This is a genomic window from Rhizobium sp. ZK1, from assembly GCF_047782645.1.
Taxonomy (GTDB): domain Bacteria; phylum Pseudomonadota; class Alphaproteobacteria; order Rhizobiales; family Rhizobiaceae; genus Rhizobium.
Window position 1 is genome coordinate 829,388 of record NZ_CP180586.1, and the last position, 55,829, is coordinate 885,216.

Consider the following 55,829-nt stretch of genomic DNA (forward strand, 5'->3'; position numbering starts at 1 on the left):
CACGCGACTATCTCGGCGAGCGGCTGGAGGGCTCGCTGGTGCAGGCCCGACACTATGAAGAAGTGCTGGACAGGCTGCGCATCTTCGCTGCCGAACAGCGCTTTTTGATCGGCATCCGCCTGCTGACCGGCTCGATCAACGGTGACATGGCCTCGCGCGCCTTTACCCATCTCGCAGACCTCATTATCGAGGCGGCACTCGATACTGTCATGAAGGAGATCCGCGTTACGCACGGCGATTATCCCGGCGGGCGGATCGCCATCGCCGGCATGGGCAAGCTCGGCAGCTTCGAGCTGACGGCAGGCTCCGACATCGACCTCATCCTGCTCTACGATTACGATGACGCGGCCTCCGAATCCGACGGGCCGAAGCCGCTTGATGCGACGCGATACTTCACCCGCATCACCCAGCGCCTGATCGCCGCCTTCTCGGCCCCGACGGCCGAAGGCGTGCTCTATGACGTCGACATGCGCCTTCGTCCCTCCGGCAACAAGGGACCGGTCGCCACCCGCATCAACGCTTTCGGCAAATACCAGCGCGAAGAGGCCTGGACCTGGGAGCATATGGCGCTGTCGCGCGCCCGGCTGATCTGCGGCGACCAGAGCCTGATCGGCGAGGCAGAAAGCATCATCGCCGATGTGCTCTCGGTGAAGCGCGATGTCGCCAAGGTGACCCATGACGTGGCCGAGATGCGCGAGCTGATCGAAAAGGAAAAGGCACCGGAGAATGGCTGGGACTTGAAGCTCATTCCGGGCGGCGTGATCGATGTTGAATTCATCGCCCAATATCTCGCCCTGATCGCGCCGGCCAAAGGTGTCGAGATCAGGATCAACGGCCTCACAACGGGTGCGGCACTGAAGGTGCTGGGCGAGAAGCTGATGGGTTCGGCAGACCTCGATACCTGCCTTGAAGCCTTTACCCTCTATACGGAGCTTTCACAGCTCATCCGCCTCTGCATCGATGGAATGTTCGATCCGAAGGAGGCGCCTGCGGGCCTGACCGAGCTCGTCTGCCGGGCCGGAGACTGCCCTGACATCAAGACTTTGGAGGGTGAGGTGAAGCGGCTGTCCAAGGCTGTCCGCAAGGTCTTCCAGACAGTGGTAAAGGCCTGAGCCTTTCCGCGTCAGCTTTGATCGGGAATACGCAGCGAGATCACCGTTCCGACCGACTCGCGCGAGCGTATCTTCATGCTGCCGCCGTGCAAGCTCGTCAGCGAACGGGAGATGGCGAGACCCAGGCCGGAGCCACCCTTGCTCTTGGCATATTGGCTCTGCACCTGCTCGAAGGGCTGGCCGATCTTGATGAGTGCTGCGCGCGGAATGCCGATGCCGGTATCGGCGATGGTGACCATGACACCATCGGCAACTCGGCGGGTGCGCACGGCAATGCGCCCGCCCTCGTTGGTGAACTTCACGGCATTGGAGAGCAGGTTGAGCAGCACCTGCTTCATGGCGCGGCGGTCGGCCATCAGCGTCATGCCCGAGGAGATGCGCTGCTCGATGACGATGTTCTTTTCAGCCGCCGGAATGGCGGTAAAGCGCAGGCTTTCCTCGATCAGTGGCGCAAGATCGGTGGGCTCGCGCGACAGCAGCATATGGCCGGCCTCGATCTTCGACATGTCCAGGATGTCGTTGATGACGTTCAGAAGATGTTTGCCGCTGTCATGGATATCGCGGGCATATTCATTGTACTTGGCCGAACCGAGCGGGCCGAACATCTGGTTCTGCAGGATCTCCGAGAAGCCGAGGATGGCGTTGAGCGGCGTGCGCAGCTCATGCGACATGTTGGCGAGGAATTCCGATTTCGCCTTGTTGGCCGCTTCCGCGCGCTCCTTCTCCACGAGATAGTTGGAGTTGGCGATCGAAAGCTCGGCCTTCTGCGTTTCCAGCGTCTGGCGCGAGGCGGAGAGATCGTTGATCGTCGCCATCAGCCGGCGCTCGGAGTCGCGCAGGCGCTCCTGGTGGCGCTTCAAAGGCGTGATGTCGGTGCCGACGGAAACGCGGCCGCCGTCGCGGGTTCGCCGCTCGTTGATCTGCAGCCAGCGCTCGTCGGCAAGCTGTACTTCCGTCGTGCGCGAATAGCCGGAACCGTCTGCATCGGCGATGCGCCGCTCGATGACGGGACGCGCCGCAGCGGCATGGACGACCATGCGCTCCGTGCCGGGCACCAGCACGCTGTCGGGAAGGCCGTAGGCCTGCTGGAAATGCGCGTTGCACATGACGAGCCGGTCGTTCTTGTCCCACAGCACGAAGGCTTCCGAAGTGCATTCGATGGCATCGGCCAGACGCTGATCGGCCTCGGCATAGCGCTGGGCGAGGCGATGCTGCTCGGTCACGTCCATGGCGATGCCGATCATGTGCACGCGGCCGGAATGGCTGCGGATCACCTGAGCGCGGGCGCGCATCCAGACATAGTGGCCGGCCGCATGGCGCATGCGGAAGATCTGGTCGACCTGGCCGGAATCGCCCTTGGCTACGGCGCGGGCGATCTCATGCAGGCCGTTGTCTTCGGGGTGCATCAGGCGGGCCGCATCGGCAAAGCTCATCGTCTTGTCGGAACCGGCAAGCCCGAGCATGTCGTACATCGAGCGAGACCAGAAGAATTCACGGTTGTGGAAATCGAAATCCCAGAGGCCGCAGCGGCCGCGCGAAAGCGCGGTCTCGACCCTGAGATTGGATTCCAGGAAGATATCGTCGGCATCGCGCGCCCGCTTCACCTGCATGTAATAGGCGTAGAGGATGACCAGCAGGATGGAGGAGATGCCGGCAAACAGCGTGACGTTGAGCGTCAGCTCCTCGCGCCAGAGGCGGTTGATCTCGTTGAGCGAGGTGGCGGAGATGATGTAGCCGCCGGCCGTGCCCATCAGGGCGATCTCGGCGTAATGCAGCTCGCCGCCGATGCTCGTTTCGATGACATCGGTGCGGTCGCCGAACCGGCGGATGGCGGAGATCTCGGGAAAGAGGGTCGAGACATCGGCGCCGACATAGGCGGCACCCGCCGTCGTTGCCGCAAAGACCTTGCCGCTTGCCTGCACTAGCAGCACGAAGGCACCGTTTTCCAGCCGGTCCTGCGGCAGGAACTTCGCAAGACGCGCCTGCGCTTCCGCAGCGTTGCCGCCATCGAATACATCGGTCGCATCGGAAAAGACGGCAGCAGCCGTTGCCGCAGAAAGCGCCGTCGCATGGCGCGCGGAGGCCGCCATACGACTGTATTCGCTGACCATGCCGAAGAAATGCGAGGTCGCCACGACGGCAAGGAAGGCGACGATCAGAATGGGGATGGCGCGCTTCAGCAGTAGCTCGGCTTTCGGCAGATGGCGCAGCAATGGCTCAGGAGTTGTTGCGGTCTGTCCGCACAGGCTGTCGCGCCAGGCTTTGAGCCCGCCAAAATCGACACGCAGCCGTCCTTCGGCCGCGGTTGCCCGCCGCACGTCCATCATCTCTGAACCTAATCCCTCGTGTGATTCGCGCGCCGCTCGCTCGAACTACACGTAGAGAATCATGCGTGATTCGCCTTGTCCAGAGCTGATGGTAAAATTTTGTTAACCATATGCGATTGCAGGATTTTCAAAGAGATTCGCAGATGGCACTGCCTGGCTGCTTCATCGGATGAAGACAGCCAGGCGGCAAATCACCCAGCACACAATGGGCCTTTGCCGGGTTCGATTTCCAAACACGACGCATAGGATGCAGGTGTTGCATAGGTTGCTCCCTCCCCGACGTGAGGGACGCCAGCCACTTGACAGGCAATGATCTGACATTTTTCAGAGGGCGTATGAAAGTCGCCCTGCACCCCGCGCATCCTATGCAGGCCTCGCTTCAATTCCATCGGTCTGCATGGTGCAGAAGTCCACGATGTCGAAATCCGCTTCGTTGATCGCGATGTTCTAGGTGAATGGTCAGCCACTATTCTGGTGCTAAAGCGTGTCGCGGCCAACCAGATTCAGGATTTCCGTTTGGGTCGCTTTGTGATTCACTTGTCCATGGAAGGAGGTGCACCATGGGCAAGCCGCATCCAATCGAGTTGCGTGAGCGTGTCGTTGCGTTTGTAAATGAAGGGCATAGCAACCGTGAAGCCGCCCGGCACTTTCGTGTTTCGCCTCGCTTCGTCAACAACATGATGATCCTGCATCGGTCGTCTGGTTCTCTGGCCGCCGCTAGGCAGGGCCACCCGCCTGGTGGCGCGAAGCTTTTGGCTCATGCTGATTGGGTTCGCGAGCGGATGTCCGCGCATGGCGAAACGACTTTGGACGAACTGTGCGTTGCACTCGCGGAGCGCGGCATTGAAGTCCATCGCGCTACGGTCGGGCGGTTTCTGCGCCGGCTCGGGCTAAGCAATAAAAAAAAGCCTCAAAGCAAGCGAGCAGCGCAGGCCGGAGATCGCCAAGGCGCGTGATCTGTGGATCAGCCGCCGAAAGCGCTTCTTCAACAAGGCCTTGTCGCGGCTCATCTTTATCGATGAGACCTCCACGAATACGCGCCTGACAAAACGCACCGGATGGTCTGCCAAAGGCAGTCGCTTTACCGCCTATGCTCCCTTCGGGAAGTGGAAGACGCAGACCTTCATTGCCGGATTGCGCTGCCATGGCCTGACCGCACCATGGATCGTCGATGCTCCGATGAACAGCCGCATCTTCGAAACCTGGATCGAGACACAGCTTGTGCCGACACTGTCGCCTGGCGATGTTGTCATTCTCGACAATGTCGGCTTCCACAAAAGCGAGCGCGCGCAACAACTGGTCAAAGCGAAAGGAGCATGGGTTCTGTTTTTGCCGCCCTATTCGCCCGACCTGAATCCCATCGAAATGGCGTTCTCCAAACTCAAAGCGCTCTTACGAAAACGAGCCGCACGCAGTTTTAATGCGATTACTCATGCACTCGGCGACATCATAAGCCTTTTCTCAGTCACCGAATGCAGAAACTTCTTCAAGGCAGCAGGATATGAGGCCGAATAGATGCGACATGCTTTAGTACTACAGTTGCGGTTTACCGGAAATCATGATTCACTTCCCGCATTTGGCGGGAGGGAAGTTCAATGTCGGTTGCGGGTTGGTCCGGGTCGGTTCTGGCGTGGCATCGTGAGCTCGATGCCTTGAAGGTGCGGTTGGGCTCGGTCTTTGGTCGCCGAGAATTGCGCGCATCGTGCGGTGCCTTTCTGGATGGGTTGTTGTCGGGAGTAGAGCGCAAGACTGGCTGGCTGATGGCGGAACAGGCAGGACTGGAGCGCCCTTATCGGATGCAATCGCTGCTGGGGCGCAGCCATTGGGATGCTGACGCATTGCGCGATACGGTTCGCGCTTATGCAATAGAGTCTCTCGGTGACGCGGACGGCGTTCTTGTGGTCGATGAGACCGGCTTCCTGAAGAAAGGCGCCCATTCAGTCGGTGTCGCACGACAATATTCCGGCACGGCCGGCCGGATCGAGAACTGTCAGATCGGTGTTTTCCTTGCCTATGCAAGCCGCTACGGTCAGACCCTGATCGATCGGCAACTTTATCTACCGAAGGAGTGGGCCGAGGATGAAGCCCGCCGTGCTTCGGCTCATGTCCCCCAGTCCCAAGCCTTCGCGACCAAACCGGCCATTGCAGCCAAGCTCATTGCCGATGCGCTGGATGCCGGCGTGCCTTGTGCCTGGGTATTGGCGGATGCGCTTTATGGTTCGGATTCCAAGCTGCGCCGGATGCTGGAAAGCCGTGGCCAGCCTTATGTTCTGGCAGTGCGCTCCAATCATTGCCTGCGCTTTGTGCGTGAGCAAGGGATCGAGCAGACCGATCCCGAAACGATGGCTGATGAGTTGAAACCGGAGGTTTGGCAGAGCCATGCAGCAGGCGAAGGTGCCAAGGGTCTTCGGCTTTATGATTGGGCCCGTATTCCTCTCAGCTCTCGCCCGGATCCACAATGGGAGCGCTGGCTTCTGATCCGGCGCAGCCGACGCGAACCCGATGCGCGCGCCTATTACTTTGTCTTTGCGCCCGCCGGTACCGAATTGAGCGAATTGGCGGGCGCTGCCGGGCTGCGTTGGACCGTGGAAGAATGCTTCCAGCGTGCGAAGGACGATCTCGGCCTGGATCATTGCGAAGCGCGATCCTGGCATGCTTGGAAGCGGCACATGACGCTCGTCATGGCAGCCGCTGCATTCCTCGCCAAACTCGGCGCCGATCTACGCCGCACCGCTGCTGGCAAACCGAACGAAACGAGTCCAAACCCGCCAATCGCCGCCTGACCAACACCATGGCCTTCGTGCCCAGCGTCGCAGAGATCCGCTATCTGATCAAACGCCTCCTGCTACAGCCCCCGATTAGAGTTCGCCTCATCTTGGCATGGTCACTCTGGCGACGCAGGCATCAAGCATCCGCAATGCTTTCTCACTACAAAGCAAGGCATCAAACGCAACTGTAGTATTAGGTGAAAAGACTTTGCCAATCCTGCCGACTGTGCAGGACGCGAACGATCACGATGTCATCCTCCCGGATAGTGTAGGCAATCAGATGTGCCTGATGAGGATGAAGCCGCATGGGCGGGGTCAGTTCCTGGCGCTCCCGCGCCATTTGCGGATTATCGCGGCAAGCAATTCGAATGTGCCGAACAACTCACTAACGTATCGCTCGGACTGCGGAACGCCGAACTGCTCGGCGCCGAGAACGTAAATCTCGATAATATCCCGATCTGCTTCAAACGTGGTGCGGTATTTCATGCCTAGCCGGCTGCTAATCGTTCACGCGCAGCCCGGAGAATATCTTCCTTTGAGCGGTCACTGACGCCACTCTCCAAACCTTCGGCAAGAAGCCGTTGCAGTTCTGCCAGCTTGTCCGACCGCTCTTGATCGCGCCGGATCAGATCACGGACATAGTCGCTTGCGTTGCTGTAACGCCCCGTCCTTGTCTGGGCTTCCACCCATTCCTTCATCGGGTCCGGCAGGGAAACGTTCATGGTTGCCATATGAATCACCTCGTTTTGAGAGGATGGCATAGTTTGGCAAGAATTGCCAACAATTGGAAGTGGACGCAATGGCGGTGCATGTTCAGGGTTGATAAATGAGCTCCGAACGAAACTGTGGGGATGACCACTCTTCTCCGATACCACCCTCGTATAATCACCAGCCCAAATTCGCGGCTGTTTTGAGACGCAGTCGTAGAGCGCCGTGCATCCGTTCGGACGCACAGGGACGCTCTGATTTTCTGAACCTACGCATCAGGCTTTCCGAAAATCGATTCCGGTTTTCGGGCCGATGCTGCAGCGCAAGTCAGCCCTTGAGGGTGCGCTCGACGATGTCCCGGACATCGGTCGAAAGACTGGCTGCCTTTTCGATTTCCATCAGGGCCGAACGCGCGTGATCGGCGCGGGCCGATTCCAGCGAGCGCCACGAGCGCATCGAGGTCAGCAGACGTGCGGCCAGCTGCGGGTTGCGCTGGTCGATATCGAGGATCTCGCCGGCGAGGAAGCGGTAGCCTTCGCCGTCGGCGCGGCCAAAGCCGGTCGGATTGCCGAAGGCGAACGTGCCGACCAGCGAGCGCATGCGGTTCGGGTTGGTGCGCTTGAAGAGCGGGTTTTCGGTCAGCTCCTTGACGCGATCGAGCGCGCCCGGCCCGGGAATGCCGGCCTGGATCGCAAACCATTTGTCGACGACGAGCGCATTGTCCTGGAAACGGCTGCGGAAGGTTTCGAGTGCCGCCTTGGCCTCTGCGCTGTCGGGGAAGCGATGGGCGAGGATCGTCAGCGCATGGCTGAGATCGGTCATGTTGTTGGCGCCGTCGAAGGCGGCCTTGGCGCGAGCAGGGCTGCCCTCGGCATAGGAAAGGTAGGTCAGCGCAGCGTTGCGCAGCGCACGGCGGCCGGCGCTCTTGGCATCCGGGCTGAAGTCGCCGGGCGTGGTCATCGCGTCGTAGAGGGCCGCGAACGTGGCTTTGCCGGCTTCGGCGATCTGCTTCATGACCGCCTGGCGGCCGGCATGGATGGCATCGGGGTCGATATTGCTGCCGAGTTCGCGCGCGATGTCGGATTCGCTCGGCAAGGCCAGCGCCTGGGCGCGGAAGGCAGGCTCAAGGCCTTCATCGGCCGCCGCCGCAATCAGCGTATCGACGAAGGTCTGTTCGCAGATGATCGCGGTGCCCTCGCGGGCGTCGCGGGCGGCCTTCAAGAGGTTCGGTAGCGCCAGATCCGTCAGCGCCTGCCAGCGGGCGAAATGATCCGTCTCATAGCGGGCAAGCAGGGCGAGGTCGGCCGGGCTCTGGTCGAAATGCAGGTTGATCGGAGCGGAGAAGGAACGGTTGATCGAAACCACCGGGCGCGAGCCGATGCCGTGGAAGACAGCCGTCTGCGTGCGGGCGGTCAGGTGCAGCACCTCGCCGGCATATTCGGCGCCTTCGACGGTAACAGGCTCGATCTTGGAACCGTCCTCGGCAAAAAGCGCGAGGCTCAGCGGGATATGCATCGGCTCCTTGGTCGGCTGACCGGGGGTGGCCGGGATCATCTGTTCCAGCGACAGGCTGAACGTCTTGGTGCCTGCATCATAGGTGCCGGACGCGGTCACCAGCGGTGTGCCCGCCTGATGGTACCAGAGCGAGAACTGCGAAAGGTCACGGCCGCTCGCATCCTCGAAGCATTTGACGAAATCCTCGATCGTGACGGCCTGGCCGTCATGGCGATCGAAATAGAGGTCCATGCCCTTCTTGAAGGTCTCGCGGCCGAGCAGGGTCGCGATCATGCGCGTGACTTCGCTGCCCTTCTCATAGACCGTCGTCGTATAAAAGTTGTTGATCTCGCGATATTTTGTCGGGCGCACGGGATGAGCGAGCGGGCCGCCATCTTCCGGGAACTGCTCGGATTTCAGGTGGCGCACTTCGGCGATGCGCTTGACCGGGCGCGAGCGCTGGTCCGACGAGAATTCGTGGTCGCGATAAACCGTCAGGCCTTCCTTGAGGCAGAGCTGGAACCAGTCGCGGCAGGTGATGCGATTGCCGGTCCAATTATGAAAATACTCGTGTGCGATGATCGCCTCGATATTGGCGTAGTCGGCATCCGTCGCCGTCTCGGGATCGGCGAGCACATATTTGTCGTTGAAGATGTTGAGGCCCTTGTTCTCCATGGCCCCCATGTTGAAGTCGGAGACGGCGACGATCATGAAGATGTCGAGATCGTATTCGCGCCCGAACACCTCCTCGTCCCACTTCATCGAACGCTTCAGCGCGTCCATCGCATAGGCTGCGCGCGGCTCCTTGCCATGTTCGACATAGATCTTCAGCACGACCTCGCGGCCGGACATCGTGGTGAACGTGTCTTCGACGACGCCGAGATCGCCGGCAACCAGCGCGAAGAGATAGCTCGGCTTCGGATGCGGGTCGAACCAGGCGGCGAAATGCTTGCCCGGACCGTAACCTGCGCCCCCAAGAAAATTGCCGTTCGACAGGAGCAGCGGGTTGGCATCCTTGTCGGCGATGATGTTGACCGTGTAGGGCGCCAGCACATCCGGCCGGTCAGGGAAATAGGTGATGCGGCGGAAGCCTTCGGCCTCGCACTGCGTGCAATAGATGCCGCTGGTGCGGTAAAGGCCCATCAGCTGGGTATTGGCTTCCGGATTGACGAGCGTGGTGACGGTGACTTCGAAAGGTACCGTTTCCGGCAGGTCGCGGATTGTGAGGCTCTCGGGCGTAACCGTGTAGCGCTCCGGCGCCAGTTCGTTCTGGTCGAAGAGTAGGCTGGAAAGCGTGAGTTCGTCGCCGTCGAGAATAAGGGGGGCGGAAGGATCGGCGCCTTCGCGGCGGTGGAAGATCAGCCGCGCTTCCACCTTTGTTTCTGTCGGATCCAGTTCGAAAGTCAGGTCGACGCGCTCCAGCACGAAATCGGTTGGGCGGTAATCTGCCAGATTGATGACCTGGCCGGTATCTGTTCGCATGTTCCCTGAAGACCTTTATTAGACAATGCCGAACACAGAGGCGGGCGCACTCTGCTAAATTTGGCGCCCATAATTACATTAAAGTCTGAACTAAAGTTAAAGCAAAATGCCTGTGAACGCGAAGTTCACAGGCAAATTATTCCATACGAATTGTGGTAGTGCGGCTGAATGGGGAGGCCCGCTATTTGAGCCCGCTATTTGAGATTGAGTGCCGCCTTGATCTCGGCATCGCTTTCCGTCTGCTGGATGACGACGCCATACCAGCCGAGCCCGTCATAATCCTCGTAGCCGAGCGTGCGGGCAAAGGCGACGATCGAGCCGTTATTGTCGTAATAGCTGCCTTTCGGCTGGCCGCTCTGGTTGGCAAGCGCGAAATGGGTGAAGAGCATGGCCGGATTGGTGCTGGCAATCACCCGGCTTGCGCCGTCTAGCAGCATGACGGTGGTCTTTTCCGCAAGCTGCGGCGGCAGGTTGGCTTCCTTCTCAACGATTGCCTGACCCTGGTTCTGCCAGTCGAAATAGACGCCGAGCGTGCCGAGGAGCTTGCCATCGACCTTGCCGCCTTCGCGGATGCCGGTGGCGTAGACGAGTGCATGCCGCTGGTCGTGAAGCGGGCTCGGCTTCACCTGGTCGACGATATAGTCGTCGCCGGATGCGCAGTTCGCTGCGGCCCGGAACCAGGGGTCGGCGGCAAGCGACGAACCTGATATCTTGCGCTGGAAGGTCGGATTGGCCGATGCGATCACCCGGCCGGAGAGATCGGTCATCACGAGATCGAGATAGACGGTATAGAAGCGGTTGATGGTGCCGAGCCGTTCGGCAGCGAAGGCGACGCTGTCCTTGTCCGGCTCCTGCAATGCCTGCCAGAGCGCCGGATCCGTCGCCCACCAGCGCACGTCGGCGGTGCGCTCGAAAAGGTTGCGCACGATGAGCTGGACCAGCGTCTGCGCGAGATCGGTCAGCCGCACGCCTTCCATCTCGGTGACGAGCGAATCAGCCATCGCACGGCTGAGACCGATGCGTCCCAGCACATTGCTCTCGAACTTGTTGGTGATCTCGGTGGCGATCTGCGCCAGCCGCTGCACTTCGTTGGCGACGACGGCAAAGCCCTTGCCGGTTTCACCGGCGCGGGCCGCCTCGATCAGCGCGTTGATGGCAAGCAGTTTGATCTGCTTGACGATGCTGGTGTTGTCGGTGCTGAAACGCTCCAGATCCGTGCTGATGCCGTCGGTGACGACACGCATCGAGCGGGGCGTTGCGTTCTGCGACTGGGATATGATCTCTGCGCTGAGCGGCTTCATTAAAAAAGATCCCGAAAATAATCTGACGCGGCTGGCTGCGGAACGAATGCTGGTCTTTTGTATGACTAATTAACTTGGAACGATGCGGTGGCATGGTTTGCAACCGGTTAACGCAGTAGGCCCAGATGTGAACATTTTCGGGGGAATGTGGGTAAAAAGTGAACTTTTTTCACCAGGCAGTGGAATTGCGCAGAAAATAGGCAAATAAAAGCAGGTAAATACTTGCTGCCTAGTGGGCGCAGATTTTTTCCCACCGGTGCATTTCTTCGGTTACGATGAAAAGATCGTCCGCTGCGTTCGAGTCGAACGCGTCTCCCCCGCTCGGCATGCCCGCATAAGAGCCTGGATCATGGAATCGGTTCTCAGAAACCCGATGAGAGGCATTGCGCTGAAAGTCTCGTCGGTCGTGGTCTTCCTGGCCATGCAGACATTCATCAAGCTGGCCGGGTCGGATATCCCACCGGGGCAGGTGACCTTCTGCCGCTCCTTCTTCGCGCTCTTTCCGATCATGGCCTATCTCGGCTACCGGCATCAACTGCGCTCCGCCTTCTATACCGCCAATCCTGTCGGCCATCTGAAGCGCGGCACGCTCGGCATCATCTCGATGGGGCTCGGCTTCTACGGGCTTCTGCATCTGCCGCTCCCCGAAGCGATCGCACTCGGTTACGCGACGCCGCTCGTCGCCGTCATTTTCGCAGCCGTCTTCCTGGGCGAGACGGTGCGCGTCTATCGCTGGAGCGCCGTCTGCTTCGGCATTATCGGTGTTGCCATCATTTCCTGGCCGAAGCTCACGCTGTTTCGGGAAGGCGGCATGGCGGCCGAACAGGCGGTCGGCGCGCTTTGCGTGCTGCTGTCGGCCGTGCTCGGCGGCATGGCGATGATCCAGGTGCGCCGCCTCGTCGAGGAGGAGAAGACGGCGACGATCGTGCTCTATTTCTCGATCACGGCTTCGCTCTTCTCCCTGGTGACCGTGCCGTTCGGCTGGCTGCTGCTCGGCTGGTCATCGGCTCTCTTCCTGGTTGCCGCCGGTTTCTGCGGCGGTGTCGCGCAGATCCTGCTCACCGAGAGCTACCGGCACGCGGACGTTTCCACCATCGCCCCCTTCGAATACAGCTCGATCCTGCTTGGCGGCATCGTCGCCTATTGTGTCTTCGACGACGTTCCGAGCAGTACGATGCTTTTCGGCACCGTCATCGTCGTCGCCGCCGGCATCTTCATCATCTACCGCGAGCATCAGCTTGGCCTCGAACGCCGCGAAGCACGAAAAGCCGGCGCACCGCAGTCCTGAGCGGCCCTGGAAGGCTCCCGGGTACATCACAGGTCGTATTTTTTATCGCGTTGATTGAATAATTCTGACATTCGCCCCTCAAAAGAAAATGGGATGGCGAAATCTTAGGATATCGCTTTTCGCCAAAATATGTTTATGAAAGTGAATTACTTTCATTTATTCAAAGCTGTGCATATTCGATAGGCCATGGATGCCGGGGGAGCTTCGGTATCGCTGCTCCGAACGCTGGCTTGCGAGCGGGGGTTGAGGAAAAGCATCATGGCGTTCACGGCGGAACAACTGGCGCAGGACCCCTCTTTCGTAGTGAGCATTCGCTTTCTGGCTGGGCAAATGCGCGGCATGTTTGATGCGGGGCCGCGGCTGGCGCGCCTGTTGGCCTCGCATCAACGCTGGCTATTGACGCAGACGGCTTATGCGCTGCATCTCGAATATGATCCGCAGGACGTGACCTCGGGTTTCACCGCCGTCCGGCTGACCGGCAAGATCACCGCGCACAAGATCGCCAGCCGCAACACGGTGCTTGCCTTCATCGAAGAGCTCTTCACCTACCGCTTCATCACCCACACGCCTGGCGATGAACGCCGCCGCCCGCGGCATTTCGAGCCGGCCGAAGTCAGCCACCAGGCAATGTTTGGCTGGCTGCTCGCCAATCTCGGCGCGCTTGATCTCATCGATGGTGGAAAGCGGGCGGCGTTCCTGCAGGAAAATCCTCTGCTTTTCCGCCGGATCCAGCCGCGTGTCGCCTATAATTGCCTCGAAGATATCAACTGGCGCGAACCGCCTGAACAGGTGGCGCTGTTCCTCTGGACGGAAGCGGGCGGTATGGTCATCGATCATTTCATGTCCCGGCTCGATCTCGAAGGATCCGATCCGGCAAGGCTGGCGATCGGTAAGGTGGAAACCCGCGCGCTTGCCGGCGATTTCATGATGTCGCGCACCCACCTTCAGCGGCTGCTCGCCAAGGGCGCGCAGCGCGGCTGTGTCGGCTGGTACGACGAACCGAAGAAGTCGCGACTGTGGTTGTCGCGCGATTTCCTGAGGGAATATGTCGGCTGGCAGGCGATCAAGTTCGCCTATGTGGACGAAGCCTTCGAATGGGCAAAGGCGCAGCTCGAAAGCACACAGTGCTGATCAGAGTGCGATGGCGCAAGCCGGGCTCTTGACCTCGGACGGCGCGTCGCAAAGCTCGCGGCGATATTCGTGCGCGGCGCAGACGGCAGCACGGATATGCTCGAAAGAGTCGATGTGGCGCAGCAGTGAAATCAGAATTGTTGACATCGGTCGTTGCTTCTTGAAATGCGAAAAGGCAGGCCAACCGCCTGCCGGATCATCATTCCCTCTTCAATATTCCTGGAAATCGGCGAAAATCGCTGCCGGACGCGAGGTGCGGCTGCTGATGCCGGTACCGCGGGCGATCATCTGTTCGTTCGTGGCAAAGCCGAAACGGCTGTAACCCTGGGTGCTGCGAACCTGATCGCTTGCTTGGCGCAGGGTTTCAAACCCGCAATGTATAGGACGAAAACGCTTGCTCATGGCCTTGGTTCCTGTTCATTCCTCCCAAGACACGCCTTCTATATTGCAGTGCAGCATTGATTCTTCAATGCACCCTTGCAGGATGCAGCCATGCGTATATTGCATGGACAAATTCATAATATTTTCAAACTTGGCTAATTTGTAAGCAGGGAAAGCTCTTTAAGTCTAGCCTGGAAGGCCAGTAGATCGCTCCAGGCCAACCGCTTATTGACGGGCGCGGTTAACAGGTCCTGCGGATGCAGGCTGGCGATGGCCGGAATGACCTGATCTGCGACAGCGATCTCCTTCCAGCGGCCGCGAAGCCCGTGGATCGTGTCGTTTTCGCCGAAGAAGAATCGCGCCGTGTAATTGCCGAGCAGCAGAATGGCACGCGGTTCGGCGAGCGCGATCTGCCGCTCGATGAAGGGACGGCAGATCTCCGTTTCGGCCGCCGAAGGCATGCGGTTGCCCGGCGGACGCCAGGGAATGATCTGCGTCAGGAGAATGGCTTCCCGGTTCAGGCCGATCGAGGCCAGCATCCGGTCCAGCAACTGGCCCTGCCGACCGGCAAAGGCCGTGCCCTCGCGTTCGTCATCGGCACCCGGCGCCGGGCCGATCACCATGATGCCGCTGGCCGGATCGCCGCTCGCGAAAATGGTCGAGCGGGCGCTGTTTTTCAGATTGCAGCCGTTGAAGGCTTCCAGCGCCGTCTTCAACTCGGTCAGCGAACGTGCGCTCTCGGCCGCAAACCGCGCCTGCTGCACCGCTTCGCCGTCGGGGATAGCCGGCTGCGGGCGCGAGGCAGGGGCGGGAGTTGCTGCACGCTGCTGCGGGGCGGCCGGGCGCGAAGGCGCGTCACTTTGCGATTGTGCCAGTCTTTCCGGCTGCGCCGGTGCTGCCGCGCGGCGTGCCGCCTTCATCGCCTCGAATTCGGCGAACCGGTCGACCGCCTCGTCCTCCAGCAGCCAGTCCACGCCCGCTTCCGCATGGAAATGCAGAAGTGCGGCAAGTTCGGCCGGTGTCAGGTCGTTGGCGGAGATCATGGACAGACTTTAGCGGAGCGAAAACGGCAATGAAAGGGCGGGCAGGGCAGCCAGCGCCCTTTCGGCGCTTATTGCACAGTCCCCCACTATTGTACGGTCCATTGGTCGATGTCGTCGCGTTCGCCGATCAACGCCAGACCGTGAGCGATGGAGAGCAGTTCGCCGCCGCTCTCGATCTTGTCGCTGTCGAAGCGCTCGGTGAAGATGCGCCGCACGGCCGGCACGAAAGATGTGCCGCCCGTCAGGAACACCTTGTCGATGCCGGATGCATCCATGTTGGTCTTCTCCAGCACCTCGTCGAGTGCGCCCTCGATACGGGCAAGGTCATCGACGATCCAGCTTTCGAAATCGCTGCGCTTGATCGTTCGGTGGCCGGCCCGGCCAAGCGGAGCGAAGTCGAAGGGGGCTTCCTCGGCGGCGGAAAGTGCCATCTTCGTTGCCGAGACTGCCTGATAGAGCGGATAGCCCTCGTCATGGTCGATGAGATCGATGAAGATTTCCAGCTTCTCCGGCTCCAGCGCCGTGCGCACCAGCTTCTTCAGATCCTCGAATTCCCTTGTGGTCTTGAAGATCGACAGCTGGTTCCAGCGGCTGAAGCTCGTGTAATAGTTCGAGGGAACCTCAAGGATCTTGTCGAAGCTCTTGAAATGACTCCCTTTGCCGATCTGAGGCGCAACGATGTTGTCGATCATGCGCGCGTCGAAATGATCGCCGGCGACACCGACACCCGAATGGCCGATCGGCGTTGCCGTCAGCTTGCCGGCCTTGGTTTCGAAGCGGATCAGCGAATAGTCCGTCGTGCCGCCGCCGAAGTCGGCGACGAGCACGGTCGCATCGGACTTCAGGTTCTGCGCGAAGTAGAAAGCGGCCGCCACCGGCTCGTAGACATAGTGAATTTCCGGAAAGCCGAAGCGTGTCAGCGCCTCGTTGTAGCGCTGCACGGCAAGCGCCGGATCCGGACTGGCGCCGGCAAAATGCACCGGACGGCCTGCAATGATGCGGGTAACGTCCGCAGGCCAGTTCTCGCCGGCGTAGTGGCGCAGGCGGCGGATGAAGATCTCCATCAGGTCTTCGAAGCTCTGCCGCTTGCCGAAGATGATCGTGCCCTGGAAGAGGGCGCTTGCCGCAAAGGTCTTGATCGACTGCAGGAAGCGGCAGTCGCCGGGATTGTCGATGAACTGCTGGATCGCCGCATGGCCGGCCTCCACCTTCAGCGCCGAAGCGCCGAGCTGCGCGTCCTTCATGAAGGAGAGCGCGGTGCGCATGCTGTCGGCCGTGCCGGCGCTGCTGGTCAGCGATATGGAATGAGTATCGGCGCCGCCATCTGCAAGCGCCAGAACAGTATTGGTCGTGCCGAAGTCAAGCCCGAGCGCCTGTGCCATGGCCGTGCTCCCTGTCAAATATGTCGAAAATCTATGAGCCGGGGCGGATGCCCCGAAATGCGAAAGGGCGCCTTTTGGTGCGCCCCTGACATGTTGTGAGAGGCGCGTGATCGCACAGGAGAGGGTGGAAAGCAACCCGTTCTCATCAGTTTTGGAGCTGCGCGCGCGTCTCCTCTGCCATCTTGCCGACCCACTTGCGGAACATCTCCATTGCGGGCGTGACGGAGCGGGATTTGAGCCTTGTGAGCCAGTAGCTGCCCTTGGAGATCCAGATCGGGAAGGGCTGTTCCAACTCGCCTGCCGCAAGCTGGCGGGAGAACATCAAGGGCGGCGCCAGTGCCACGCCAGCGCCCTGCAGTGCCGCCTCGATCATCAGCACGGAGGAATCGAAGACCATGCCGCGGATCGGCGGGGAGGTGACGCCTGCCTTCTCAAACCAGCCCGGCCATTCGTCGGCGCGGTAGGAGCGCAGCAGCGTCTGATGCGCGACGTCTTCGGGGGAGGAGAGCTGGCGGGCGATCGAGGGGATAGAGAGCACCGAGAGCGGCGCTTCGAACAGGGCTTCGGCCTCTATGTCGTGCCAGGCGCCGTTGCCGAATTTGATCGTATAGTCGAGACCCTCGGCGGCAATATCGACGCGGTTGTTATTGGTCGAAAGCCTGAGATCGATGAAAGGATATTGCTCGCGGAAATCGGCAAGCCGCGGCAGGAGCCAGCCGACGGCGAGCGTGCCGACGGCGCCAAGCTTCAGCACTTCGCGCACATGCCCGCCCTCGAACCGCTCCAGCATATCGGCCATGCGGTCGAAGGAATCCTGCAGCGCCGGCAAAAGCGCAAGCCCTTCCTCCGTGATCATCAGCCCGCGCGGCAGGCGGCGAAACAGGCTGACGCCGAGCCGCTGTTCCAGAAGCTTCACCTGATGGCTGACGGCGGCCTGTGTGACGCAGAGCTCGATGGCCGCCCGGGTAAAGGAAAGATGCCGCGCCGCTGCCTCGAAGGCGCGCAGCGAATTCAGCGGCAAATATGGTCGAACCATGGCAATGGCCTAATCTGATTTATGCCTGACCGGAAATATCATCGTTTGATCGGGCCTTCCAGGGTGGCCTAGAAAGCCGAGGTCGAACCATATGGAGAACGAAAGTGGCTTTCGAAAGACATCTTCTTCTGGCATTTTCTATAAGTATTACAGCAATTTCCATGGGTGCATCGCCGGCCGATGCCGCCGATCCGATCCGCTGCACCGTCATCATCGATGAGAAGACCGGCGAGACGATTTACCGTCAGGGCAATTGTGATCAGGGCTTCTATCCGCAATCGACCTTCAAACTGCCTTTGGCCATGATGGGCTATGATTCCGGCATTTTGGTCGATGAGCACAATCCGCTCTGGCCATACGATCCGAAGCTCAAGCGTTCGAAGCGTGAGCAGAAGGATACCGATCCGACCATATGGGAGCGGGATTCCATCGTCTGGTTCTCGCAGGAACTGACCCGCAAGCTTGGCAAGCGCGCCTTTGCCGATTACGTCAAGCGCTTCGGATACGGCAATCAGGATGTCTTGGGCGGGCCTGGCAATACGGATGGCCTCACCGAAGCCTGGCTGATGTCGTCACTGAAGATCTCGGCCGAGGATCAGGTACGGTTCCTCCGCCGCTTCCGCACCGGCAGCCTGCCGATCTCGGTGCGAGCGCGGCAGATGACGGAGGCGATCGTCCCACGGTTTCAGGCGACTGACGGCTGGGATATCCAAGGCAAGACCGGCGCCGGCTGGCTGCGCAATGCAGCCGGCAAGACCAATTACGAACGGCCGCTCGGCTGGTTTGTCGGCTGGGCGACGAAGGGCGACCGGCGGCTCATCTTCGCGAGGCTCTACATCGCCAATCATCGCTATGCCGACAATCCCATCAGCTTCGAGACGCGGGATACGCTGATCGCGGATTTCCCAAAGCTGGTCGAGGGTCGCTGACATGAAAAGGGCGCCGGAAGGCGCCCTTCTGTCTTCTTACTCAGCGGCGATCGCCCGCGGCTCCTCTGCCACGTGCGCTTCCGTCTCCCTGCGGCTGAGCAGGCGGTGGAGGAAATTGCCGAAGCGGTCCATCTCGACGAAGATGACAGGCGTGATGAACAGTGTCAGAAGCTGCGAGACGATGAGGCCGCCGACGACGGCGATGCCGAGCGGCTGGCGAAGTTCCGAGCTCGCACCTGTGCCGAGCGCGATCGGCAGGGCGCCGAGCAGGGCGCAGAAGGTCGTCATCATGATCGGGCGGAAGCGCCGCACGCAGGCTTCGTGGATCGCTGCCGTTGCCTTCTCGCCCGTCGTTCGCATCGTCTCCACCGCCACGTCGATCATCATGATCGCGTTCTTCTTGACGATCCCGATCAGCATCAGCAGGCCGATGAGCGCGATGATCGAGAGATCAAAGCCCATGATCTTCAACGCCAGCAGCGCACCGAAGGCGGCGGCCGGCAGGCCGGAGAGGATAGTCAGCGGGTGGATGAAGCTCTCATAGAGCACGCCGAGCACGACATAGATTGTCAGCACCGCCGCCAGGATCAGGTAGGGCGTATTGCCCTGCGATTGCTGGAAGATCTCTGCCGTACCGCCATAGGACGTGAAGACGTCGGCCGGCATGTCGAGGTCCTTGTTGATCTGCTCGATCCTCGCCGTCGCGTCGCTGAGCGATACGCCTTCCGGCAGGTTGAAGGACACGGTGGTCGAGACGAGCTGGCCCGTCTGGTTGATGGTGACGGGTCCGACCGTGCGCTCGACATGCGCGAAGTTCGACAGCGGCACCAGGCTGCCATTGGAAGAGGCGACGCGGATCTCAGAGAGTTTCTGGTCATCCCATGGCTTGCTCGTGTCATATTCGACGATGACGTCGTAGCTGTCGCCGGTCGACTGGATTTCCGCAGCCGCAAAGCCGCTGAAGGATTCCTGCAGCGTCGTGCGCAGCGTATCATTGTCGATCCCGTAGGCGGCTGCCCGCTCGGTATCGATGACGATACTGGCCTGAAGAGCATTGTTCTGCGCATCCGAGGTCACGTCCGTGAATAGCCGGTCGGCGCGCATCGCCTGCTGGATCTTGCCGGCCCACAGGTTGGTCTGGTCGGCGTTCAGCGCCTGTATGACCAGCTGATACTGGCTGGCGGTCTGGCGGCCGCCGAAGCGCAGGCTCTGGTTCGGGGTTACGAAGGCCTGCAGGCCGGGGATCTTGTTGATCGCAGTGCGCAGCTCGCGCAGTGTCTGGTCAAGCGGTTCACGCTGATCCTTGTCTTTCAGTTCGACGAACATCGAGCCGTTGTTCTGTGGCTTGTTGGGGTTGCCGCCGATGGTCGACATCACATGGTTGACGGCCGGGTTCGCCTTGACGACGGCCGCGGCCTGCTGCTGCAGGGCCTCCATCGCCGAGTAGGAAATATCCTGTCGCGCCTGCGTGCTGATCGTCAGGCGGCCGATATCTTCCTGTGGGAAGAAGCTCGTCGGCAGCGTCATGAAGAAATAGACGGTCAGCGCGACGGACGCGAGGAAGACTCCGAGAATGAAGGGGCGATGGCGAAGGCACCAGCCGACCGCATTGTCATAACCGCGCAGCGTCCGCTCGAAACCGGCATCGAAGATGCGGATGAGGAGTGGCGGACGGCCGTGGTTGCTGGACAGGCGCGAGCCGAGCATCGGCGTCACCGTCAGCGAAACGATCGCTGAAGCGATGATGGCGATTGCAACAACCATGCCGAATTCGTTGAACACCCGGCCGACGACACCGCCCATCAACAGGATCGGGATGAAGACTGCGATCAGCGACACCGACATGGAGATGATGGTGTAGCTGACTTCGCCCGCACCCTTGATCGCCGCTTCCCGCACCGGCATCCCTTCCTCGACATGGCGCAGGATGTTTTCGAGCATGACGATCGCGTCGTCGACGACGAGACCCACCGCGAGCGTGAGGCCGAGCAGCGAGATGTTGTCGATGCTGTAGCCCAGCACATACATCATGCCGAAGGTCGAGATCAGCGACAGCGGAACGGCAAGCCCCGGAATGATCGTTGCGGTCGCATGGCCGGTGAAGAGGTAGATGACGAGAACGACGAGGCCGATCGTCAGGAGCAGAGTGAACTTCACGTCGGCGATGGCATCGCGAATCGGCTTTGCGGCATCGTTCATGACGACCGTGTTGACCGAGGGCGGGATTTCGGCGTGGAGCTGCGGCAGCTTGGCGTTGATCGCGTCGACGACGTCGACCGTGTTGGCATCCGGCTGGCGCTGGATGGCGAGGATGATGCCGCGCTGGCCGTCATACCAGCTGCCCGTATACTGGTTCTCGACGCTGTCCTGGACATCGGCAATATCGCCGAGATGGATCGGCGCGCCGTTCGGATTGGCGATGACGAGCGAGCGGAACTGCTCGGCGTTGGTGCGCTGCGTGTTCGCCGTGATCGTCATGGCCTGCGAATTGTTCTGCAGGGTGCCGACCGGCTGCTGGCTGTTGGCGGCGGCAAGCGCCTTGTTGACGGTGTCGATGCCGATGTTGCGGGTCAAAAGCTTGTTGGGATCGACCTCGACGCGCACGGCATAGGTCTGCGCACCGAAGACACTGACCTGGGCAACACCCGGAAGCGTCGACAGCGACGGCGAGATGATGTCTTCGGCGATCTCGTCGAGCTTGCTGCGCGGCATGGTGTTGCTCTGCACCGAAAGCAGCATGACCGGCGCGTCGGCCGGGTTCGTCTTCCGATAGCTTGGCGGTGTCGTCATGTTATCGGGCAGCTGCCGCGTCGCATGCGAAATGGCCGCCTGCACATCGGCGGCGGCCGCATCGATATCGCGGTTGAGGTCGAACTGCAGCACGATGCTGGTGCTGCCGAGTGAGCTCGACGCGCTGATCTCGCTGATGCCGGGGATCGTCTCGAACTGCTTGATCAGCGGTGTCGCGACCGAAGTCGCCATGGTCTGCGGCGAGGCGCCGCTCAACTGCGCCGAAACGTTGATGGTCGGAAAATCGACCTGCGGCAGCGCCGCCACCGGCACGAGCCGGTAGCCCGCAAGACCGGCCAGAATGACGCCGATCGCAAGCAGCGTCGTTGCGACGGGGCGCTGGATACAGAAATTCGGGATCATTGCTCAGTCCCCACCGCGATCGTTTCGGCCTGCTGCTGTTGCCGAGGCGCCTCGGCGGAGGCGACATTGAGCGTCTTCTCGTCGAACTGTTCGCTGACCGCCTGCTGGTCGTTGAGTTGGCCCTGGCCTTCGACAACCACATGGTCGCCTTCCGCGATGCCGGACGAAATGGCGGTGAATCCGCCATTGGCGCGGGCGACGGTCACCGGCGTCAGGTGCGATTTGCCATCCTTGGCAACGAAGGCGAAGAAGCCGTCGGGACCAGGGCTGACGGCAACCGTCGGCACGACCACCTGCTGCTCGTCATTGTTGAAATGCACGACGATATTGACCGACTGGCCGGGCCACAGAGCGCCGGAGGCGTTCTCGAACTTCGCCTTGGCGAGGATCGTGCCCGATGCCGTATCGACCGTGTTGTCGTAGAAGCTGATCTCGCCTTTGCGCACTTGCCCCTTGGTGGAATCGGGCGCCGTGCTGACCTCGACCGGGCCGGCGGCCAGCGCCTTCTTCAGCACACGCAGGTAGCGCTCCTGCAGGTGGAACTTCACATAGATCGGATCGTATTTGGCGATGGTGACGATGGCCGCACCGGCATTGACGAAGGCACCCTTGCTGAGAGCGATATCGCCAAGCCTGCCGTCGAAGGGCGCACGAATATCGGTATGCTCGAGGATGACCTGGTCGGAGGCGAGCGTGGCCTTGTCGGCTTCGACGGTCGCGGCGGCGGTATCGCGGGCGGCTCTCGCCTGATCGAGGCTCTGCTGGGTGCCGGCCTTCTGGTTGAAGAGGTCCTGCGCCCTTGTCAGCGCCGTCTCGGATTCTGCGAGCGTTGCCGCATCACGCACGATCATCGCATTGTCCTTGTCGACGGCGGCTTTGGCCGTCCGGTCGTCCAGCTTGGCGATTAGATCGCCTTCCTTGACCGTCGCACCGTCCTGAGCCTCGATGCTGACGACGAGGCCCTGTTCCTGCGCGGCGATCGTCGTATTGTCCTCGGCATCAGCCCAGCCGGTCGCCGTCACATCCATCGGCAGCGTCGCCTTTACGGCCGCCACGGTCTTGACCATGGTCGGGCCTGTCGCGCCGCGCCGCCGTCCGCCACCCTGCTGGCCACCGCTCTGCCCACCACTCTGGGCCTGATCGCTTTGTGCCTGCTGATGGCCGCCATTGCGGGTGCCCTCAGGCTTCTTGATGAACTGCGACAGGTAGGGGATATCAGAGGCATAGGGGATTCTGTCCCCGAACTGCCAGACGCCAACGGCGGCCAAGGCTGCAATACTGACGGTGATCCAAAATTTCTTCATGGGCGAGACCGGTCTTGTCTTGGAAAATTGCGTGATTTTCTACCGTGATTGAGCCGCCTATATTGCGGCGCAAAAAAGACATATTCACCCCGGCGGCGATCACTAAGCGGTTATGGCGGCTTAAATTTTCGTAATGAACAGTCTGTAATATTCAAGCTATTCTAATATATAGTCAGGTAGGCAGTGTCGTTGATCTCGGAGACCTGCCAGCGCAGGCTGTACCGGCGAAACACTATTTGATCCGCATGGCAGATCTTGCGTGGGATAGACCCTGGAAAACGCAGAGGCAGGCAGCCATGGCCGAGTTGAATGCTGGTGAACTTCGCTCACTCATCACAACCACTTTTCCCGAACTGACGGGCTCCGTGTTCAAGCTGGCGACCAAGGGTTGGGATTCGGTGGCCGTCGACGTCGACGACCGGCTGATCTTCAAGTTTCCCCTTAATCCGCATGCCGAAAGGGCGCTGGTGAGGGAAGCGGCATTCCTCGGCGTCATCAGGCCATCCTTGACGATGGCTGTCCCCGACATGCGCATTCACGACGGCCCCCCGGTCTTTTCGAGCCATTCCAAGCTGCGCGGCGAACATCTCATGACGGAGGATTACGAGGCTCTGCCGGAAGCAGCCCGTCAGCGCCTTGGCGACGATCTCGCCCGTTTCTATGCCGAACTGCATGACCTTGATGCCGACCGCATGCGCGCGCTTGGCGCCGGACCGATACTGCCCTGGCAATCGCCGGAGACCGTCATGGACAAGGTCCTGCCGCTGCTGCCGTCCGAACTGATCAGCTATGCAGAAACTGTTATCCCGGATTTCCAGTCCCTGCCGCCCGATCCCCACGGCATCACCTTCGGCTTCTTCGACGGCCACGGCTGGAACATGGCCTTCGATCACGGGCAGGGCAGGCTGAACGGCGTCTATGACTTCGCCGATTCAGGCTTCGGCCCGCTGCATCAGGAGTTCATCTATTCGAACTTCATCTCGCCCGATCTGACGGCGCGCATCGTCTCGGCCTATCAGACGCTGACCGGCCGCCAGCTCGACCGCCGGCGCATCGCGATCCTGACGGGCTTCCATCGCCTGTCCGAACTCGCCGAACTTGCCGATGATCCCGCCTATATCGGCTCGAAGATCGACAGCGTCGCGGCATGGGCCGCTGCGTCGGCCCATGCCTGATGATACCGGCGATCAGACGGAGCGCGCAGCACCTCCATCGCAGCGGATCAGCGAGCCGGTGATGTAGCTCGCCGGCTCGCTGCAGAGGAAGGCCGCCGTTGCAGCGAATTCCTCGACCTTGCCGTAGCGCCCGACCGGAATGCGCGCTTCCTTCTCGACGCGGATCTCCTCGATGCTCTTGCCGGTCCGCTTGGCGGCGGCGCCATCGAGATCGTCGAGGCGCGCTGTCAGGATGCTGCCGGGCAGCAGCAGGTTGGTAGTGACTCCGTGGCTTGCCACTTCCGACGCCAGCGTCTTGCTCCAGCCGGCAAGCGCCGGGCGCAGCGTGTTCGACAGCGCCAGATTGGCGATCGGCTCGATCACGCCCGACGAGGCGACTGTCAGAATGCGGCCCCAGCCCTGCGCCTTCATGCCCGGCAGCAGCGCATTGGTCAGCGTGATGACGCGCGCCACCATGGAAAAGAAATAGGTCTCGAGCTTTTCAGCAGTCATGTCCTCGGTCGTGCCGGGCGTCGGGCCGCCTGTATTGTTGACGAGGATATCGAGCCCGCCGAATTTCTCCTGCACGGCAGCCGTGACTGTGCCGACGAAATTGTCATCGGAGAGGTCGGCCCAGACCCAGTCGGCCTTGCCCTTGCCTTGCGCATTGATCGCCTTGCAATTGGCTTCCAACTCGTCGCCGCTGCGTCCGCACAGAAGAACATTCGCGCCCTCCTGTGCCAGGGCCTTGGCGATGCCGAGCCCAAGACCGCGCGAGGAAGCCAGTACCAGTGCGCGTTTTCCCTCGATGCCGAGATCCATGATTTCCTCCATTTCCTGTTGCCCTTTCTATAGGGCGCAAGCCATGCGGAAGAAAAGGAGAAAGAGCGCTTTCACGATACTCCCTTAATTGACGTTAACGTAAGCGTCATATAACCTTCTGTACGGAGGAAACATCATTGTGCGAATTGGAGGATTGGCTGTCGCTTCCCGGCTCGACAATGTTTTCCGGTTTTGCCAAGAGAGTTAGCTGATTGGGGATGAAAGGCCGTCAAACGGCCGAGCGGAGAGAATGGATGACCGAAATGACTGAGTTGCCGGAACGCGAGAGCATGGAATTCGACGTCGTGATCGTCGGCGCCGGTCCGGCCGGCCTTTCGGCCGCCATCCGCCTGAAACAGGTCAATCCGGAACTGTCGGTCGTCGTGCTCGAGAAGGGCGCTGAAGTCGGCGCCCATATCCTGTCGGGTGCCGTCGTCGATCCCATCGGCATCGACCGCCTGCTGCCCGGCTGGCGCGAAGAGGAGGGTCATCCCTTCAAGACCGAAGTGACGGACGATCATTTCCTGCTGCTCGGCCCGGCCGGTTCGCTGCGCCTGCCGAACATCATGATGCCGCCGCTGATGAGCAATCACGGCAACTACATCGTCTCGCTCGGAAATGTCTGTCGCTGGCTGGCGGGCAAGGCCGAAGAACTCGGCGTCGAGATCTATCCGGGCTTTGCCGCGACCGAAGTGCTCTACAATGACGAGGGAGCCGTCATCGGCGTGGCGACCGGCGACATGGGCATCGAGAAGAACGGCGAGCCCGGCCCGAACTATGCGCGCGGCATGGCGCTCATGGGCAAGTATGTGCTGATCGGGGAGGGCGTGCGCGGCTCGCTTGCCAAGCAGCTGATCGCCAAGTTCGACCTGCAGAAGGATCGCGAGCCGCAGAAATTCGGCATCGGCATCAAGGAACTCTGGGAGGTCAAGCCCGAGAACCACCGTCGCGGCCTCGTACAGCATTCCTTCGGCTGGCCGCTCGGCATGAGCACAGGCGGCGGTTCCTTCCTCTATCACCTGGAAGACAATCTCGTCGCCGTCGGCTTCGTCGTCCACCTGAACTACAAGAACCCCTATCTCTACCCCTTCGAGGAGTTTCAGCGCTTCAAGACCCATCCGGCGATCCGCGGCACCTTCGAGGGCGGCAAGCGCCTCTCCTATGGTGCGCGTGCCATCACCGAGGGCGGGTATCAGTCGGTGCCGAAACTCTCCTTCCCCGGTGGCGCGCTGATTGGCTGTTCGGCGGGCTTCGTCAACGTGCCGCGCATCAAGGGCAGCCACAATGCCGTGCTCTCGGGCATGATGGCGGCCGACCGCATCGCGGCGGCAATCGCCGCCGGCCGCGCCAATGACGAAGTAGCCGAGATCGAAACCGACTGGCGCAAGGGCGATATCGGCAAGGACCTGAAGCGGGTGCGCAACGTCAAGCCGCTCTGGTCGAAATTCGGCACGGCCCTGGGCGTGGCGCTCGGCGGTCTCGATATGTGGACCAACCAGCTCTTCGGCTTCTCCTTCTTCGGCACGCTTGGTCACGGCAAGACCGACGCCGCCTCGCTGGAACCCGCCTCGCAGCATAAGCCGATCGTCTATCCGAAGCCCGATGGCGTGCTGACCTTCGACCGCCTGTCCTCCGTCTTCCTGTCGAACACCAATCATGAAGAGGACCAGCCGGTCCATCTGCAGGTCAAGGACATGCCGCTGCAGAAGTCGTCGGAACTCGGCATCTATGCCGGTCCCTCGACGCGCTACTGTCCGGCCGGGGTCTACGAATGGGTGGAAAAGGATGGCGAGGAGACATTCGTCATCAACGCCCAGAACTGCGTCCACTGCAAGACCTGTGACATCAAGGACCCCAACCAGAACATCAACTGGGTGCCGCCGCAGGGCGGCGAGGGGCCGGTCTATCCGAATATGTGACGCGGGGTGGTTCTTCGGCGCCGTAAATTGGACAGGGTTTCCATGCTTTCCTTTCCTTCGCACAGGAGGGTTTGCGGTCGCTGAAGCACCGTTTGACCATGCGTGAAGTCTCGGAATTGTTAGGCCCGCCCGAATGGTGGACGGACGGAGGAAGCGTGGCACCCGTGCCCCCCACTTTGGGGCTACCGGCCTTTTCTCGGAGGATAAGAGATGAGACTTTTTTTGCTCGTGCCGGTGATTGCGATTGCCTGTTCGGCATGTTCGACACAATCTCCCCCAGCATCCCAATCGGCGCCGACTCAAAGCCGCCAGGCAGCGCATCGACCGAATATGGAGAGCTGCAAGTCCAAGCCGAATTTCGAAGGAATGTTGCGCACACTTTGCTATTAGAGTGCGGCGAGACGGCCTTCCTAAGCCCTGGCAACCAATTCATCGTCCAAATTACCGTTTCGTTAACCATAATCTCCTTAGCCTGCGACATCTTCTTGACGCACTAAGGACACGTTCATGACGATCTCGCGCCGGGGCTTCCTGATCGCCCTGCCTCTTTTCGTTGCCGGCTGCTCTTCGACCACCCTGAACAGCCAGACGAACTACGCCGCACTTCCGGATGAGAGATTTCCGCTGAGGCAGGTGCCGATCGATCAGATCAAGCCGGAGCTTCGTCGCACCGAAGTCGCCTACGAGGGCGGCTATGCGCCGGGAACGATCATCATCGATACGCCGGAGCGGCGCGCCTATTATATCCTCGGTGACGGCAGGGCGATGCGTTACGGCGTCGGCGTCGGTCGCGAGGGCCTTGCCTTTGCCGGCAATGCCTATGTCGGCCGCAAGGCGGAATGGCCGAGCTGGACGCCGACGGAAAACATGCAACGCCGTGAGGAGCGTTATCGCAGGCTCGCCGGAGGCATGCCGGGCGGCCCGAACAATCCGCTTGGTGCCCGCGCGCTGTATCTTTATCGCGGCGGCAACGACACGCATTTCCGCATCCACGGCACCAACCAGCCGCAATCGATCGGCCTGGCCATGTCGAGCGGCTGCATCCGTATGATGAACCACGACGTCATCGACCTCTACAACCGCGTCGAAGTCGGCGCCAGGGTCGTCGTCATCCAGGCGACAGCCTGATATAAAGTCACAAAGAAGCCGCCGCAGCGCATCGCCGTCGGCGGCTTTTGTTTTGGGCGGATGCTCAGCGGTGCTTGGCGGCAATGCCGGTCGAGAGCGCCACGCCGATGCCGGTGACGACGGCGGCGCAGATTTCGGCAAGGCCCATTTGCTCGCCGAGCAAGAGGCCACCACCAAGTGTCGCCAGCACCGGCGTCAGCGCCGTAAAGGCCGCCGCCTGTGTTCCGCCGAGGGTGCGCACTGCCGTACCGTAGGCGACCATCGCGACCAGGCCGGAAAGAATGCCCTGGCTCAGCACCTGCAGGCCGATTTCCGGAAGTGGTGCCTGCGGCAGCGAGATGCCGAAGACCAGCGCCAGGACGGCCATGATCAGGAAGGACCAGATGGCAATCAGCGCGCTGGCCTGGATGGCCGAAAGACCCGAGCGGCGAAAGGCATGCGTATAGCTTGCCCAGAGAACGGCACCGGCCGGCAGCAGCACGAAGCTCGTCCAGGGCAGGGAAGCATCGGCAAGGCTGCGAACGAGCAGGATCATCACACCGGCGACGATCGCCAGCAGCCCGGCGATACGGGTCGCATCCGGCCTTTCACGAAACAGCAGAATGCCGATCAGTGCGGTAGCGAGCGGCATCGAACCGCCGAGCAGGATGCCCGACGAGGCAGCCGGCGTGGAGTGAATGGCAAGCGTCGTCACCAGGAAGAAGATCGCACCGCACCCGGCCACCATGACCGCCAGAAGATGCAGCGGAAGGCCCTTTGGCAGCAGGCCTGTACGCAGCCAGACAGGCGAGAGAGCGAGCGCCGGTATGCCGAAGCGGATCAGCCCGATATCGATCGAGCCCAGCGGCGTTGCAGCACTATGGCGGGTTGCCAGAAACCATGTCGACCAGATCAGTACGGTGATCGTGCCGGCGGCATAGCCCAGTGTCTGTGAAGGCGATTTCTCGTTTGAATATGCGATCGTGCTCATCGTCCTGTCCTCTTTTCCATCCGGATCCACTCCGATTGACAAGAAGATTAGCGCCGGAGGCCGAGGCATGTCCTTGCTATCTGTGGCGCAAAAATCGTGTTATGCGCAATGATCTGCCAATTCATGCTGATGGATTTCGCAAATATGCCAAATCTCGATAAATTCGATATTGCCATCCTGAAATGCCTTCAGGAAGATGCCCGTGCCACCAATGTCGAGATTGCCGAGAAGGTGAACCTCTCGCCGTCGCCCTGCCTGCGCCGCATCCGCAATCTCGAAAAGCTCGGCGTCATCCGCCGCTACACGGCCGATATCGACCGAAAGGAGGTCGGGCTCGGGCTTACCGTCTTCGTCGAGTTCAAGGTCGCCCGTCACAGCAAGGAGAATTCCGAGGCGCAGCAGGCAGCACTGCTCGCCATTCCCGAGATCGTCTCCTGCTTCCTGATTTCAGGCACGGCGGATTTCCTGGCCGAAGTCGTGGTCGAAGATCTCTCGGGCTATGAACGGCTGCTGACGGAGACATTGCTGACCCTGCCGAATGTCACCGATATCCGCTCGAATTTTGCCATCCGCAGCATCAAGACACATGGACCACTGAAGCTGCCGGAGCGCAATTGACGCGCCTTGCGGGACACCAGAGGCGGATGGTTTCAGCCCAGCCTGAATCATCCGCCTCTGATCAAAGAACTACAGCAGCGTCCCGCTAAGGATGAGCAGCGCCACCGAGAAGTAGATGACGAGTCCGGTGACATCGACCAGCGTGGCGACGAAGGGAGCCGATGCCGTTGCCGGATCGAGCCGCAGTTTCTGCAGCAGGAAAGGCAGCATCGAACCGGACATGGAGCCGAAGGTGACGATGCCGACCAATGCGGCAAAGACCGTCAGGCCGACCAGCTGCCAGTGCGGGCCGTAATCATAGAGCCCGGCCGTCTGCCAGAAGATCACCCTGATCATGCCGACGAGCCCGAGGATGGCGCCGAGCACGATGCCCGTCGGCAACTCGCGCAGCAGCACCCGCCACCAGTCGGTCAGCTTCAACTCGCCGACGGCGAGCGCCCGGATGATGAGCGAGGTTGCCTGCGAACCGGAATTGCCGCCGGAGCTCATGATCAGCGGGATGAAGAGCGTCAGCACGACGGCCTTTTCCAGCTCGCCTTCGAAATGCTGCATGGCACTTGCCGTCAGCATTTCGCCGAGGAAGAGGGCGCAGAGCCAGCCGGCCCGCTTGCGGATCATGCCGCCGAAGCCGATCTTCATATAGGGCTTGCCGAGCGCTTCCATACCGCCGAATTTCTGGGCGGCTTCCGTCGTATCCGCGATCATCGTGTCGATGACGTCATCGACCGTGACGATGCCGAGGATCAGGCCATGATCGTCGATCACCGGCAGCGCCAGCAGGTCATGCTTGCGGATCAGCCGTGCGACATCTTCCTGCTTCATCAGCGCATTGGCCGAAACCGGCATGCCCTTCTGCGCGACCGAGAGGATCGAGGCTTCGGGCTCCCCGGTAATGAGGCGGCGAAGGGTGACGACACGCATCAGCGCGCCGGAATTATGGTCCAGCACATAGATGGCATAGACGGTTTCGCGCGAACGTTCGACCTGCCGGACATGGTCCAGCGTCTGGGCGACGGTCCAGTCGTCGGGCACGCTGACGAATTCCGTCGTCATGATGCTGCCGGCCGTGCGTGGCGGGTAGCCCATCAGATGCTGGATGGCGATGCGGACCGGCTCTTCCAGGCTGGAGAACAGGCGCACGCGGTCGTCGACGCCGAGCTCCAGCAGGACGTCGGCGACGCGGTCGTTCGACATGCCGTGCAGCAGGCGGGCCGAATCCGTGCCGTCCATCAGCGCCAGTATGGCCGATGCGTTGCGCAGCTCCGGACGGTCGAGAATGTTGACGGCATGGTCCTGCGGCATCCGCGAAAGGATGCGGCCGGCTTCAGCCGGTGCGAGCCCGTTCAGCGATTCCACGCGCTCGGCGATGGTCGCGATACGGCTGTTATTCATGAAGGCACGGGCGGCATAGCCGGCCCGCAGGGGGAAGCGATTGATATTCATTGGCTCGCCTTTCCGTCGATCCGCCGTAGCGTCCGAACGGGCGAGCCTGGAGCATCCAGGTCAGCGCGCCACGGCCGCGTACGGCAAAGGCAATCGACTGCTACTGTCGCTTGGCATCTTGATGATGGCTCCGTTGATATCCGTGCGCAACGTATGTCACGCACGTGTTGCACTAGGTGGTCTCGAATGCGGAAAAAGTCAAGCTGCTTAGATGTTTAACGCCAGAATGCCGCACCCTCTGCGCGGCATTATATGTCAGCATCATTTACGCAATGTTTCGAAGACCGGAAAAGGCGGATTTTCGACCTCGAAAACCTCAGAATCCGGCAAGAACCACCTTGCCCTTCATCCTGCCGCTTTCGACCATGGCATGCGCCTTTTTCATGTTCGCCGCATTGATCGTCCCGACCGTTTCCGACAGCGTTGTGCGGATCTTGCCGGTGTCGACCAGCTCGGAAATCCTGTTGAGGATCTTGTGCTGCTCGATCATGTCGGGTGTCGCGAAAAGCGGACGGGTGAACATCAGCTCCCAGTGAACGGACGCAGCCTTGCGCTTGAAGGGAACGATGTCGAAGGTCTTGGGATCGTCGATCAACGCGAAACGACCCTGCGGTGCCAGCGCCTCGACGATATCGGCAACGTGCTTGTCCGTATTCGTGGTCGAGAAGATGAAACCCGGCGCTCCGACATCAAGCGCTGCGACCTGCGGCGCAATCGGCTTGGAATGGTCGACGACGTGATGGGCACCGAGCGCCTTCACCCAGTCCTGCGTTTCCGGGCGTGAAGCCGTGGCAATGACCGTCAGATCCGTCAGCGTCCGGGCGATCTGGATGGCGATCGACCCGACGCCGCCCGCACCACCGATGATGAGCACGGCAGGGGCGCCACCCGGTACGGGATCGGTGACGCGCAGGCGGTCGAACAGCGCTTCATAGGCTGTGATCGAGGTCAGCGGCAGGGCGGCGGCTGCAGCGAAATCGAGGCTCTTCGGCTTGTGGCCGACGATGCGCTCGTCGACCAGCTGGAATTCGGCATTCGAGCCGGGACGATTGATGACGCCGGAATAGAAAACCTCGTCGCCGGGCGCAAATAGGGTGACATCGGAACCGATGGCCTTGACGATGCCGGCAGCATCGAAGCCCAACACTTTCAGCTCATCGGCAGGCGGCGCCATATGAGCGCGAACCTTCACATCGACTGGATTGACGGAGACGGCCTTGATCTCGACGAGCAGGTCGTGGCCCCTGGCCTCGGGCGTCGGCAGTTCGACATCGATCAGCGAGGTTTCGGCCGCGATCGGCTGTGGGGTCTTGTAGGCGATGGCGCGCATCTTGGTAACTCCTGTGTTCATTGCACGAGAGCTAGATGCGACCTATGTTCCGGCAACGCAAGAATGCACAAATTCTGTACGTAGTACCAAAAAGGATACTGTAAATGTCACGCCCGCGCGCCAAACTGGTCACGAATTTTCCGGGTTGCCCCGTGGAGGCGACGCTGACCTATCTCGATGGAAAGTGGAAAGGCGTAATCCTTTTCCATCTGATGGACAGGACTTTGCGTTTCAACGAGCTGAGACGCCATCTGCCAGCCATCACCCAGCGCATGCTGACCAAGCAGCTGCGCGAACTGGAAGAATCCGGCCTGATCTCACGAACAGTTTACCCGGTCGTGCCGCCGCGCGTCGAATATGCTCTGACACCGCTTGGCTCCACGCTGAAACCGGTGATCCGAGCTCTTGCCGCCTGGGGCGATGAATTCGTCTTCTGCAGCCCGGAAGGTCGGGAACTGCGTGTCGCAAGGGCCTTAGGCGCTCCGGCTGCGGAGCTCCAGGCGTAAGGACGCTGCAAAGACGAAGAGGCCCAGGAAAGACAGGACGGCGCCGACATAGCCGGTTGCTGCGAAACCGTAACCCCAGGCAATGACCAGGCCGCCGAGCCATGCGCCGATGGCGTTGGCGATATTGAAGGCCGAATGGTTGGAGGCGGCAGCCAGCGTCTGTGCATCGGCCGCGACGTCCATCAGACGCGTCTGCAGCGCCGGACCGGCGGCAAAACCGCAGCCGACGAGGAAGACGCAAAGCCCGAGCATGTAGGGGTTGGAAGCCGTCAGAGAGAACATCGTCAGCACCACGATATTATAGACCAGCGAACCGCCGATCGTGCCGAGCAGCGATTTATCCGCCAGCCAGGAGCCGATGACATTGCCGGCATTCATGCCGATGCCGAAAAGCACGAGCATCAAAGGAACAGCCGTTTCCGGCAGCATTGCCACCTGCGTCGTGGTCGAAGCGATATAGCTGAACATGGCGAACATGCCGCCATAACCGACCGCCGCTATGCCAAGTGTCAACAGGATCTGCGGGCGACGGAAGGCGCTGAGTTCGCGCAGCGCGCTTGCCCCTTCGGCAACCTTGTCATGCGGCACGTAGAACCAGATGAGAGCGACCGTCACGAGGCCGATGATGCCGACGGTCAGGAAGGCGACCTGCCAGTCCAGCGCCTGGCCGAAGAAGGTGGTGAGCGGCGTGCCGAGCAGGGTGGCGACCGTCAGGCCGAGCATGACGCGGCCGACGGCCCGCGCACGGCGATGCACCGGCACCATGGAGGCCGCGACGAGGGCCGCCACACCGAAATAGGCGCCATGCGGCAGGCCGGTGATGAAACGCAGCACCGTGAAGCTTTCGAAGCTCGGCGCGATGGCGCTCAGGATATTGCCGACGGCAAAGAGCAGCATGAGGCAGAGCAGCAGCGTGCGTCGTGCCATCTTGGCCGCGAGCACAGCAATAACGGGTGCACCGATCACCACGCCCAGCGCATAGGCGCTGATGACATAACCTGCCTGCGGAGTCGTGACCGAAAAGGTATCGGCCACATTAGGCAACAGACCCATAATGGCGAATTCGCCCGTACCGATGCCGAAACCGCCAGCCGCGAGTGCCAACTGCACCAGCGCGACGGTCATGGAAGAGGGAAGGCCTGCCTCCGGCCCGGAAGCGATAGAATCATCGATGGAATCGTTGACGGCAACCTGGCTCACGGGCGGTCCTCGGAGGATCTGGGCTTGGCGACGGCCGCTGGCGGGACGCGCAGGGCCGGTCATTTGCATTTGATGGTCAGAAATGGCGGGAGGCGGAGATATGATCTCCAGCATCCCATCTATTGAACGCGAAACCGGGAGCGTCGAGTGCTTTTTTTGCAGTGCAGCGTCCTGCTATCTGCATACGTCCATTGCAATATTTGCGTTTCGGCGATGTAGCTGTGCCAACCATACGGCTTGAAATCGCAGGTGCATCAACCATCTCTTGAGGGCAGGGACAGCGAGGATAGGAAACAAGCACCTCATGAAGCTCGTCGGCTTTTTCAATCGCGACGGCGGTACCTTCAGAACGACGGACATGCAGGCTTACGAGAAGCGCGCGGAGGAGGTCTTCCGTGAGGCCGGGCATGATTTCGAAGCGATCGTCTTTTCCGGCGGCGAGATTGTTCCCGCCATGGAACGTGCCGCTCGGCGCGACGATATCGACGGCATCGTTGCCGGCGGCGGTGACGGCACAATTTCGGCGGCCGCATCGATTGCCTGGAGGAACGGCGTGGCGCTTGGCGTCGTGCCGGCCGGTACCATGAACCTCTTTGCCCGCTCGCTGAAAGTGCCGCTCGATATCTGGCAGGCGCTCGACGTGCTGGCTTTCGGCGAGCTCGACAATATCGATATCGCCAGTGCCAACGGAAGGCCGTTCGTCCACCAGTTCTCCGCCGGCTTGCATGCGCGCATGGTGCGCTACCGCAATTCCTACAGCTACCGCTCCCGCCTCGGAAAGATGCGCGCCAGCACCCGCGCAGCTTTCGGCGTTGTTTTCAACCCGCCGGAATTCGAGGTCGAGTTCGAGGCGGCCGGCATGAAGGAAACCCGCCGCGTCTCCGCCATCTCCGTCTCCAATAATCCCTTCGGCGAAAACGCGCTGCTCTATGCCGACAATCTGCGCAGCGGCGAGCTTGGCTTCTATACGGCAAAACCGCTGAAACCGCTCGGCGTCGCACGGTTGGCGATCGACATGCTGCGTGGCAGGTTCCGCGAAAACGATGCGGTCATGGTCATGCATCCGGCCGAAGTCAATCTGCACTTTCCGAAGCTGCGCGCCAAGGCGAACTGCGTCATGGATGGCGAGCTTCTGCCGCTGGAGCGCGATATCACGATCAAGCTGCATCCGGGTGAATTGAAGGTGCTGGTCAAGCAGGGATTGGCTGCACAGGAAGGCGAAAGGGAGCGGCGCGAGCCGGCGGCCTGACGCTTAGAGCCTTTCATGGTTAGATTGAAGCATTCTGTCGGCTCAAACGGGCCGTCTGATCGACCGGCCGGCTTGGCCGTAGATCTGGGCTACGACGCGCGCCGGCCGGTCGACCATCCGACTCCGTTTGAGCCGACAGAATGCTTCAATCTAACCATGAAAGGCTCTAAAGCGCAGCGGTGCGCCTGGCTCTGAAGGGAATGAGAGCGCCCTCGACGATATCCCGGTCCGCCTCGTCTCCGAAAACACAGGTGCGATTGCGTCCCTTCTTCTTGGCGCAGTAAAGCGCCTCGTCGGCCGATGCGATGAGCTGGCGCCAGCCATTTGCGCCGCACTGGCCGGAGGCGACGCCGATGCTGACGGTGATGGAGAGATCCATACCGGTTTCCGCGTCGCGGATGAAATGCGCCTGAATGTGGCTGCGCAGTTCTTCGGCAAAATCCACGGTGTTCGAAAGATCCGATGTGGAAACGAGAACGGCGAACTCCTCGCCGCCATAGCGCGCCACGACATCCGTCGGTCGCATCGCGCTCTGCAGCCGTGACGCGATTTCGATGAGCACGGCATCGCCCGTCAGGTGGCCATAGGTATCGTTGACCGTCTTGAAGTGATCGATGTCGATCAGCATTAGGCAGACATCTTCCTCGCGTTCCGCAGGCGCATTGCCGAAACCTTCCAGCGCCCGGCGGTTCCATACGCCGGTCAGCCCGTCCTTCTCGGCCTGCTTCTTCAGGCGGGCCTCGTATTCGGCCCGTTCGTCAAGCTTGCCGCGCAGCAGTTCCAGTGCTTCGAACAGGCTGCACATTTCCGGTGCCTTGGAGATCGTCTCAAGGTTTGTCATGGCGCTGCCCTCGGCAAGCGCGATGATCTGCCGGCGCGCCGTCAGCAGCGGATCGAGCATATGAAGGCGGATGGAGCGGAAGAGGGCGAGCAGCACTGCGAGCGCAGAGGCTGTGATGACGGCAATGACGGCCAGACGGTAGGAGGCCGTGTCATGCTGGGTCCGATAGCGCTTCACGACATCGTTGAGGAAGATCGTGCGCAGCCGCGCCAGCGGCTGCAGCGTCGGGACATAGTTGCGCGTCAGATCGACGGCAGAGATCGAATAGTCGCCGGAAATCTTGCCTTGTTCGATGAGGATCTTCACGAGGTCGAGGCCGGATCCGAAAAAGATCGCATCGACATCCTTCATGAGGTCGGCAGACAGCGTGTCGTTATCGCTGACGATCTTCTGGCCTTGCATCAGCGTGCGCAATTCTAGAAGCCGGCCGATGGTGCGGCTGGCATCGGTGACATGGCTGTCGCGGAGCGGTTGGCGCGTGGCGATCGGCCCCATGATCTGCGAGGCGGCCCGGCCGCCATATTCGCGCATGTCGCTGATCATCCGTCCTGTCAGGAACGGAGCAGTCAGTTCCGATTGGCGGCTCGTGAAGGCCGCCACATGCCAGTCGACGACAGCCTGGAAGGTTTCAATCACCTCGATCATTTCGCCGATCGCGGCCTGGACATCCTCCGGCCGGCGCTCGCCAAGCGGCGTTGCGGCAACCCGGTCCACGGCCTCGCGAGCTTTGCGAAGCTGGTCCCTGGTATCGGCCAGCGCCTTCTGCAGGCCGGGCAGGGCGAAGGAGACATCGACGGCAAACGGCTCGTCGAGAGCCTCGAGAGCCTGGTCGCTGCTGCGCCGGAAGAACCTCAGGCGCTCCGTTGCCGGGGCGCTGCTGTCCGGCTCGATCGCCATGATATCATTGGCCGGGCCACGTTCCGCGGACACTTGGGTGCCAGCCTCCAAAACCTGGCGGAAGCGTTCCACTGCAAGCAGACTGTCATAAGTCGAACGGTAGCTCTCATAGGTCGGAATGAGGGCGCTCGCTGTCAGAACAAGGATGAGAAAGGCGACGATGACGGTCGCAAACAGCAGCTTTCCCTCAAGAGTGATGCGGTTCATCAAACCGATCCCTTTCCCGTCCCGTTATCCGCGCCGGCTCCGTTGCCGGTTTATTGAACATGCTGATATCGGGAATATATTACCGATTTCGAGTATAGATCATCGATAATGCCAACAGGGTTAAGAAAAATTCCCAAGTGAAAGTGATGTGACGGGCTCTATTAACTACAGGCGCGCGAGATATGTGCGATAGTCGAAATCCGACACGGTGCGCAGGTGCGTTATTGCTTCCTTGTACTTCGTATCGCCATACAACTTTCGATACTTGTCGCCGAAGATATTGGCGATGAAGGCCGACTGCCGGAAGATCTCGACCGCCGTCAGGAAATCATGCGTCAGCCGCTTCGCGCCCGGTGGGGTATAGGCGGGCGTCGTTTCCTCGCCGGGATCGAGATCGCCGTCGAGGCCGAGCAGCATGCCGCCGAGGATGGCCGCCAGCAGCAGGTAGGGATTGGCATCGGCACCCGCCACGCGATGCTCGATGCGCGCCGCTGGCCCGTTTGTATCAGGAATGCGAATTGCCGTGCCGCGATGTCCGGTGCCCCAGGTGAGGTCGGTCGGCGCAAAGGAGCCAGGCTGGAACCGGCGGTAGGAATTGGCGAAGGGCGCAAAGACGAGCTGCGCCTCATGCATGGTCTGCAGCATGCCTGCCGTCACCGATTTCAGAAGGGTCGGTTCGCCTCCAGCAGCATCGAGGATATTGTTACCGTCCCTGTCGATGATGCTCGCATGCACATGCAGACCGGAACCGGCATGATCCGAATAGGGTTTGGCCATGCAGGTCGATTTCAGCCCGTGTCTGCGTGCCGCCTGCTCGGCAACGCGCTTCAGGTAGAGGCAGTCATCGGCGGCCGCCAGGGCATCGGGCCGGTGCAGCAGGTTCACTTCGAACTGGCCGGGACCGAATTCGGCCGTTGTCGCCTCCGCCGGCAGGTTCATCGCTTTGGCATAGGCGCGCAGGGTCCGCAGGTAGTCGTCGAGCGCATCGACGGCGCTCATGTCATAGAGCTGGAAGCCGTTCGGATCGCCGCGATAGGTCAAGCTTGCAGGCGGCGAGGGCACGCCCGTCTCGCGCCAGTTCTCTTCGATCACGTAGAATTCCAATTCCGTCGCCACGACGGGCGTCAGCCCACGCTCGGCATAACGTTCGACAACGGAGGCGAGAATGCCGCGCGGATCCATGAAGCTGCGGCTGCCGTCGAATTCGTGCATGGTGGCGAGCACCTGGATGGATCCTTCGGGCGCCCAGGGCATCGGCACAAGGCTGCGCCTATCGGCAATGAGATTGCCATCGGGATCGCCGATCGTCAGCGACAGGCCGGTGATATCGTCATTGTCGTCGCCCCAGATATCGAGCGACTGCGTCGAGGTCGGCAGGCGGATATCGCCCGCCCAGACCTTCTTTTCGGCTGAAAGCGGCAGCTGTTTGCCGCGCAGATCGCCGTTCATACCGACAACAAGGATCTCGAAACGCGGATCGCCCGCTTCAACCTCTTTGCCCTTGTTCGCCATGACCTTGAAAATCCTCTCGCAGAAGGCCAAGGTCGTAAACCATCGCCGAAAGCCTTTCAATCCGAAGGTCTAATCATGTCCGACACTTACCCGCTGTCCAATCTTGCTGCGATCGATGCCGCCCACCATCTGCATCCCTTCTCCGACATGAAGAAGCTGAATGCCGACGGCACGCGCATCATCGAGCGCGGCGAGGGTGTGCATATTTTCGATAACAACGGCAAAAAGTATCTCGATGGCTTCGCCGGCCTCTGGTGCGTCAATATCGGCTATGGCCGCAAGGAAATCGCCGATGCCGTCGCGCGTCAGATGAACGAGCTCCCCTATTACAACACCTTCTTCGGCACGACGTCGCCGCCGACCACGTTGCTCGCGGAGAAGGTGACGTCCAAGGCTGGCCCGCGCTTCAACCATATCTTCTTCACCGGCTCCGGCTCGGAAGCGAACGACACCTGGTTCCGCATGGCCCGCGTCTATTGGGCAGCCGTCGGCAAGCCCTCGAAGAAGATGGTGATTGCGCGGCGCAACGGCTATCACGGCTCGACGGTTGCCGGCGCCAGCCTCGGCGGCATGAAATACATGCACGAGCAGGGCGACCTGCCAATCCCTGGCATCGTCCATATCGGCCAGCCCTATTGGTATGGCGAGGGTGGCGATCTTTCTCCCGCCGAATTCGGCCTGAAGGTCGCCCGCGAGCTGGACGCCAAGATCGATGAGTTGGGCGAGGAGAATGTCGCCGCCTTCGTCGCCGAGCCGATCCAGGGTGCGGCTGGTGTGATCATTCCGCCGGAGACCTACTGGCCGGAGATCGACCGCATCTGCAAGGCGCGCAATGTCCTGCTCGTGACGGACGAAGTCATCTGCGGCTTCGGCCGCCTCGGCGAATGGTTCGGCTATCAATATTTCGGCGTCGAGCCGGATTTTGCTCCGATCGCCAAAGGGCTTTCCTCGGGTTACCTGCCGATCGGCGGCGTGCTCGTCAGCGATCGCATCGCCGACGTGCTGATCAACGATGTCGGCGATTTCAACCACGGCTTCACCTATTCCGGCCATCCGGTCTGCGCTGCCGCCGCGCTCGAAAATCTGCGCATCATCGAGGAGGAGAAACTGGTGGAGCGCGTGCGCGACGATATCGGCCCCTATTTCGCAAAGAAATGGGCCGCGCTCGCCGATCATGATTTCGTCGGCGAGGCGCAAAGCATCGGCCTGATGGGCGGTCTGCAGCTTGCCGCCGACAAGAAGACCCGCACCCGTTTCGAAAAGCCCGATCCGATCGGCTCGCTGGTGCGCAATCACGCTCTCGCAAACGGCCTCGTGCTGCGCGCCACCGGCGACCGCATGCTGGCCTCACCGCCGCTCGTCATCCGTCACGAGGAAGTCGACGAGATGGCGCGCATCACCAAGATCGCGCTGGACGCAGCCTGGAAGGAACTCCGCGGCTAGCGACGACCGTCATTGAACGTCGATCATTTGGGGGATCTCAACCAATGAAGCAGATTTACACCACTCTGGGACCGAAACGCCGCGAAGAACTCGGTATGATTCTTCCGCACGAGCACGTGTTTGTCGATCTCCGAACCCCCGACCGGCCCGGCTACGCCAAGGCGGAGGTAGACGATGTCGTGGCGCTGATGGTCCCACAAATAGAGGCAATCAAAAGACAAGGCATTTCACTGCTCGTCGAATGCACGACAGGGGGCGTTGGAAGACGTGCAGATATTGATCTTGCCGTATCGAAGGCCGCCAACTTTCCGATCGTCGTGCCGACCGGCAACTATCGCGAACCATGGATACCCAGCTGGGTAGCAGAAGCCAGCGACGTCGATCTCGAACAATGGATGGTGGCTGAGCTTACCGAGGGCATCGAAGATACCGGCGTGCTCGCCGGATGGATAAAACTCAGCGCCGGCGACGATGGCATTACGCCACTGGAGGCCCGCATCCTGCGTGCAGCCGCAAGAGTATCCGTGCGAACCGGTGCGGTCATCGGCTCGCACACGATCCGGGGAAGGGTCGTGATGGAGCAGCTGGACATCCTTCAGTCAGAAGGTTGCGCAGCCGAGCGGTTCATATCCATTCATACCCAGGAGGAAAAGGACTTCCAGCTTCACAAGGCACTGGTGGAACGCGGCGCGTGGATCGAATACGACCACGTCGGCAGGGCACCGGATGAAGACGTGGTTGCGCTGATAATGGATGCCCTTGAAGCAGGATTGGGCAAGCGTCTTTTGATAAGCCACGATCTCGGCTGGTATGATCCGGCGCAACCGGGTGGCGGGACCCCGAGGCCTTATACGCACCTTGTCGAGAGTCTTCTGCCAATGCTTGAGATCGCGGGCGCGAGCAGGGACACGGTGCGCCAACTCACAGAGGCCAATCCTTTCGACGCATTCGCACGCTAGGGATAAGCCACCGCGTAGGCGAACTGATAGGTGTCGCCCGGCCGGCCGTAGATGTAGGGCAGCGCGACGACATGGATTTCAGGCGGCTTCAAGCCGTTTTGCGCTATGACATCCTTGAAATAGTAATCCGGCCAGGCGGGCGGCGTCCCGCCCTTGTCGTCGCGCCAGACGAAGACGACGGGATGTTTTGCATCCAGCTGGAATGTCGGCTTGAAGTCCGGATAGAAATAGGACTGCACCGGGGTGTCGGGCATCTGCAGCCGCATATTGCCGTCGAGATGCGGGTCGTAACCGACGATCAGCCCCGGCTCGCCGCCGATTTCCTTGCGGATCGTCTCGGCGAAGCTGGCATAGGGAATGTTCAGCCGTTGATATTTGCCGAAGAGCGGGCCGTAATAGGCGCGCGTGGCGAGCACGGCCAGCACGATACCCATGATGACGCCACTCACCGCCAGCGATGCACGCAAGGGTACTGCCGGGTCGACCTCGGCACTGTCTGCCTTCATGCAAATATAGAGCGGCAGGATGAGGAAGAGCGGCGTCAGCCATCGGTCGGCGACATTGTCGACGCCGGCAAGCAGGATCATCAGCGCAATGGCGCCGATTTCGATCAGCAGGATGCGCCTGGCCATTCTTGTCCAGCGGCTGGACGCGCGCCACATTGCCCGCAGCGATTTGGCAAAGAGCGCCAGAAAGATGACGACGGAGACGCCGGCGATGCCGACCATTGCGGAGATGAAGCGAGAAATGCCGGTCGATACCTGCGCCAGAAAGCTCTCCTCGTCACCGGTCATCTTGTGCAGCGTACGATCGACGGCAAGGTCGAAATGCTGCAGGAACCAGATTGCGTGCGGCGTGACGATGGCGATCGAAATCACGATGGTCAGTATCAGCCGCCAGTCGAGCAAGCGCTTGCGGAAATCGGTATCGATCAGCGCAGCGACGAATGCCGCGGCCGGAAGAAGCGCGAAATTATACTTCGATATCATCCCGATGCCGGTCGAAATGCCGACGATGGCATAGGAGATGGCTGACGGCGACTTCAGCGTGCGGAAAAAGCCGTAGAGGAACAGCGAGCCGGCAAAGATCGTCGCCACCGAATGCGTTAGGTCCCGCTGCGCCTCGAAGACGATCTGCGGCATGGTGAGCAGGCCGAGCGTCGCCATCACCACCAGGCTGCTGTTCTTCAATGTCAGCCGCGCCGTAAGCCAGTAGAAGACATAGGACAGGAACAGCATCGTGCATTTGAGGAGGGACAGCGAAAACAGCGACACGCCGATGAGCGATGTTACGCCGTACTGCACCCAGTTGTAGAAGGGCGGCTGCGAATTATAGCCGAAGGCGAACCATTGCGAGAGCAGCATCTGCTCCGCCTCGTCCAGCTCCAGCGCATTGGGGATGCTGAGCCGCACGATCAGGTGGAGCAGAAAATAGGTTCCGAGCACCGCCAGGATCAGATTGGGCCGGCGGCTGAAAAGGCCCTGCACGTCAGCTTTCTCGGGAGAAGATCTGGCGCACGATATAGTTCGGCGAGGCGTCGTCGCGGTAATAGGTTCGGGCGATCATCTCGGCCAGGATGCCGGTCGTGATCATCTGCACCGAAGAAAGCAGCAGCACGACGCCGACCATCAGCATCGGTCTTGTGCCGATGTCATTGCCCATGATGAACTTGTCGATGCCGAGATAGAGGAGGATCAGCGCTGCAAGGCCGCCGAGGCCGAGGCCGAGCGAGCCGAAGAAATGCCCCGGACGCGCCTTGTAGCGCATGAAGAACATCACCGACAGCAGGTCGAGGATCACGCGGAAAGTGCGCGAGATGCCATATTTCGACATGCCGTGCTGGCGTGCGTGATGGGTGACGGCCATTTCGCCGATGCGCGAGCTCGGCACCACGCCGGCAACCCAGGCCGGGATGAAGCGATGCATTTCGCCCATCAGCTTCACCTGCTTGATGATCGAGGCACGGTAGATCTTCAGGCTGCAGCCATAATCGTGCAGCTTGACGCCGGTGATGCGGCCGATGAGGTAGTTCGCGCACCACGAAGGGATTTTGCGCAGCAGCAGGCCGTCCTGGCGGTTCTTGCGCCAGCCGACGAGCAGGTCGAGTTCGCGCCGTTCCAGCTCCGAGACCATCGAGGGAATATCCTTCGGGTCGTTCTGCAGGTCGCCGTCCATGGTGGCGATCAGCCGGCCCTGCGCCGTGTCGATGCCGGCCTGCATGGCGGCCGTCTGGCCGAAATTGCGCTGCAGCTCGACGATACGCAGCGTCAGCCCCTCGCGATTGACGAACTTGCGGGCATTGACGAGCGTTGCGTCCGTGCTGCCGTCGTCGACGAGGATCAGTTCCCAGCGGTGCGGATAGTCGGCCATGGCCGCGGCAATGCGCTCGACGAGCGGGCCGATGCTTTCTTCCTCGTTGAAAACAGGAACGACCAGCGACAGCTCGAGCGGTTGTATCTGATCATTCGCATTGCGAATGGACTCTACCGTTGTCTGCAACTTTCATTTCTCCTAAAAGGCGCGGCAATGGAAGACCGGTGAAAACCAGCCGCCGCAGCCAAACTTAGGAAGCCTGATACATGAAGACCCCGAGTGTTGAAAGCGGGCAATCCTGGTTTCTGCGCAATCGCATGACCCTTCTGACGGTCGCAATCGTCGCAGCCTATGCGCTTTTCATCGAATGGTTCTGGGGCTGGGCTGTCATATTGGAGCAATGGGCTGCCGTCGGTCCTCGGCCCGTTATCGGCGCGCTGATACTCCTGACCAGCACCTATTTCCTGCGTACATGGCGCATCTACGATTATTTTCCACGCGAGACGGCAGGCCGTTTCGCAACGCTCTTTCGCGTCACGCAGATCCATAACCTTCTGAACATCATGCTGCCCTTCCGCGCCGGCGAGACCAGCTTTCCGGTGCTGATGCGCACGGAATTCGGCATTCCCCTGACGCGCGGCACCTCCGCCCTGTTGGTTATGCGGCTGCTGGACCTGCATGCGCTGCTGGCCGCCGCCGGCCTCGGTTTTGCTGTGGCCGCCTCCAATGCCGCCCTTGCGTGGCTTGCCTGGGTCATCTTCCTGTTCCTGCCGGTTTTTGCCTTCGCTGCCCGCAAGCCGCTGCTGCGTCTTGGTGCGAAACTACTGCCGCGCAAGGCGCAGGCGCTGCTTCATGAAATCGAGAACGGACTGCCTTTCGATGCCGTTGCCTTTGCACGCGCCTGGGCGATGACCATCGTCAATTGGCTGGTGAAGGTGCTCGTGCTCGCGTGGGCACTCGGCCTGATGGGCGTGCTGCCGATGGCCGCGAGTTTCGGCGGCGCGCTCGGCGGCGAGCTTTCCTCGGTCCTGCCGGTGCATGCGCCGGGCGGCGTCGGCACCTATCCGGCCGGCATCACCGCCGGTGCCATCGCCTTCGGCGCATCGAGCGAACGGTCGGCCCTGGATGCGCTGGCGCAGGCAAGCGTCAGCGCGCATCTGCTTATCATCGTTTCCGCCCTGACAGGCACCGCCATCTCGCTGCCGCTCGGCCGCCGCCGCAAGGTCTGACCGCGCCTCAAGACAATGCCGTAAGCTCCAAGATGCGCTTGCGCAGAAAGGCCTGTTCCGGCTCCTGCCGGCAGAGTGCCAGCGCTCTCTCGTAAGCTGCTATCGCCTCGCCTCGGCGTCCGAGCTGGCGCAGGAAATCCGCCCGCGCCGAATGGGCAAGGTGATAGGTCGAAAGCTCCCCTTTGCCCATGACGGCATCGATGAGCGCCAGCCCTTTCTCCGGCCCATCGGCCATGGCAATCGCCACCGCGCGGTTGAGCTCCGCAATATCAGAGGGATGGGCTGATATCAGCAGGTCGTAGTAGAAGGCGATGCGCCGCCAGTCCGTTTCCTCGATGCTTCCTGTCTTCGCATGCTCCGCCGCGATTGCCGCCTGAACCGTATAGATGCCGATCTCAGGCGTGCGCATGGCGCTTGCAAGCAGCGCCAGCCCCTCGGAAATCTTGCTCCGGTCCCAGCAGGAGCGATCCTGATCGGCAAGCAGCACCAGCGCGCCATCACCATCCTGCCGGGCGGCGCGACGCGATTCCTGCAGCAGAAGCAGCGACAGAAGGCCAGCAACATCCGGATGCGGCAGCAGGGCGGCAAGCAGCCGCGCCAGCCGGATCGCCTCTGCCGTCAGGTCGGCGCGCACGATCGCGCTGCCCGAGGATGCCGAATAGCCCTCGTTGAAGACGAGGTAGATGACATGCAGTACCCGGTCGAGCCTTTCGGGCAGTTCGGCTCCGACAGGTACCTCATAGGGGATTTTTTCCGTCCTGATCCGGTTCTTGGCGCGCACGATGCGTTGTGCGACCGTCGGCGCCGGCACCAGGAAGGCATGGGCGATCTCTTCCGTCGTCAGTCCGCAGACCTCGCGCAGCGCCATCGCCATCTGCGCATCCGCCGCAAGGGCCGGATGGCAGCAGATGAAGATCAGCCGCAGCATGTCGTCCTTGATCGGTTCCATGTCGCCGATCTCCGTTTCCGTGCCATCAGGGTAAAGGCCGTCCTCGATATGCTGCAGCGAGGCGTTGAAGCGCGCTCGTCTCCTCAGATGGTCGATCGCCTTGAAGCGGCCGGTCGAAACCAGCCAGGCAACTGGATTGTTGGGCATGCCGTCGACCGGCCATGTCCGCGCCGCCGCCGCAAAGGCATCGTGCAGCGCTTCCTCCGCCCGGTCGAAATCACCGAGCAGGCGGATCAGCGTCGCCAGAACCCGGCGCGAATGCTGCCTGTAGAGTTCTTCGATCACCTGTTCCCCGATCAGCTGTCTCAAGGGCCAGCCCTCATTGCGGCAGGGTGAGCAGTCTCACCGGCCGCAATTCGACCGCCCCGACCCGGACGCTCGGAATGCCCGCAACGACCTTGCGTGCATCTTCGAGATCGGCCGCCTCGATGATGTAGATGCCGGCCAGATGTTCCTTGGTCTCGACATAGGGGCCGTCGGTCGAAGACAGAATGCCATGGCGCACCCTCAGGACCGAGGCGCTGTCGGGGCCTTCCAATGCATCGGAATGGATCATGATGCCTTTGCGCTCAAGCTCCTCGTCATACTGGAAATGTGCCCTGACGAGCTCGTCGCCCTCGGCCTGGCTGAGTGTGCCGTCGGTATTGGCGGAATTATAGATGAGGCAGACGAAGCGCATGGCTATCTCCCATCCTTGATCGAATAGGCAGGCCTGATCTCGATCGATGCATATTTGAGGATCGGGAAGGTGGAAATGATCGCCTTCGCTTCCTCCATATCTTTGGCGTCGATCACCACGAAGCCGCCGAGATGCTCCTTGATCTCGGCGAAGGGACCGTCCGTCGCGGCGACAGTGCCGTTGCGAACCCTGAGCGTCACGGCCTGCTCCGGCTCATAGAGCGCCAGCGCGCTCAGCATATGGCCGCTGTCGCGCCAGTGGTCGTCGCTGACGATGCATTGCTGCGTGACTGCATCCCACTCCTCGCGGGTAACTTGACTGCTCTTTTCGGTATCGAACCAGACTTGGCCCAGAAACTTCATGGCATGACTCCTCAGCCGAATTCATGGATGGGACGAACCTCGATCGCGCCGAGCTTCGCCAGCGGAATGCCGGCGGCAACCCGGATCGCGTCGTTGAGATCCTTGGCGTCGATCAGGATGAAGCCGCCGAGCGCTTCCTTCGTCTCGATGAAGGGGCCATCGGTGACCGACATTTCGGCGCCGCGCACCCTGACCGTGACCGCCGATTGCGGCGACTGCAGCGCCTGGGCAACGATCATATGACCGCTGTCGGCAAGATCGCGGTCATAGGCGAGCGAATCCCGGCCGAGCTTGTTCTTCTCTTCCTGAGACAAGGCCGACAGCACCGTGCCGTCGAACCAGACCTGGCAAAGATATTTCATCCCTTGTCCTCCATGCTGTGCTTTCACAGCCCTTAGAGCGCCGTGCGTCCATTCGGACGCACAAAGGACGCTCTAAATCTTTGAATCTACGCATCGGGCTTTCCGAAAATCTATCTCGATTTTCGGGGCCGATGCTTAGAGACGAACAGCCTATGCGCTTTTCGACAGGGAAGAAAAAAATCTTTTAGGCCGTTTTCGTGTCGAAAGATCGAGGTCGCGCTCGACAAAGCTCCATCGACAACATCGAGGAGATGGAGCAATGAGCACGCTTGAATTCGGAATAGCACATCTGATCGTCACACGCGGCGCACGCGAGATGCCGCCGATTGAGAATGCCGAGGTGATAAAGATGCTGGTCAGGACCGGGATTGCGCTGGCGGCGTTTGCCGGCCTCATCGCAGCGCTGCAGCTTGCCGCAACCGCTTGAAAACAGTGCGCGGCCCGGCGGACAAGGCCGGGCCGCGCCTGATATCTTACTGAAACGCCGTCTCGAAGAAGCTGCGCAGCTTGCGTGAATGCAGCGCTTCCGGCGGCATGGCGGCGAGTTTCTGGATTGCCCTGATGCCGATCTGCAGGTGCTGGTTCACCTGCGTGCGGTAAAAGGCGGTCGCCATGCCCGGCAGTTTCAGCTCGCCGTGCAGCGGCTTGTCGGACACGCAGAGCAGCGTTCCGTAGGGCACGCGGAACCTGAAACCATTGGCGGCGATCGTTGCCGATTCCATGTCGAGCGCGATGGCGCGGGCCTGCGACAGTCGCTTTACCGGGCCTGCCTGGTCGCGCAGTTCCCAGTTGCGGTTATCGATCGTGCCAACCGTGCCGGTGCGCATGATGCGCTTCAGCTCGAAGCCTTCGTAGCCGGTGATCTCGGCAACGGCTCCCTCAAGCGCCACCTGCACTTCGGCAAGTGCGGGGATCGGCACCCAGACCGGCAGGTCGTCGTCCAGCACATGGTCTTCGCGCATATAGGCATGCGCCAGAACATAATCGCCGAGGCGCTGGCTGTTGCGCAGTCCGGCGCAATGGCCGAGCATCAGCCAGGCATGCGGGCGAAGCACGGCCACATGGTCGGTGATCGTCTTGGCGTTGGAAGGACCGACGCCGATATTGATCATGGTGATCCCGGCATGGCCCTTCTTCTTGAGGTGATAGGCCGGCATCTGCGGCAGGCGGGAAAGCACGGCATCCGTTTCCGGAATGCTCGATCCTGCCAGCGTGACGATGTTGCCCGGTTCCACGAAGGCGGTGTAGCCGTCGCCGCCTTCAGCCATCAGCTTGCGCGCCCAGGAGCAGAATTCGTCGACGTAGAACTGGTAGTTCGTAAACAGCACGAAGTTCTGGAAGTGCTCGGCACTGGTCGCCGTATAGTGCGACAGGCGGGCGAGCGAATAGTCGATGCGCTGTGCGGTGAAGGGCGCAAGCGGCGAGGGCTCGCCCGGCGGCGGCAGATACTCGCCGTTGGCGATTTCGTCATCCGTCGTGTTGAGATCCGGCGTATCGAAGAGATCGCGCAGCGGAATATCGACGAAAGCCGCCGCCGACGCTTCTACATGCGCGCCTTCGCCGAATGCGAAATGCAGCGGGATCGGCGTCGAGGATTCCGAGACGACGACAGGCACATTATGGCTCTTCATCAGCAGCGAAAGCTGCTCCTTCAGATAATGCTTGAAGAGCTTCGGCCGCGTCACCGTCGTCGTATAGACGCCCGGTGCCGTCACATGGCCGTAGGAGAGGCGGGAGTCGACATGGCCGAAGCTCGTCGTCTCGATGCTGACCTGCGGGTAGAAAGCCCGGTAGCGGGAGGTGACCGGCGCACCCTGGGCGAGCGTCGTGAAGCTGTCGATCAGGAAGGAGGTGTTGCGCTCGTAAAGTGCCGTCAGCGCCTCGACGGCTTTTGCCGGATCATCAAAGGTTTGCGGCTCGAAAGGGGGAGGCGACAAAATGTCGAACGCGGACAGGGGAGAGATTCGTTTGCTCATGAGGCATTATAGAGAGTCGTTTTTAACAAGCAAACGACGCGCAAAGGCTGAGACCCAGATATTTTCCGCAATATCTTTCCAACTCTCAGCGGATGGCGGTGCAGTAACCGCCGTTGCTTTCCAGGCACGTATAGTTCGCGCCGAAATGCGACTGCTGTGCCCCGCCGCCGCCCGTGCGCACGACCACCGCCGAAAACGAGATCGCGAAGATCGCCGCAAACAGCGTTATGATTGTAAACCGTCTCGCCAGAATGAACACGTCCACGTCCTTACCCCGATATGCGCCTTTCATGGTGCTGTTTTGCCATGATGCGGCTGAACGGGTGCTGAGATGGCGGTTCATTTGGCGTTCAGTTTCAGAGGCCGGCTAAGGTCCTCAGAGACGGGTCCCCTTAAAGAGGGACCCGTCAAAGGCGAGTCCAGGTCTGCGTTTTACAGAGGACGTTCATCACGCAGCCCTTCAGCTTCAGAGAGCCGCCGGAAATGTTGCCAAAGCCGCTATAGGTCTTGTCGTCGGAGGGGTCGGTGATCTCGCCGTTGTAGCTGCCGCCCGTGCCGGCCAGCGTTCCGATCTTCTTGCCTGCATATTTCCCCGACTTGAGCGTGATACAGTATCCGCCGCTGCAAGGAGCAATCACTGCCGTATCGCCGGCGACCGTCTTCCACTTGCCGACGATCGGTTCTTCCGCCTGCGCAAGGCCTGCCGCAAGTGTCAGCGCACCGGCGAGAACGAGAGTACGGATCATCTTTTCCTCCATGAAGCTGATTGGCGCGAAAATAACTGACGCGAACGTAAAGGTAAATACGCTGCGGGAAAGGTCCGAAATCCGGCTTTTGTGCAAAGCTTTTTCTGTCGGCAGCCTGATCCATGCTGATTTCATGGTCAACAATTCCTCAATTTCCAAATCCTAATTTTTCGTAAAAGGTGCGCGAAAATCCTTAATTTCCAGGGATTCCGATGTTTAACAAAAATCCAATTTTACCAAGCATTTGCACTTTGTTTGCGTCAAATTAATCATGCATTTTAGGCGTTTTTTGAAGGCCGTTCGGCATAGTGAACCCATCAAACGAGCGGGGAAAACCCGCCGGACCGGAGAGGCCGGAAGCCGCAGAAGACGGCAAGGCCCAAAGGTAAAACAGGGTACGTCTTAACAGGCTAAACAGGGATAGAACCGATGGCACGCTTTGAAATGCACAATGCTGAAATGGCCACCATGGGTGGCGACAACAACAGCGCCGATGTCTTCTGCGAAATGGGTCTGATGTATGCGACCGGCCGCGGCTGCAATATCGACCTCATTGCCGCTCACAAGTGGCTGAATATTGCCGCGATCAAGGGCAACGACCGCGCAGCAGAACTGCGCGCCGATGTCGCCGCGACGATGAGCAAGATGCAGCTTGCTGAGGCGCTGCGCGCCGCCCGCGAATGGATGACGATCCACTAAAAATCGTCCATCCGGGAACAAATCGACAAGAGCAAAATAACAACCTCAAAAGAGGGGAGCTGGCGGGGCGCCTTGGACGGGGCCGATGCCAGGAGAAGGAAACCGCGACCGGCTTGTCCTCTGCCGGCCGCGGTTTACCTCTTTTAGCTCAATTTCTTCAGGACCAACGGCAAGGCTGCTTCAAGCCGCGCCATATCGGCCTCCGGCCCGACGCTCACACGGATGCAGCGGTTGAGCGGTGCAACACCCGGCATGCGGATGAAGACGCCGTGTTCCATCAGCCCATCGACGATGGCCCGCGCGTGAGCGCCGTCGCCCCCGGCATCGACTGCCACGAAATTGGTGGCTGATACCAGCGGCTGCAGGCCGTTCGCCCTGGCAATATCAGCGATCCTGTCGCGCGCGGCATGGATTTTCCCGATCACTTCGGACAGATAGGCCTGATCCTTGAGGGCTGCGAGTGCCGCGACCGTCGCCAGCCGGTTCATGCCGAAATGGTTGCGGATCTTGTCGAAGGCCTGCGCCGTGCCCGGTGTGGAAATGGCATAGCCGACGCGGGCGCCGGCAAGCCCATAGGCCTTGGAGAAGGTGCGGGTGCGCACGATATTCGGCAGGTCGATGAGCGATTGAATCGACGGCAGCGCGGAGGCCGGGCCGGTTTCGCTATAGGCTTCATCGAGGATCATCAGACAGGTTTCAGGCAGGGCGCGCGCAAAGGCGACGATCTCTTGGGCATCCCACCAGCTTCCCATTGGATTGTCGGGATTGGCGAAATAGACGAGCGGCGCGTTCTCGCGCTTGACCGCATCGAGCAGCGCGTCGAGATCCTCGCGATCGCCGGCATAGGGAACGGTGACCAGCCGGCCGCCGAAACCGTTCACATGGAAATTGAAGGTCGGGTAGGCGCCGAGCGAGGTGACGACGGTGCCGCCAGGCTCGATCACCAGCCGCACGATCTGGCCGAGCAGTTCGTCGATGCCGCCGCCGATGGCGATATTGGCCGGCGTCACGCCAAGATGGGCGGCGAGTGCTTCGCGAAGCGCGTAGTTTTCCGGATCGTTGTATTTCCAGATATCGCCGGCCTGTTCCCGCATGGCGGCAATGACCGAGGGAGCCGGGCCGAAGCCGTTTTCATTGGCGCCGATGCGCGCTTCGACCTTCAGACCGCGCTGGCGCTCGATGGCCTCGGGGCCGACGAAGGGGACGGTGGAGGGCAGGGCGCTGGCAAGCGGCGTAAAGCGCGAGAAGGCAGACATGCGACGGCAATTTCCCGGAATTATTGAAAAAGCCGCGCAACAATAGGCCCTCGCTTTTCCAAGGCAAGCAAGATTATTTCTCGTTCGCGACGGCTCAGACGCGGCTGCCGTTGCGGCGCGCGTCGATCGCTTCCGTATTGCCAATCATGAAGTCGGCGCGCACTACCTTGCGTAGAACATCCGGCTCGATCAGGTTGATGAAGCGAACGCCGATACGCTCATGATGGCGGTAGACCTCGGCGCAGCCGATGCGGTAGGCAAGCCCCAGGATGTTGAGATAATAATGTTTGGGCAGGCCTGCCGTGGTCGACACGACGAAGGTCGCGCCACCTTGGGAAATGTCGAGAATTTCGGCGCTGCGCATCGAAATTCCGGTCAGACAGGGACGAACGGCGACGATACGAGCCGGTCGTTTGACGTTGAACTCCTCCCAGCGAATGTCGTAGACAGCCGACTTCACCGTGGCGAGGTGCGTTGCGCGGAGCATTTCCATATCGCATTCTCCGTCAGGCAGTTCAAATTTCGGGCTGTTCGACGAAGAGGCTCACACGAATGTTTTTCACATTCGTCAAATATAAAACTACAATTTTAACGAGTTTGAAATTTGTGCGTTAGCGGCACAGCTATTGTGCACTCTCGGGAATAAACCTTTATCGCTCAGGCAAGCAATCTTGCCGCGCAATAGCCTCCAACGGCACTCAGTGCCGTCAGGAAAGTGCCCCAGGCCATGTCCACCAGGCTCATGGCGAGCGGCCAGCTCTTCAGTGTCGACAAATTCGTGATGTCGTAGGTGCCGTAAGCCGCCAGTCCCAAAATGGCACCATAAAGAAGCGCTGTGCCGATGGAGCCGCTGGAGAGAGCCGGCAAAACCGCAAGTACGACAATCGCAGCCGTGAAGAGCAGGTAAAAAAGGGCTGCGATGCCAAGGTTCGGTGACGGGAGCATCAGTTCGCCGAGCTGATCGCGATAGAAGCTACGGGCTACGATGCCGAGCCATATTGCGTCGAGTACGGCAAGGGTAAGAAGGCAACCGGCATAGGCGACAAGCGCTGTCTTCATCGTCTTGGATCTCCCGCTTTGCCCCCTTCTACGCCGTGGCCTGACCTCCGGATCGCCGTTGATTCTCTTTGCGCAGATTTTTCCCGAACTCTTTCAATTGCCGGACGTTTTCTCTTCGCGGTGTGCTGCTTCCAATCAAGAAAGCGAGGAAACTGAAATGACAGATGTCAAAGTTCCCTGGGAATCCTGGGTCGTCGTGTGCGATGGGGCAAAAGCCCTGATCCTGCAGAATGCCGGCGACGCCGAGCTGATGAACCTCCAGGTCCGTGAAACTCTCACGCAGCCCAACCAGCCGACGCGCGAACTCGGCACCGACAAGCCGGGCCGCGCCTACGCCCCGGACGGGCTCAGCGGCAGCGCCATGGAAGAGACCAATTGGCAGGACCAGGCCGAAGCCGATTTCCTGAAGGAAGTCGCCGTAAAGCTCGATGAACTCGTGCATGAGAGGGAGGCGAGCCGCATCGTTCTGGTGGCGCCTCCACGTGCGCTCGGCACGCTGCGGCCCAATCTCAGCCCCGATGCCCAGGCGGCGATCTCGGCGGAAGTGGCGAAGGATTACACCAACCTTCCCGTCGACCAGATCGAGCGGCATCTCGCGGCCTGATCGCCACACGCCATCGCGATTTGAAACGCGGGTCGCAAAGCCCGCGTTTTCTTATCCGGAAAAGGGCGAAAATCAGAGGCTGGTTTCGAAGCTCAGCCGCAGCACGTGGTGCAGGAATTCGGGGTTCAGCAGCATGTTGAAGCTGATGGTCACGAACTCGCCTTCGCGCTTGACCACGGTCGAGCCGATCTCGTCATGGATGCCAAGGATTTCCAGGAAGAAATGCTGCGGCATTTCCAAGCTGGGGCTGACTTCCAGCAGCGCGCCGGCGAGCGTGATCGTGCGGATCAGGCAGCGGACCTGCGTGCCGGTGCTTAAGTGGTGGCCGACGAAGATGATGTTGCCGGGCCGGTCGAGATTGAATTCCCTGTAGGCCTGTTCGGGCTTGGGATGTTCTGTGTCGAGGTGCATCTGAAAGGCCATATCAGCCTCCGCTTGTTGTACGATCGGACTTTAACGCAGGATTGCTCACATCTGCTGAACAATATCTTTAAAATTGAGAATCTATGCGAAATCTATTGGCAAAACGCATTTATTGCGGGCAATTCTGTCCGGAATCTGCCCAATTTTCCGCCATTTCAGTGCCGCCATTGACTTGCGGCCTGTCGTCGCGCATAGAGAAGCCGGTTCGAGGCACCGGCCGCTCGCGGATGAAAATCCATGGTGAAGCCCTCGCGATCATGGTCACAGCCCCTGTGCATGCTGACTGACGGCAATGCGAGCCCCCCTGACGGTCGAATGGCATGCCTTTGAAAGGCTGAACCTATGACTATGACCTACCCTGCGGTCGACGAACTCAAAGCCCAGGCAAAGCGCCTGCGCCAGGCTATGACTGAGCGCGGCAGCGAGATTACCCACGCCGCCGCTCTGGAACTGATCGCCCGCCAGCATGGCGCGCGCGACTGGAATACGCTCTCCGCCCTTGCCGCCAAACCCAACGATAAGCCCGCCTCGCCGATCTTCCTCGGCGCGCATATTCGCGGTCGCTACCTGAACCAGCCCTTCACCGGCAAGGTTCTGGCGCTTTCGGCTGTAGCAGGCAGCGAGTTCTACAGGATCACCATACATTTCGACGAGCCTGTCGATGTGGTGACCTTCGAGAGCTTCTCGGCCTTCCGCCAGCGCATCCACGCCCAGATCGACGAGAACGGCATCTCGCCGCGCAAGACCTCCAACGGTCTGCCGCATCTCGTCCTCGATATCTGACAGCCCTGTCGTTGCCCGTAACATCCGGATTCCGTCGATGACCTCGAGTTCGCAAACCAATACCTTCCTGGCCGGTCCGCTGCCATCAGTCTTTGCCCGCACGGCGCTGCCGATCATCCTCATCACCACCATCAATGGCCTCTTTGCCGTGGTGGACGCCCATTTCCTCGGCGCCTATGTCGGCGCCGGGGCACTCTCCGCCGTAACGCTCATTTTTCCCGGCCTGATGATGCTCGTCGCCCTGCAATCGCTCGTCTCGAACGGCATGGCGAGCATCCTTGCCCGCGAGCTTGGCGGCGGCAATCGCGATGCTGCGCGACGCACCTTCGCCGCCGCCCATGTGCTGGCAATCGTCGTCGTGCTTGTCGTCAACGTCATCTATTGGACGGTCGGCTGGCGGATCGTCGACAATGCCGCGGCGGGAGACCTCGCCGTTGCCGGAAATGCCCGGATCTTCATGGGCATCATGGTCGGCGCAGCACCCATTGCCTTCTTCCTGTCGCTCAACATCGACGCCCTGCGTAGCGAAGGCCGGATCGGCTTCATGACCCTGGTGATGCTGGCCGCGACAGGGCTGAACATTGCCGCCAACTGGTTCTTCATCGCGATCCTTGGATGGGGTGTTGCGGGTTCGGCTCTCGGCTCCGTGCTCGCGCAGGCAATCTGCCTGGTCGCCGTGCTGATCTATCGCTGGCGCAACGAGCGCGCCCTGCGTCCGGCAACGCGCTTCCCGCTTGCCGACTGGCGGCCGATCCTCGCACTTGGCGCGCCGATGAGCCTCGGCTTCATCGGCATCTCGCTCTGCTCGGCAGCCGTCATCTTCAACCTGTCGATCTGGGGCGAGGGGGATTATGTCGCAACCGTCGGCGCCTATGGCATCATCACCCGCGTCATGACTGTCGCCTACCTGCCGCTGCTTGGCCTCAACATCGCCTTCCAGGCGATCTGCGGCAATAATTATGGTGCCGGTCTTGGCGAGCGCGTCGGCCGCAGCCTGCAGATCGCCCTGGCCGCCGCACTCGTCTACTGCACCGCTGTCGAGATCACGGTGGAGCTGCTGGCCACCCGCCTCGGCCATATCTTCGTGGCCGACCCCGTCGTCATCGCTGAAGTCTCCCGCATCCTGCCATGGACGGTCGGCGCCTATTTCCTGTTCGGCCAGATGATGGTGCTGTCGGGTTATTTTCAGGCGATCGGCGATGCCAGGCGTGCTGCGATTTTCGGCCTGTCGCGGGCCTATCTCTTCACGCTGCCGCTGACCTTCCTGCTGCCGCATGCCTTTGGCGAAATGGGCATCTGGATGGTGCCGGTCTTTGCCGAGGCCTGCATGTTCCTGTTGGCCTTTGCCGTCC

The 55,829-nt window shown here is 60.8% G+C and carries 53 protein-coding genes (2 of these 53 running past the window's edge); 20 read left to right on the forward strand and 33 right to left on the reverse strand.

Features of this window, described 5'->3' with window-relative positions; all coding sequences use genetic code 11:
* A protein-coding gene (locus ACK9YZ_RS04280; RefSeq protein ID WP_416065785.1) for a bifunctional [glutamine synthetase] adenylyltransferase/[glutamine synthetase]-adenylyl-L-tyrosine phosphorylase crosses the window boundary here: on the forward strand, positions 1-1,112 show its final stretch. 1,846 nt of this gene lie to the left of the window's left edge; 1,112 of the gene's 2,958 nt are visible here — the last part of the coding sequence; the start codon falls outside the window, past its left edge; the stop codon is at positions 1,110-1,112.
* An 11-nt stretch (positions 1,113-1,123) separates the two neighbouring features.
* Here ACK9YZ_RS04280 and ACK9YZ_RS04285 read toward each other — a convergent pair whose 3' ends face one another.
* On the reverse strand, positions 1,124-3,439 hold the full coding sequence (locus ACK9YZ_RS04285; protein ID WP_416065786.1) for a PAS domain-containing sensor histidine kinase: 2,316 nt from the start codon (positions 3,437-3,439) through the stop codon (positions 1,124-1,126).
* A 560-nt stretch (positions 3,440-3,999) separates the two neighbouring features.
* Here ACK9YZ_RS04285 and ACK9YZ_RS04290 point away from each other — a divergent pair.
* Together ACK9YZ_RS04290 and ACK9YZ_RS04295 are read left to right on the forward strand one after the other, a co-directional pair.
* A protein-coding gene (locus tag ACK9YZ_RS04290) for an IS630 family transposase (protein WP_416065787.1) occupies positions 4,000-4,954 on the forward strand; the annotation gives its coding sequence in 2 pieces (ribosomal slippage) (positions 4,000-4,335 and positions 4,337-4,954; 954 coding nt in all).
* A gap of 80 nt (positions 4,955-5,034) precedes the next feature.
* Positions 5,035-6,222, forward strand: a complete 1,188-nt coding sequence (locus tag ACK9YZ_RS04295) for an IS701 family transposase (RefSeq protein WP_216755744.1) — start codon at positions 5,035-5,037, stop codon at positions 6,220-6,222.
* A gap of 178 nt (positions 6,223-6,400) precedes the next feature.
* On the opposite strand, the gene ACK9YZ_RS04300 is transcribed toward ACK9YZ_RS04295, so the two are convergent.
* The 5 genes from ACK9YZ_RS04300 to ACK9YZ_RS04320 all read right to left on the reverse strand — a co-directional run bounded on the left by ACK9YZ_RS04300 (position 6,401) and on the right by ACK9YZ_RS04320 (position 11,192).
* Positions 6,401-6,547, reverse strand: a complete 147-nt coding sequence (locus ACK9YZ_RS04300) for a type II toxin-antitoxin system RelE/ParE family toxin (protein ID WP_416065788.1) — start codon at positions 6,545-6,547, stop codon at positions 6,401-6,403.
* On the reverse strand, positions 6,523-6,693 hold the full coding sequence (locus ACK9YZ_RS04305; protein WP_416066836.1) for a hypothetical protein: 171 nt from the start codon (positions 6,691-6,693) through the stop codon (positions 6,523-6,525). Before ACK9YZ_RS04305 ends, ACK9YZ_RS04300 begins: the two co-directional genes overlap by 25 nt.
* Before the next feature lie 2 nt (positions 6,694-6,695).
* Entirely contained in the window at positions 6,696-6,938 is a 243-nt protein-coding gene (locus ACK9YZ_RS04310; RefSeq protein ID WP_416065789.1) for a type II toxin-antitoxin system ParD family antitoxin, read from the reverse strand.
* A 304-nt stretch (positions 6,939-7,242) separates the two neighbouring features.
* On the reverse strand, positions 7,243-9,891 hold the full coding sequence (pepN, locus tag ACK9YZ_RS04315) for an aminopeptidase N (protein WP_416065790.1): 2,649 nt from the start codon (positions 9,889-9,891) through the stop codon (positions 7,243-7,245).
* A gap of 194 nt (positions 9,892-10,085) precedes the next feature.
* Positions 10,086-11,192, reverse strand: a complete 1,107-nt coding sequence (locus tag ACK9YZ_RS04320; RefSeq protein WP_416065791.1) for a methyl-accepting chemotaxis protein — start codon at positions 11,190-11,192, stop codon at positions 10,086-10,088.
* A gap of 349 nt (positions 11,193-11,541) precedes the next feature.
* Between ACK9YZ_RS04320 and ACK9YZ_RS04325 the strand changes: the two genes are divergently transcribed.
* Positions 11,542-12,480 carry a DMT family transporter gene (locus ACK9YZ_RS04325; RefSeq protein WP_416065792.1) on the forward strand — a complete coding sequence of 313 codons (939 nt, stop codon included), beginning with the start codon at positions 11,542-11,544 and terminating at the stop codon, positions 12,478-12,480.
* 258 nt (positions 12,481-12,738) lie between these two features.
* Positions 12,739-13,611: a hypothetical protein gene (locus ACK9YZ_RS04330; protein WP_416065793.1), complete on the forward strand. Its 873-nt coding sequence runs from the start codon at positions 12,739-12,741 to the stop codon at positions 13,609-13,611.
* On the opposite strand, the gene ACK9YZ_RS04335 is transcribed toward ACK9YZ_RS04330, so the two are convergent.
* From ACK9YZ_RS04335 to ACK9YZ_RS04355, 5 genes are all read right to left on the reverse strand, one after another.
* Positions 13,612-13,758 (reverse strand): hypothetical protein, encoded by a 147-nt coding sequence (locus tag ACK9YZ_RS04335; RefSeq protein ID WP_216757485.1) that lies wholly within the window; start codon positions 13,756-13,758, stop codon positions 13,612-13,614.
* Between the two features lie 63 nt (positions 13,759-13,821).
* On the reverse strand, positions 13,822-14,013 hold the full coding sequence (locus ACK9YZ_RS04340) for a hypothetical protein (RefSeq protein WP_183730938.1): 192 nt from the start codon (positions 14,011-14,013) through the stop codon (positions 13,822-13,824).
* A gap of 134 nt (positions 14,014-14,147) precedes the next feature.
* Positions 14,148-15,035, reverse strand: coding sequence for a uracil-DNA glycosylase (locus tag ACK9YZ_RS04345; RefSeq protein WP_416065794.1), 888 nt, complete (start codon positions 15,033-15,035; stop codon positions 14,148-14,150).
* Between the two features lie 86 nt (positions 15,036-15,121).
* Entirely contained in the window at positions 15,122-16,417 is a 1,296-nt protein-coding gene (locus ACK9YZ_RS04350) for an Hsp70 family protein (protein ID WP_416065795.1), read from the reverse strand.
* A gap of 145 nt (positions 16,418-16,562) precedes the next feature.
* Positions 16,563-17,453 carry a LysR substrate-binding domain-containing protein gene (locus ACK9YZ_RS04355; RefSeq protein ID WP_416065796.1) on the reverse strand — a complete coding sequence of 297 codons (891 nt, stop codon included), beginning with the start codon at positions 17,451-17,453 and terminating at the stop codon, positions 16,563-16,565.
* A gap of 104 nt (positions 17,454-17,557) precedes the next feature.
* Here ACK9YZ_RS04355 and blaOXA point away from each other — a divergent pair, with 104 nt between their 5' ends.
* Positions 17,558-18,382, forward strand: coding sequence for a class D beta-lactamase (gene blaOXA / locus ACK9YZ_RS04360; RefSeq protein ID WP_416065797.1), 825 nt, complete (start codon positions 17,558-17,560; stop codon positions 18,380-18,382).
* Between the two features lie 36 nt (positions 18,383-18,418).
* On the opposite strand, the gene ACK9YZ_RS04365 is transcribed toward blaOXA, so the two are convergent.
* Together ACK9YZ_RS04365 and ACK9YZ_RS04370 are read right to left on the reverse strand one after the other, a co-directional pair.
* The gene (locus ACK9YZ_RS04365) at positions 18,419-21,535 is read right to left on the reverse strand and encodes an efflux RND transporter permease subunit (protein WP_416065798.1); all 3,117 of its coding nucleotides are present in this window, start codon (positions 21,533-21,535) and stop codon (positions 18,419-18,421) included.
* Positions 21,532-22,839, reverse strand: coding sequence for an efflux RND transporter periplasmic adaptor subunit (locus ACK9YZ_RS04370; protein WP_416065799.1), 1,308 nt, complete (start codon positions 22,837-22,839; stop codon positions 21,532-21,534). The genes ACK9YZ_RS04365 and ACK9YZ_RS04370 overlap by 4 nt, the downstream gene beginning before the upstream one ends.
* Before the next feature lie 296 nt (positions 22,840-23,135).
* Here ACK9YZ_RS04370 and ACK9YZ_RS04375 point away from each other — a divergent pair, with 296 nt between their 5' ends.
* Positions 23,136-24,014: a phosphotransferase family protein gene (locus ACK9YZ_RS04375; protein WP_416065800.1), complete on the forward strand. Its 879-nt coding sequence runs from the start codon at positions 23,136-23,138 to the stop codon at positions 24,012-24,014.
* A 12-nt stretch (positions 24,015-24,026) separates the two neighbouring features.
* Here ACK9YZ_RS04375 and ACK9YZ_RS04380 read toward each other — a convergent pair whose 3' ends face one another.
* On the reverse strand, positions 24,027-24,815 hold the full coding sequence (locus ACK9YZ_RS04380) for an SDR family oxidoreductase (RefSeq protein WP_416065801.1): 789 nt from the start codon (positions 24,813-24,815) through the stop codon (positions 24,027-24,029).
* Between the two features lie 254 nt (positions 24,816-25,069).
* On the opposite strand from ACK9YZ_RS04380, the gene ACK9YZ_RS04385 reads away from it, so the two are divergent.
* Both ACK9YZ_RS04385 and ACK9YZ_RS04390 read left to right on the forward strand, forming a co-directional pair.
* Entirely contained in the window at positions 25,070-26,734 is a 1,665-nt protein-coding gene (locus tag ACK9YZ_RS04385; protein ID WP_416065802.1) for an electron transfer flavoprotein-ubiquinone oxidoreductase, read from the forward strand.
* Between the two features lie 507 nt (positions 26,735-27,241).
* A complete protein-coding gene (locus ACK9YZ_RS04390; protein WP_416065803.1) occupies positions 27,242-27,862 on the forward strand; it encodes a L,D-transpeptidase in 621 nt (206 codons plus the stop codon).
* Positions 27,863-27,926: 64 nt separating this feature from the next.
* On the opposite strand, the gene ACK9YZ_RS04395 is transcribed toward ACK9YZ_RS04390, so the two are convergent.
* Positions 27,927-28,832, reverse strand: coding sequence for a DMT family transporter (locus ACK9YZ_RS04395; RefSeq protein ID WP_416065804.1), 906 nt, complete (start codon positions 28,830-28,832; stop codon positions 27,927-27,929).
* A 144-nt stretch (positions 28,833-28,976) separates the two neighbouring features.
* Between ACK9YZ_RS04395 and ACK9YZ_RS04400 the strand changes: the two genes are divergently transcribed.
* Entirely contained in the window at positions 28,977-29,450 is a 474-nt protein-coding gene (locus ACK9YZ_RS04400; RefSeq protein ID WP_416065805.1) for an Lrp/AsnC family transcriptional regulator, read from the forward strand.
* Between the two features lie 69 nt (positions 29,451-29,519).
* Here the strand turns inward: ACK9YZ_RS04400 and mgtE are convergent, their stop codons facing one another.
* Both mgtE and ACK9YZ_RS04410 read right to left on the reverse strand, forming a co-directional pair.
* On the reverse strand, positions 29,520-30,893 hold the full coding sequence (gene mgtE, locus ACK9YZ_RS04405) for a magnesium transporter (RefSeq protein WP_416065806.1): 1,374 nt from the start codon (positions 30,891-30,893) through the stop codon (positions 29,520-29,522).
* Positions 30,894-31,209: 316 nt separating this feature from the next.
* Complete coding sequence (locus ACK9YZ_RS04410; RefSeq protein WP_416065807.1) at positions 31,210-32,223, reverse strand: zinc-binding alcohol dehydrogenase family protein; 1,014 nt, start codon at positions 32,221-32,223, stop codon at positions 31,210-31,212.
* Between the two features lie 104 nt (positions 32,224-32,327).
* On the opposite strand from ACK9YZ_RS04410, the gene ACK9YZ_RS04415 reads away from it, so the two are divergent.
* The gene (locus ACK9YZ_RS04415) at positions 32,328-32,729 is read left to right on the forward strand and encodes a winged helix-turn-helix transcriptional regulator (RefSeq protein WP_216757499.1); all 402 of its coding nucleotides are present in this window, start codon (positions 32,328-32,330) and stop codon (positions 32,727-32,729) included.
* Here the strand turns inward: ACK9YZ_RS04415 and ACK9YZ_RS04420 are convergent.
* Complete coding sequence (locus ACK9YZ_RS04420) at positions 32,697-33,929, reverse strand: MFS transporter (RefSeq protein ID WP_216757500.1); 1,233 nt, start codon at positions 33,927-33,929, stop codon at positions 32,697-32,699. The two genes, ACK9YZ_RS04415 and ACK9YZ_RS04420, sit on opposite strands and share 33 nt — an antisense overlap.
* A 304-nt stretch (positions 33,930-34,233) precedes the next feature.
* Here ACK9YZ_RS04420 and ACK9YZ_RS04425 point away from each other — a divergent pair, with 304 nt between their 5' ends.
* Positions 34,234-35,178 carry a diacylglycerol/lipid kinase family protein gene (locus tag ACK9YZ_RS04425; RefSeq protein WP_216757501.1) on the forward strand — a complete coding sequence of 315 codons (945 nt, stop codon included), beginning with the start codon at positions 34,234-34,236 and terminating at the stop codon, positions 35,176-35,178.
* 166 nt (positions 35,179-35,344) lie between these two features.
* Here ACK9YZ_RS04425 and ACK9YZ_RS04430 read toward each other — a convergent pair whose 3' ends face one another.
* Together ACK9YZ_RS04430 and ACK9YZ_RS04435 are read right to left on the reverse strand one after the other, a co-directional pair.
* Positions 35,345-37,123: a diguanylate cyclase gene (locus ACK9YZ_RS04430; RefSeq protein ID WP_416065808.1), complete on the reverse strand. Its 1,779-nt coding sequence runs from the start codon at positions 37,121-37,123 to the stop codon at positions 35,345-35,347.
* A 165-nt stretch (positions 37,124-37,288) separates the two neighbouring features.
* Positions 37,289-38,635: a glutamine synthetase family protein gene (locus tag ACK9YZ_RS04435; protein ID WP_416065809.1), complete on the reverse strand. Its 1,347-nt coding sequence runs from the start codon at positions 38,633-38,635 to the stop codon at positions 37,289-37,291.
* A gap of 75 nt (positions 38,636-38,710) precedes the next feature.
* Between ACK9YZ_RS04435 and ACK9YZ_RS04440 the strand changes: the two genes are divergently transcribed.
* Both ACK9YZ_RS04440 and ACK9YZ_RS04445 read left to right on the forward strand, forming a co-directional pair.
* Complete coding sequence (locus tag ACK9YZ_RS04440) at positions 38,711-40,078, forward strand: aspartate aminotransferase family protein (protein WP_416065810.1); 1,368 nt, start codon at positions 38,711-38,713, stop codon at positions 40,076-40,078.
* Between the two features lie 44 nt (positions 40,079-40,122).
* Positions 40,123-41,037: a phosphotriesterase gene (locus tag ACK9YZ_RS04445; RefSeq protein WP_416065811.1), complete on the forward strand. Its 915-nt coding sequence runs from the start codon at positions 40,123-40,125 to the stop codon at positions 41,035-41,037.
* Here the strand turns inward: ACK9YZ_RS04445 and ACK9YZ_RS04450 are convergent.
* Together ACK9YZ_RS04450 and ACK9YZ_RS04455 are read right to left on the reverse strand one after the other, a co-directional pair.
* Entirely contained in the window at positions 41,034-42,524 is a 1,491-nt protein-coding gene (locus tag ACK9YZ_RS04450) for a glycosyltransferase family 39 protein (RefSeq protein WP_416065812.1), read from the reverse strand. The two genes, ACK9YZ_RS04445 and ACK9YZ_RS04450, sit on opposite strands and share 4 nt — an antisense overlap.
* 1 nt (position 42,525) lies before the next feature.
* Positions 42,526-43,536 carry a glycosyltransferase family 2 protein gene (locus tag ACK9YZ_RS04455; RefSeq protein ID WP_216757507.1) on the reverse strand — a complete coding sequence of 337 codons (1,011 nt, stop codon included), beginning with the start codon at positions 43,534-43,536 and terminating at the stop codon, positions 42,526-42,528.
* Between the two features lie 80 nt (positions 43,537-43,616).
* Between ACK9YZ_RS04455 and ACK9YZ_RS04460 the strand changes: the two genes are divergently transcribed.
* A complete protein-coding gene (locus tag ACK9YZ_RS04460; RefSeq protein WP_416065813.1) occupies positions 43,617-44,579 on the forward strand; it encodes a lysylphosphatidylglycerol synthase domain-containing protein in 963 nt (320 codons plus the stop codon).
* A gap of 7 nt (positions 44,580-44,586) precedes the next feature.
* On the opposite strand, the gene ACK9YZ_RS04465 is transcribed toward ACK9YZ_RS04460, so the two are convergent.
* From ACK9YZ_RS04465 to ACK9YZ_RS04480, 4 genes are read right to left on the reverse strand one after another with little or no spacing between them, the layout of a single operon-like run.
* Positions 44,587-45,828 carry an RNA polymerase sigma factor gene (locus ACK9YZ_RS04465; protein ID WP_416066815.1) on the reverse strand — a complete coding sequence of 414 codons (1,242 nt, stop codon included), beginning with the start codon at positions 45,826-45,828 and terminating at the stop codon, positions 44,587-44,589.
* A gap of 19 nt (positions 45,829-45,847) precedes the next feature.
* On the reverse strand, positions 45,848-46,207 hold the full coding sequence (locus ACK9YZ_RS04470; protein WP_416065814.1) for a YciI family protein: 360 nt from the start codon (positions 46,205-46,207) through the stop codon (positions 45,848-45,850).
* Positions 46,208-46,209: 2 nt separating this feature from the next.
* Entirely contained in the window at positions 46,210-46,569 is a 360-nt protein-coding gene (locus ACK9YZ_RS04475) for a YciI family protein (protein ID WP_216757510.1), read from the reverse strand.
* Between the two features lie 11 nt (positions 46,570-46,580).
* Positions 46,581-46,931, reverse strand: a complete 351-nt coding sequence (locus ACK9YZ_RS04480; RefSeq protein WP_216757511.1) for a YciI family protein — start codon at positions 46,929-46,931, stop codon at positions 46,581-46,583.
* Between the two features lie 259 nt (positions 46,932-47,190).
* Between ACK9YZ_RS04480 and ACK9YZ_RS04485 the strand changes: the two genes are divergently transcribed.
* A complete protein-coding gene (locus tag ACK9YZ_RS04485) occupies positions 47,191-47,358 on the forward strand; it encodes a hypothetical protein (RefSeq protein ID WP_416065815.1) in 168 nt (55 codons plus the stop codon).
* Positions 47,359-47,404: 46 nt separating this feature from the next.
* Here the strand turns inward: ACK9YZ_RS04485 and amn are convergent, their stop codons facing one another.
* From amn to ACK9YZ_RS04500, 3 genes are all read right to left on the reverse strand, one after another.
* Positions 47,405-48,907: an AMP nucleosidase gene (gene amn, locus ACK9YZ_RS04490; protein WP_416065816.1), complete on the reverse strand. Its 1,503-nt coding sequence runs from the start codon at positions 48,905-48,907 to the stop codon at positions 47,405-47,407.
* Positions 48,908-48,992: 85 nt separating this feature from the next.
* Positions 48,993-49,172, reverse strand: a complete 180-nt coding sequence (locus ACK9YZ_RS04495) for a hypothetical protein (RefSeq protein WP_216758825.1) — start codon at positions 49,170-49,172, stop codon at positions 48,993-48,995.
* Positions 49,173-49,314: 142 nt separating this feature from the next.
* Positions 49,315-49,653, reverse strand: a complete 339-nt coding sequence (locus tag ACK9YZ_RS04500; RefSeq protein WP_416066816.1) for a DUF2147 domain-containing protein — start codon at positions 49,651-49,653, stop codon at positions 49,315-49,317.
* Positions 49,654-50,082: 429 nt separating this feature from the next.
* Between ACK9YZ_RS04500 and ACK9YZ_RS04505 the strand changes: the two genes are divergently transcribed.
* Entirely contained in the window at positions 50,083-50,352 is a 270-nt protein-coding gene (locus ACK9YZ_RS04505) for a sel1 repeat family protein (RefSeq protein WP_183805820.1), read from the forward strand.
* A 143-nt stretch (positions 50,353-50,495) separates the two neighbouring features.
* On the opposite strand, the gene ACK9YZ_RS04510 is transcribed toward ACK9YZ_RS04505, so the two are convergent.
* The 3 genes from ACK9YZ_RS04510 to ACK9YZ_RS04520 all read right to left on the reverse strand — a co-directional run bounded on the left by ACK9YZ_RS04510 (position 50,496) and on the right by ACK9YZ_RS04520 (position 52,667).
* Complete coding sequence (locus ACK9YZ_RS04510; protein WP_416065817.1) at positions 50,496-51,608, reverse strand: pyridoxal phosphate-dependent aminotransferase; 1,113 nt, start codon at positions 51,606-51,608, stop codon at positions 50,496-50,498.
* A 94-nt stretch (positions 51,609-51,702) separates the two neighbouring features.
* The gene (locus ACK9YZ_RS04515) at positions 51,703-52,101 is read right to left on the reverse strand and encodes a hypothetical protein (RefSeq protein WP_007821677.1); all 399 of its coding nucleotides are present in this window, start codon (positions 52,099-52,101) and stop codon (positions 51,703-51,705) included.
* Positions 52,102-52,265: 164 nt separating this feature from the next.
* Complete coding sequence (locus ACK9YZ_RS04520) at positions 52,266-52,667, reverse strand: DUF2177 family protein (protein ID WP_216757515.1); 402 nt, start codon at positions 52,665-52,667, stop codon at positions 52,266-52,268.
* Positions 52,668-52,824: 157 nt separating this feature from the next.
* On the opposite strand from ACK9YZ_RS04520, the gene ACK9YZ_RS04525 reads away from it, so the two are divergent.
* Positions 52,825-53,271, forward strand: a complete 447-nt coding sequence (locus tag ACK9YZ_RS04525; protein ID WP_416065818.1) for a host attachment protein — start codon at positions 52,825-52,827, stop codon at positions 53,269-53,271.
* A 72-nt stretch (positions 53,272-53,343) separates the two neighbouring features.
* On the opposite strand, the gene ACK9YZ_RS04530 is transcribed toward ACK9YZ_RS04525, so the two are convergent.
* On the reverse strand, positions 53,344-53,682 hold the full coding sequence (locus ACK9YZ_RS04530; RefSeq protein WP_216758827.1) for a hypothetical protein: 339 nt from the start codon (positions 53,680-53,682) through the stop codon (positions 53,344-53,346).
* Between the two features lie 354 nt (positions 53,683-54,036).
* Between ACK9YZ_RS04530 and ACK9YZ_RS04535 the strand changes: the two genes are divergently transcribed.
* Positions 54,037-54,477, forward strand: coding sequence for a glyoxalase superfamily protein (locus ACK9YZ_RS04535; protein WP_416065819.1), 441 nt, complete (start codon positions 54,037-54,039; stop codon positions 54,475-54,477).
* A gap of 37 nt (positions 54,478-54,514) precedes the next feature.
* A protein-coding gene (locus ACK9YZ_RS04540; protein ID WP_416065820.1) for an MATE family efflux transporter crosses the window boundary here: on the forward strand, positions 54,515-55,829 show its 5' portion. It continues 53 nt past the right edge of the window; only the first 1,315 of its 1,368 coding nucleotides appear in the window; the start codon lies at positions 54,515-54,517; its stop codon lies beyond the right edge, outside the window.

Bases quoted from the DNA above. Each gene is read 5' to 3' on its own strand.
- ACK9YZ_RS04285 (WP_416065786.1), bottom strand. From the start codon at position 3,439: ATGATGGACGTGCGGCGGGCAACCGCGGCCGAAGGACGGCTGCGTGTC.
- ACK9YZ_RS04295 (WP_216755744.1), top strand. From the start codon at position 5,035: ATGTCGGTTGCGGGTTGGTCCGGGTCGGTTCTGGCGTGGCATCGTGAG.
- ACK9YZ_RS04300 (WP_416065788.1), bottom strand. From the start codon at position 6,547: ATGGCGCGGGAGCGCCAGGAACTGACCCCGCCCATGCGGCTTCATCCT.
- ACK9YZ_RS04305 (WP_416066836.1), bottom strand. From the start codon at position 6,693: ATGAAATACCGCACCACGTTTGAAGCAGATCGGGATATTATCGAGATT.
- ACK9YZ_RS04310 (WP_416065789.1), bottom strand. From the start codon at position 6,938: ATGGCAACCATGAACGTTTCCCTGCCGGACCCGATGAAGGAATGGGTG.
- pepN (WP_416065790.1), bottom strand. From the start codon at position 9,891: ATGCGAACAGATACCGGCCAGGTCATCAATCTGGCAGATTACCGCCCA.
- ACK9YZ_RS04320 (WP_416065791.1), bottom strand. From the start codon at position 11,192: ATGAAGCCGCTCAGCGCAGAGATCATATCCCAGTCGCAGAACGCAACG.
- ACK9YZ_RS04325 (WP_416065792.1), top strand. From the start codon at position 11,542: ATGGAATCGGTTCTCAGAAACCCGATGAGAGGCATTGCGCTGAAAGTC.
- ACK9YZ_RS04330 (WP_416065793.1), top strand. From the start codon at position 12,739: ATGGCGTTCACGGCGGAACAACTGGCGCAGGACCCCTCTTTCGTAGTG.
- ACK9YZ_RS04335 (WP_216757485.1), bottom strand. From the start codon at position 13,758: ATGTCAACAATTCTGATTTCACTGCTGCGCCACATCGACTCTTTCGAG.
- ACK9YZ_RS04340 (WP_183730938.1), bottom strand. From the start codon at position 14,013: ATGAGCAAGCGTTTTCGTCCTATACATTGCGGGTTTGAAACCCTGCGC.
- ACK9YZ_RS04345 (WP_416065794.1), bottom strand. From the start codon at position 15,035: ATGATCTCCGCCAACGACCTGACACCGGCCGAACTTGCCGCACTTCTG.
- ACK9YZ_RS04350 (WP_416065795.1), bottom strand. From the start codon at position 16,417: ATGGCACAGGCGCTCGGGCTTGACTTCGGCACGACCAATACTGTTCTG.
- ACK9YZ_RS04355 (WP_416065796.1), bottom strand. From the start codon at position 17,453: ATGGTTCGACCATATTTGCCGCTGAATTCGCTGCGCGCCTTCGAGGCA.
- ACK9YZ_RS04365 (WP_416065798.1), bottom strand. From the start codon at position 21,535: ATGATCCCGAATTTCTGTATCCAGCGCCCCGTCGCAACGACGCTGCTT.
- ACK9YZ_RS04370 (WP_416065799.1), bottom strand. From the start codon at position 22,839: ATGAAGAAATTTTGGATCACCGTCAGTATTGCAGCCTTGGCCGCCGTT.
- ACK9YZ_RS04375 (WP_416065800.1), top strand. From the start codon at position 23,136: ATGGCCGAGTTGAATGCTGGTGAACTTCGCTCACTCATCACAACCACT.
- ACK9YZ_RS04380 (WP_416065801.1), bottom strand. From the start codon at position 24,815: ATGGATCTCGGCATCGAGGGAAAACGCGCACTGGTACTGGCTTCCTCG.
- ACK9YZ_RS04385 (WP_416065802.1), top strand. From the start codon at position 25,070: ATGACCGAAATGACTGAGTTGCCGGAACGCGAGAGCATGGAATTCGAC.
- ACK9YZ_RS04390 (WP_416065803.1), top strand. From the start codon at position 27,242: ATGACGATCTCGCGCCGGGGCTTCCTGATCGCCCTGCCTCTTTTCGTT.
- ACK9YZ_RS04395 (WP_416065804.1), bottom strand. From the start codon at position 28,832: ATGAGCACGATCGCATATTCAAACGAGAAATCGCCTTCACAGACACTG.
- ACK9YZ_RS04400 (WP_416065805.1), top strand. From the start codon at position 28,977: ATGCCAAATCTCGATAAATTCGATATTGCCATCCTGAAATGCCTTCAG.
- mgtE (WP_416065806.1), bottom strand. From the start codon at position 30,893: ATGAATATCAATCGCTTCCCCCTGCGGGCCGGCTATGCCGCCCGTGCC.
- ACK9YZ_RS04410 (WP_416065807.1), bottom strand. From the start codon at position 32,223: ATGCGCGCCATCGCCTACAAGACCCCACAGCCGATCGCGGCCGAAACC.
- ACK9YZ_RS04415 (WP_216757499.1), top strand. From the start codon at position 32,328: ATGTCACGCCCGCGCGCCAAACTGGTCACGAATTTTCCGGGTTGCCCC.
- ACK9YZ_RS04425 (WP_216757501.1), top strand. From the start codon at position 34,234: ATGAAGCTCGTCGGCTTTTTCAATCGCGACGGCGGTACCTTCAGAACG.
- ACK9YZ_RS04430 (WP_416065808.1), bottom strand. From the start codon at position 37,123: ATGAACCGCATCACTCTTGAGGGAAAGCTGCTGTTTGCGACCGTCATC.
- ACK9YZ_RS04435 (WP_416065809.1), bottom strand. From the start codon at position 38,635: ATGGCGAACAAGGGCAAAGAGGTTGAAGCGGGCGATCCGCGTTTCGAG.
- ACK9YZ_RS04440 (WP_416065810.1), top strand. From the start codon at position 38,711: ATGTCCGACACTTACCCGCTGTCCAATCTTGCTGCGATCGATGCCGCC.
- ACK9YZ_RS04445 (WP_416065811.1), top strand. From the start codon at position 40,123: ATGAAGCAGATTTACACCACTCTGGGACCGAAACGCCGCGAAGAACTC.
- ACK9YZ_RS04460 (WP_416065813.1), top strand. From the start codon at position 43,617: ATGAAGACCCCGAGTGTTGAAAGCGGGCAATCCTGGTTTCTGCGCAAT.
- ACK9YZ_RS04470 (WP_416065814.1), bottom strand. From the start codon at position 46,207: ATGCGCTTCGTCTGCCTCATCTATAATTCCGCCAATACCGACGGCACA.
- ACK9YZ_RS04475 (WP_216757510.1), bottom strand. From the start codon at position 46,569: ATGAAGTTTCTGGGCCAAGTCTGGTTCGATACCGAAAAGAGCAGTCAA.
- ACK9YZ_RS04480 (WP_216757511.1), bottom strand. From the start codon at position 46,931: ATGAAATATCTTTGCCAGGTCTGGTTCGACGGCACGGTGCTGTCGGCC.
- ACK9YZ_RS04485 (WP_416065815.1), top strand. From the start codon at position 47,191: ATGAGCACGCTTGAATTCGGAATAGCACATCTGATCGTCACACGCGGC.
- amn (WP_416065816.1), bottom strand. From the start codon at position 48,907: ATGAGCAAACGAATCTCTCCCCTGTCCGCGTTCGACATTTTGTCGCCT.
- ACK9YZ_RS04500 (WP_416066816.1), bottom strand. From the start codon at position 49,653: ATGATCCGTACTCTCGTTCTCGCCGGTGCGCTGACACTTGCGGCAGGC.
- ACK9YZ_RS04505 (WP_183805820.1), top strand. From the start codon at position 50,083: ATGGCACGCTTTGAAATGCACAATGCTGAAATGGCCACCATGGGTGGC.
- ACK9YZ_RS04510 (WP_416065817.1), bottom strand. From the start codon at position 51,608: ATGTCTGCCTTCTCGCGCTTTACGCCGCTTGCCAGCGCCCTGCCCTCC.
- ACK9YZ_RS04515 (WP_007821677.1), bottom strand. From the start codon at position 52,101: ATGGAAATGCTCCGCGCAACGCACCTCGCCACGGTGAAGTCGGCTGTC.
- ACK9YZ_RS04520 (WP_216757515.1), bottom strand. From the start codon at position 52,667: ATGAAGACAGCGCTTGTCGCCTATGCCGGTTGCCTTCTTACCCTTGCC.
- ACK9YZ_RS04525 (WP_416065818.1), top strand. From the start codon at position 52,825: ATGACAGATGTCAAAGTTCCCTGGGAATCCTGGGTCGTCGTGTGCGAT.
- ACK9YZ_RS04530 (WP_216758827.1), bottom strand. From the start codon at position 53,682: ATGCACCTCGACACAGAACATCCCAAGCCCGAACAGGCCTACAGGGAA.
- ACK9YZ_RS04535 (WP_416065819.1), top strand. From the start codon at position 54,037: ATGACTATGACCTACCCTGCGGTCGACGAACTCAAAGCCCAGGCAAAG.